The sequence below is a fragment of the Gemmatimonadota bacterium genome (assembly GCA_026387915.1).
Taxonomy (GTDB): domain Bacteria; phylum Gemmatimonadota; class Gemmatimonadetes; order Gemmatimonadales; family Gemmatimonadaceae; genus Fen-1231.
In genome coordinates this window covers 115,344-173,014 of record JAPLKS010000018.1, presented here as the reverse complement: position 1 = coordinate 173,014, position 57,671 = coordinate 115,344, and the positions used below count along the sequence as shown (strand labels likewise).

53 protein-coding genes (2 of these 53 cut by a window edge) are annotated in these 57,671 nt (G+C 63.7%); 12 read left to right on the top strand and 41 right to left on the bottom strand.

Annotated features, from left to right (window positions below):
• The 13 genes from NTZ43_12730 to bcrC all read right to left on the bottom strand — a co-directional run.
• A protein-coding gene (locus NTZ43_12730) for an acyl-CoA dehydratase activase (protein ID MCX5768076.1) crosses the window boundary here: on the bottom strand, positions 1 to 382 show its beginning. 416 nt of this gene lie to the left of the window's left edge; 382 of the gene's 798 nt are visible here — the first part of the coding sequence; it begins with the start codon at positions 380 to 382; its stop codon lies off the left edge, out of view.
• A 27-nt stretch (positions 383 to 409) separates the two neighbouring features.
• Positions 410 to 2,710, bottom strand: coding sequence for a 2-dehydropantoate 2-reductase (locus NTZ43_12725; GenBank protein ID MCX5768075.1), 2,301 nt, complete (start codon positions 2,708 to 2,710; stop codon positions 410 to 412).
• A gap of 31 nt (positions 2,711 to 2,741) precedes the next feature.
• Entirely contained in the window at positions 2,742 to 3,521 is a 780-nt protein-coding gene (locus NTZ43_12720) for an enoyl-CoA hydratase/isomerase family protein (GenBank protein ID MCX5768074.1), read from the bottom strand.
• A gap of 10 nt (positions 3,522 to 3,531) precedes the next feature.
• Positions 3,532 to 4,287 (bottom strand): 3-oxoacyl-ACP reductase FabG, encoded by a 756-nt coding sequence (gene fabG, locus NTZ43_12715; GenBank protein MCX5768073.1) that lies wholly within the window; start codon positions 4,285 to 4,287, stop codon positions 3,532 to 3,534.
• Between the two features lie 2 nt (positions 4,288 to 4,289).
• Positions 4,290 to 5,249 carry an enoyl-CoA hydratase/isomerase family protein gene (locus NTZ43_12710; protein MCX5768072.1) on the bottom strand — a complete coding sequence of 320 codons (960 nt, stop codon included), beginning with the start codon at positions 5,247 to 5,249 and terminating at the stop codon, positions 4,290 to 4,292.
• A 29-nt stretch (positions 5,250 to 5,278) separates the two neighbouring features.
• Complete coding sequence (locus NTZ43_12705) at positions 5,279 to 6,508, bottom strand: thiolase family protein (GenBank protein MCX5768071.1); 1,230 nt, start codon at positions 6,506 to 6,508, stop codon at positions 5,279 to 5,281.
• 46 nt (positions 6,509 to 6,554) lie between these two features.
• Complete coding sequence (locus NTZ43_12700; GenBank protein ID MCX5768070.1) at positions 6,555 to 7,208, bottom strand: TetR/AcrR family transcriptional regulator; 654 nt, start codon at positions 7,206 to 7,208, stop codon at positions 6,555 to 6,557.
• Complete coding sequence (locus tag NTZ43_12695; GenBank protein ID MCX5768069.1) at positions 7,205 to 10,051, bottom strand: molybdopterin-dependent oxidoreductase; 2,847 nt, start codon at positions 10,049 to 10,051, stop codon at positions 7,205 to 7,207. Before NTZ43_12695 ends, NTZ43_12700 begins: the two co-directional genes overlap by 4 nt.
• Positions 10,048 to 10,923, bottom strand: coding sequence for a xanthine dehydrogenase family protein subunit M (locus NTZ43_12690; GenBank protein ID MCX5768068.1), 876 nt, complete (start codon positions 10,921 to 10,923; stop codon positions 10,048 to 10,050). Before NTZ43_12690 ends, NTZ43_12695 begins: the two co-directional genes overlap by 4 nt.
• 63 nt (positions 10,924 to 10,986) lie before the next feature.
• Positions 10,987 to 11,844: a benzoyl-CoA reductase subunit D gene (gene bcrD, locus NTZ43_12685; protein MCX5768067.1), complete on the bottom strand. Its 858-nt coding sequence runs from the start codon at positions 11,842 to 11,844 to the stop codon at positions 10,987 to 10,989.
• Complete coding sequence (locus tag NTZ43_12680) at positions 11,844 to 13,112, bottom strand: acyl-CoA dehydratase activase (GenBank protein ID MCX5768066.1); 1,269 nt, start codon at positions 13,110 to 13,112, stop codon at positions 11,844 to 11,846. The genes bcrD and NTZ43_12680 overlap by 1 nt, the downstream gene beginning before the upstream one ends.
• Complete coding sequence (gene bcrB / locus NTZ43_12675) at positions 13,109 to 14,383, bottom strand: benzoyl-CoA reductase subunit B (GenBank protein MCX5768065.1); 1,275 nt, start codon at positions 14,381 to 14,383, stop codon at positions 13,109 to 13,111. The genes NTZ43_12680 and bcrB overlap by 4 nt, the downstream gene beginning before the upstream one ends.
• Positions 14,383 to 15,570, bottom strand: a complete 1,188-nt coding sequence (gene bcrC, locus NTZ43_12670; protein MCX5768064.1) for a benzoyl-CoA reductase subunit C — start codon at positions 15,568 to 15,570, stop codon at positions 14,383 to 14,385. The genes bcrB and bcrC overlap by 1 nt, the downstream gene beginning before the upstream one ends.
• 217 nt (positions 15,571 to 15,787) lie before the next feature.
• On the opposite strand from bcrC, the gene NTZ43_12665 reads away from it, so the two are divergent.
• From NTZ43_12665 to NTZ43_12635, 7 genes are all read left to right on the top strand, one after another.
• Complete coding sequence (locus NTZ43_12665; GenBank protein MCX5768063.1) at positions 15,788 to 17,815, top strand: 3-hydroxyacyl-CoA dehydrogenase/enoyl-CoA hydratase family protein; 2,028 nt, start codon at positions 15,788 to 15,790, stop codon at positions 17,813 to 17,815.
• Positions 17,816 to 17,860: 45 nt separating this feature from the next.
• Positions 17,861 to 19,417, top strand: coding sequence for a DHA2 family efflux MFS transporter permease subunit (locus NTZ43_12660; protein ID MCX5768062.1), 1,557 nt, complete (start codon positions 17,861 to 17,863; stop codon positions 19,415 to 19,417).
• 52 nt (positions 19,418 to 19,469) lie between these two features.
• Positions 19,470 to 19,832 carry a hypothetical protein gene (locus tag NTZ43_12655; protein ID MCX5768061.1) on the top strand — a complete coding sequence of 121 codons (363 nt, stop codon included), beginning with the start codon at positions 19,470 to 19,472 and terminating at the stop codon, positions 19,830 to 19,832.
• A 23-nt stretch (positions 19,833 to 19,855) separates the two neighbouring features.
• On the top strand, positions 19,856 to 21,259 hold the full coding sequence (locus tag NTZ43_12650) for a M20/M25/M40 family metallo-hydrolase (GenBank protein MCX5768060.1): 1,404 nt from the start codon (positions 19,856 to 19,858) through the stop codon (positions 21,257 to 21,259).
• A 26-nt stretch (positions 21,260 to 21,285) separates the two neighbouring features.
• Complete coding sequence (locus NTZ43_12645; GenBank protein MCX5768059.1) at positions 21,286 to 23,562, top strand: DPP IV N-terminal domain-containing protein; 2,277 nt, start codon at positions 21,286 to 21,288, stop codon at positions 23,560 to 23,562.
• A gap of 15 nt (positions 23,563 to 23,577) precedes the next feature.
• Positions 23,578 to 25,164: a M28 family peptidase gene (locus tag NTZ43_12640; GenBank protein ID MCX5768058.1), complete on the top strand. Its 1,587-nt coding sequence runs from the start codon at positions 23,578 to 23,580 to the stop codon at positions 25,162 to 25,164.
• A 107-nt stretch (positions 25,165 to 25,271) separates the two neighbouring features.
• On the top strand, positions 25,272 to 27,029 hold the full coding sequence (locus tag NTZ43_12635) for an acyl-CoA dehydrogenase family protein (GenBank protein MCX5768057.1): 1,758 nt from the start codon (positions 25,272 to 25,274) through the stop codon (positions 27,027 to 27,029).
• 116 nt (positions 27,030 to 27,145) lie between these two features.
• Here NTZ43_12635 and NTZ43_12630 read toward each other — a convergent pair whose 3' ends face one another.
• From NTZ43_12630 to NTZ43_12615, 4 genes are all read right to left on the bottom strand, one after another.
• A complete protein-coding gene (locus NTZ43_12630; GenBank protein MCX5768056.1) occupies positions 27,146 to 27,664 on the bottom strand; it encodes a Rieske 2Fe-2S domain-containing protein in 519 nt (172 codons plus the stop codon).
• A gap of 6 nt (positions 27,665 to 27,670) precedes the next feature.
• On the bottom strand, positions 27,671 to 28,171 hold the full coding sequence (locus tag NTZ43_12625) for a hypothetical protein (protein ID MCX5768055.1): 501 nt from the start codon (positions 28,169 to 28,171) through the stop codon (positions 27,671 to 27,673).
• A gap of 107 nt (positions 28,172 to 28,278) precedes the next feature.
• The gene (locus tag NTZ43_12620; protein MCX5768054.1) at positions 28,279 to 29,139 is read right to left on the bottom strand and encodes a Rieske (2Fe-2S) protein; all 861 of its coding nucleotides are present in this window, start codon (positions 29,137 to 29,139) and stop codon (positions 28,279 to 28,281) included.
• A 2-nt stretch (positions 29,140 to 29,141) separates the two neighbouring features.
• Positions 29,142 to 29,654 (bottom strand): hypothetical protein, encoded by a 513-nt coding sequence (locus NTZ43_12615; protein MCX5768053.1) that lies wholly within the window; start codon positions 29,652 to 29,654, stop codon positions 29,142 to 29,144.
• A gap of 232 nt (positions 29,655 to 29,886) precedes the next feature.
• Here NTZ43_12615 and NTZ43_12610 point away from each other — a divergent pair, with 232 nt between their 5' ends.
• Complete coding sequence (locus NTZ43_12610) at positions 29,887 to 31,848, top strand: ABC-F family ATP-binding cassette domain-containing protein (protein MCX5768052.1); 1,962 nt, start codon at positions 29,887 to 29,889, stop codon at positions 31,846 to 31,848.
• A 14-nt stretch (positions 31,849 to 31,862) separates the two neighbouring features.
• Here the strand turns inward: NTZ43_12610 and NTZ43_12605 are convergent, their stop codons facing one another.
• From NTZ43_12605 to NTZ43_12555, 11 genes are all read right to left on the bottom strand, one after another.
• Positions 31,863 to 32,498 (bottom strand): hypothetical protein, encoded by a 636-nt coding sequence (locus NTZ43_12605; protein ID MCX5768051.1) that lies wholly within the window; start codon positions 32,496 to 32,498, stop codon positions 31,863 to 31,865.
• A gap of 115 nt (positions 32,499 to 32,613) precedes the next feature.
• The gene (locus tag NTZ43_12600) at positions 32,614 to 33,084 is read right to left on the bottom strand and encodes a hypothetical protein (GenBank protein ID MCX5768050.1); all 471 of its coding nucleotides are present in this window, start codon (positions 33,082 to 33,084) and stop codon (positions 32,614 to 32,616) included.
• The gene (locus NTZ43_12595; GenBank protein MCX5768049.1) at positions 33,081 to 34,133 is read right to left on the bottom strand and encodes a hypothetical protein; all 1,053 of its coding nucleotides are present in this window, start codon (positions 34,131 to 34,133) and stop codon (positions 33,081 to 33,083) included. The genes NTZ43_12600 and NTZ43_12595 overlap by 4 nt, the downstream gene beginning before the upstream one ends.
• Entirely contained in the window at positions 34,130 to 34,705 is a 576-nt protein-coding gene (locus tag NTZ43_12590; protein ID MCX5768048.1) for a DUF421 domain-containing protein, read from the bottom strand. The genes NTZ43_12595 and NTZ43_12590 overlap by 4 nt, the downstream gene beginning before the upstream one ends.
• Before the next feature lie 14 nt (positions 34,706 to 34,719).
• A complete protein-coding gene (fahA, locus tag NTZ43_12585; protein MCX5768047.1) occupies positions 34,720 to 36,045 on the bottom strand; it encodes a fumarylacetoacetase in 1,326 nt (441 codons plus the stop codon).
• Positions 36,042 to 36,911, bottom strand: coding sequence for a hypothetical protein (locus tag NTZ43_12580; GenBank protein MCX5768046.1), 870 nt, complete (start codon positions 36,909 to 36,911; stop codon positions 36,042 to 36,044). Before NTZ43_12580 ends, fahA begins: the two co-directional genes overlap by 4 nt.
• 16 nt (positions 36,912 to 36,927) lie before the next feature.
• Positions 36,928 to 39,000, bottom strand: coding sequence for a S9 family peptidase (locus NTZ43_12575; GenBank protein MCX5768045.1), 2,073 nt, complete (start codon positions 38,998 to 39,000; stop codon positions 36,928 to 36,930).
• A 30-nt stretch (positions 39,001 to 39,030) separates the two neighbouring features.
• On the bottom strand, positions 39,031 to 39,531 hold the full coding sequence (locus NTZ43_12570; protein ID MCX5768044.1) for a cupin domain-containing protein: 501 nt from the start codon (positions 39,529 to 39,531) through the stop codon (positions 39,031 to 39,033).
• Positions 39,532 to 39,536: 5 nt separating this feature from the next.
• Positions 39,537 to 40,544: a hypothetical protein gene (locus tag NTZ43_12565; GenBank protein ID MCX5768043.1), complete on the bottom strand. Its 1,008-nt coding sequence runs from the start codon at positions 40,542 to 40,544 to the stop codon at positions 39,537 to 39,539.
• On the bottom strand, positions 40,541 to 41,761 hold the full coding sequence (locus NTZ43_12560) for a 4-hydroxy-3-methylbut-2-enyl diphosphate reductase (GenBank protein MCX5768042.1): 1,221 nt from the start codon (positions 41,759 to 41,761) through the stop codon (positions 40,541 to 40,543). The genes NTZ43_12565 and NTZ43_12560 overlap by 4 nt, the downstream gene beginning before the upstream one ends.
• 36 nt (positions 41,762 to 41,797) lie before the next feature.
• Entirely contained in the window at positions 41,798 to 42,244 is a 447-nt protein-coding gene (locus NTZ43_12555) for a thioesterase family protein (GenBank protein ID MCX5768041.1), read from the bottom strand.
• 166 nt (positions 42,245 to 42,410) lie between these two features.
• On the opposite strand from NTZ43_12555, the gene NTZ43_12550 reads away from it, so the two are divergent.
• On the top strand, positions 42,411 to 43,373 hold the full coding sequence (locus NTZ43_12550) for a universal stress protein (protein MCX5768040.1): 963 nt from the start codon (positions 42,411 to 42,413) through the stop codon (positions 43,371 to 43,373).
• Here the strand turns inward: NTZ43_12550 and yjjX are convergent.
• On the bottom strand, positions 43,351 to 43,890 hold the full coding sequence (gene yjjX, locus NTZ43_12545) for an inosine/xanthosine triphosphatase (GenBank protein ID MCX5768039.1): 540 nt from the start codon (positions 43,888 to 43,890) through the stop codon (positions 43,351 to 43,353). The genes NTZ43_12550 and yjjX overlap by 23 nt on opposite strands.
• A gap of 128 nt (positions 43,891 to 44,018) precedes the next feature.
• Between yjjX and NTZ43_12540 the strand changes: the two genes are divergently transcribed.
• Positions 44,019 to 44,645: a CGNR zinc finger domain-containing protein gene (locus tag NTZ43_12540; GenBank protein ID MCX5768038.1), complete on the top strand. Its 627-nt coding sequence runs from the start codon at positions 44,019 to 44,021 to the stop codon at positions 44,643 to 44,645.
• Positions 44,646 to 44,729: 84 nt separating this feature from the next.
• Here NTZ43_12540 and NTZ43_12535 read toward each other — a convergent pair whose 3' ends face one another.
• The 9 genes from NTZ43_12535 to NTZ43_12495 all read right to left on the bottom strand — a co-directional run bounded on the left by NTZ43_12535 (position 44,730) and on the right by NTZ43_12495 (position 54,159).
• Complete coding sequence (locus NTZ43_12535; protein MCX5768037.1) at positions 44,730 to 45,377, bottom strand: sigma-70 family RNA polymerase sigma factor; 648 nt, start codon at positions 45,375 to 45,377, stop codon at positions 44,730 to 44,732.
• Entirely contained in the window at positions 45,374 to 45,970 is a 597-nt protein-coding gene (locus NTZ43_12530; protein ID MCX5768036.1) for a TetR/AcrR family transcriptional regulator, read from the bottom strand. The genes NTZ43_12535 and NTZ43_12530 overlap by 4 nt, the downstream gene beginning before the upstream one ends.
• Before the next feature lie 195 nt (positions 45,971 to 46,165).
• Positions 46,166 to 47,071, bottom strand: coding sequence for a TIM barrel protein (locus NTZ43_12525; GenBank protein ID MCX5768035.1), 906 nt, complete (start codon positions 47,069 to 47,071; stop codon positions 46,166 to 46,168).
• Positions 47,068 to 48,759: a GMC family oxidoreductase gene (locus NTZ43_12520; GenBank protein MCX5768034.1), complete on the bottom strand. Its 1,692-nt coding sequence runs from the start codon at positions 48,757 to 48,759 to the stop codon at positions 47,068 to 47,070. The genes NTZ43_12525 and NTZ43_12520 overlap by 4 nt, the downstream gene beginning before the upstream one ends.
• Entirely contained in the window at positions 48,752 to 49,330 is a 579-nt protein-coding gene (locus tag NTZ43_12515) for a gluconate 2-dehydrogenase subunit 3 family protein (GenBank protein ID MCX5768033.1), read from the bottom strand. The genes NTZ43_12520 and NTZ43_12515 overlap by 8 nt, the downstream gene beginning before the upstream one ends.
• A 64-nt stretch (positions 49,331 to 49,394) precedes the next feature.
• Positions 49,395 to 52,187 carry a DEAD/DEAH box helicase gene (locus NTZ43_12510; GenBank protein MCX5768032.1) on the bottom strand — a complete coding sequence of 931 codons (2,793 nt, stop codon included), beginning with the start codon at positions 52,185 to 52,187 and terminating at the stop codon, positions 49,395 to 49,397.
• Positions 52,188 to 52,195: 8 nt separating this feature from the next.
• Complete coding sequence (locus NTZ43_12505; protein ID MCX5768031.1) at positions 52,196 to 52,684, bottom strand: hypothetical protein; 489 nt, start codon at positions 52,682 to 52,684, stop codon at positions 52,196 to 52,198.
• A gap of 124 nt (positions 52,685 to 52,808) precedes the next feature.
• Positions 52,809 to 53,888 carry an ATP-dependent 6-phosphofructokinase gene (locus tag NTZ43_12500; GenBank protein MCX5768030.1) on the bottom strand — a complete coding sequence of 360 codons (1,080 nt, stop codon included), beginning with the start codon at positions 53,886 to 53,888 and terminating at the stop codon, positions 52,809 to 52,811.
• Positions 53,889 to 53,922: 34 nt separating this feature from the next.
• Positions 53,923 to 54,159 (bottom strand): Rdx family protein, encoded by a 237-nt coding sequence (locus tag NTZ43_12495; GenBank protein MCX5768029.1) that lies wholly within the window; start codon positions 54,157 to 54,159, stop codon positions 53,923 to 53,925.
• A gap of 102 nt (positions 54,160 to 54,261) precedes the next feature.
• On the opposite strand from NTZ43_12495, the gene NTZ43_12490 reads away from it, so the two are divergent.
• Positions 54,262 to 55,560, top strand: a complete 1,299-nt coding sequence (locus tag NTZ43_12490; GenBank protein MCX5768028.1) for an amidohydrolase — start codon at positions 54,262 to 54,264, stop codon at positions 55,558 to 55,560.
• Positions 55,561 to 55,582: 22 nt separating this feature from the next.
• Here the strand turns inward: NTZ43_12490 and NTZ43_12485 are convergent, their stop codons facing one another.
• Positions 55,583 to 56,182, bottom strand: coding sequence for an SGNH/GDSL hydrolase family protein (locus NTZ43_12485; GenBank protein ID MCX5768027.1), 600 nt, complete (start codon positions 56,180 to 56,182; stop codon positions 55,583 to 55,585).
• Positions 56,179 to 56,433: a hypothetical protein gene (locus NTZ43_12480; GenBank protein ID MCX5768026.1), complete on the bottom strand. Its 255-nt coding sequence runs from the start codon at positions 56,431 to 56,433 to the stop codon at positions 56,179 to 56,181. Before NTZ43_12480 ends, NTZ43_12485 begins: the two co-directional genes overlap by 4 nt.
• Before the next feature lie 123 nt (positions 56,434 to 56,556).
• On the opposite strand from NTZ43_12480, the gene NTZ43_12475 reads away from it, so the two are divergent.
• Positions 56,557 to 56,979, top strand: a complete 423-nt coding sequence (locus NTZ43_12475) for a type II secretion system protein (GenBank protein ID MCX5768025.1) — start codon at positions 56,557 to 56,559, stop codon at positions 56,977 to 56,979.
• Positions 56,980 to 56,981: 2 nt separating this feature from the next.
• On the opposite strand, the gene NTZ43_12470 is transcribed toward NTZ43_12475, so the two are convergent.
• Positions 56,982 to 57,671: the 3' portion of a DEAD/DEAH box helicase gene (locus NTZ43_12470; protein MCX5768024.1), read on the bottom strand. Its footprint extends 648 nt past the window's final position; only the last 690 of its 1,338 coding nucleotides appear in the window; the start codon falls outside the window, past its right edge; its stop codon occupies positions 56,982 to 56,984.

The window sequence follows — 57,671 nt, the reverse complement described above, 5'->3', positions numbered from 1 at the left end:
CGCGCGCGGCGGTGCGACGGCCTTCGGCGTCCACCGAAATCACGTGCGGATCACGTCCGCCAATGTTCACGAGCGTCATAGCATGACCAATGTGCTGAAAGGCCCCAAAGGCGTGCGACGATGCTTCGGTGATCGTAACCGTGGCTTTGGGCACACAGTCCATACCGAAACCGGTGGCGCCAATGCCGGTGAGTTCTTCTTCCTTGCGCTGCGCATCATCAAGTGCGGCCGCGAGTGCCTCGTACACGCAGGCCTGAAAGTAGCCGCGAGTCGCGAGTACCGAACGGCCAATCACTCGGCCGTCCTCCGCCGCGATGATTGCCTTCACGCATTCCGTGCCGACATCTATGCCGGCGGCTATTCGCAGTTCTTTTTCAGCCATGGAACGGCTCCTCCACGTATCCGCGCGTCATCGAGCACCAATCCGCTCGGCGCGATGCTCGAGGAAATCGGCGAACTGTTCCTGCAGGCGTTCGGTTGAGAACAGCCGCAGGTCGTGTGAATCGGCTTCAATGACCAACCCCGGCACCTGCGCGAGATGCTCCGTGCGTGACGACGGCCCGTACCGCACGTGGCTCGTCTCGGGCGTCGTGCGGCAGTCATGGTAGACCGCCGCATCCACGGAAAACTGTTCGAACTGTTGAGCGAGGTACGCCGCGCGGAAATCTTCCGACCGATTGTCGAAGATGCCGGTGTACGCACGCGCCATACTTTCGAGCGGATCGCAGGGGTCGAGACCGGTCAACGCAAATTCAGAACAGAACGTCGAGGCCACGATCGCCGCACCCGCTTCTTCGAATAGTCGGGCCAAGGGGCGCAACGCACACCAAATGGGCGGTCCGTCCCAATAGAGACGGTGTGACTCATTCGGCACGGCCGAGACACCTTGGTCCACGCGCTCTTCAATTTCTGCCTTGAGCTGCCGGTAGTAGTCCACCGCCTCCGGCGTGCCGCGCAGCAGGATCATGGGCGCAATGTGAATCAGTGTATCGAAGAAGGTGATCGGTGCCGGCGTGTGGCGCGCGAGCGCGAGGATGTCCCCCCACAGCTCCGCTGCCTGCGCCGAGTACCCCACCACCTCGCCGAGCCGGTCCATGTTGAGCGACCGACCACTGGCCTCTTCGAGGCGCCGCTGCAGCCGGAGCAACTGGTGCACGGCCGCATCGACGTCGATTTGTTCGAGCACGTCGAGTGCTGGCGGCGGATGCACACCCATCACCGGCACGCCATAGTGCGATCCATAGAACTCAAACCAGCGTACCAACTCGTGGCCGGTGTTCGTGCTATACGTGACGATATCCGGACGCGGAACACCGGCAATACCATGCGCGTCGGTGAGCGGGGTGGTGCCCGTGAGGAGGGCGCCAATATCAGTGCGCATCGCGGAACTGACGAACTGTGAGAAACCGTCGGCGGTCGCGCGCGCGATGTACGGGCCGGCGCGCCGTGAGGCCGCAATGAGCGCCGCATGGTTTTCCGGGAAGTACGGCACAATATCCATCGCGCGCAGCAGTTCCACCGGCCCGAGCCCCGACACCGCCGCGACGATGCGATTCGAATCATCCGACGCCGCCGCGAGATCCAGATAGTACGTGTGCATCAACTCCTTGAGCCGCCGCGTGCTTTCCAGCGGCGGTCCACCGGGCGGCATTCCCGCATCGGCGTCCCGCGGCGCAGCACGCACCGGCACGCCCGGCACGGCACGCAAACGTGGGCGCGGCGCTTCTTCCTCTGCCGCGCGTGTGCGGTCGAGCCCGAGATGCTGCACAATCTCCTGCTTGCGCAGGAACTTTTGCCGCTCGCGGGAGTGGATGAACCGCACGAGCGCGGAGTTGTGTGGCACGGAAAGCCCAAGGCGTTCGGCTTCACGCACAATCGCGCCGTTCAGCGCGTCGATTTCCGTGCGGGTACCGCGCGCGAGATCTTGCCACATCGACGGCCGATTCTTGCCGAGGGCTTTGAGCGATCCGGTCACGGGACGGAAGGGATCTTCTTCGTCCATGATCGGCACGCCGCGCGCGCGCATCACCGTCACAATCTCGTTGCACAGGTCGCGCATGAAGCCCATCAGATGCTCGTCGGCGAGCAACTCGCGACAGGTGAGCCCGGTGATTGCGGACGTCGGATTGACGACAGCGTTGTGCAACAGTTTCTGCCAGAGCGCGTGATCGACGTTCGGCACCACGTTGGTCTCGAACCCGGCCTTCCGGAACGCGACGGCAATCGCCTCAACTTCCGGCGTGGCCCCGCCTTCCACGGCGGAGATCTGAATGGGCTTGATCCCAGCGCGGTAACGTAGCCGCCCAGGCCCCGAATGCTCGATACTGTGATACGTCACGCCACACAGCACGCGCGACGCGCCCACGATCTCAGCAATGGCTTCGGCGTTGCCGATGCCATTCTGCAGCGAAAAGAACAGGGTCGCGGGCGTCGTCGCGGCGAGGGCCGCACGCACGGCGTCTTGCGTTTGGTACGTCTTGGTGGCCACGAACACGAGGTCGAACGGCGCGAGCCCCACCACCGATGTCACGACGTGAATCGGAATGGTCGTCTCATCTTGCCCGACCCGCGTGATGTGCAATCCGGCGTCGGCAAGCAGTCGCGCACGCGCCTGATTTACCTCGAGCAACGTTACGTCCTCGCCCGAGCGCGAGAGATACGCGCCCACGAGCCCGCCCAGCGCCCCGGCCCCGACGATCAGGATCCGCATCGTCACCCCTCCTGTCGCGCGAACACGCGACTTACCGGTTCTTCCATGCGGGCCGCCGCTTCTCGAAGAACGACGCGATCCCCTCGCGCACGTCTTCGGTGGCCATCAACTCGTTCAGAAACACGCGCTCCGCCTCGAGGCGGGCTTCTTCGAACGGACGTCCGTTTAACGACTTCGCAAGCCGCACGTTCATTCGCAGCACCAACGGACTCGCGCGCCGCAGGTCGCCGAGCACCTGCGCCAGCGCCTCTGCCAGCCCGCCATCAGCCACCACGCGCGACACCAAGCCCATCGTATGCATCTCTGCTGCGGAATACGTGCGGCCAGTAGACGTCACCTCAATGGCCCTCGCCACTCCAATGCGCGCCGGAAGCCAGGCCACACCCACCGGCGCAAAGAAACCGAGCCGAATCTCCGGCTGCCCAAAGGTCGAACGCTCCGTCGCCAAGAGCACATCCGCCATCATCACTAGTTCAAAACCGGCACCCAGTGCCGCTCCGTCGACGGCCATCACCATCGGCAACTCGAGCGCGCCGAACGCCGCAAACAAGCGACTGAACCCAGCAATCATCCCCGGCGCTTCCTCCGGCCGGTGATCACCAACATCCGCGCCCGCCGAAAACGCGCGAGCTGCCGACTCCAGCACCACGGCCTTCAGCGATCGGTCGGCTTGCGCGCGCTCTACCGCCTCAGCGAGTTCATGCATCGTCGCCGATCGCAGCACATTCACGGGCGGTACGTCAAGCGTGAGGAACGCGACGTCGTCGCGCACCTCGTACCGCACCGCCTGTGGAGCCACTGTTTCGGTCATTGCCTTCCCCTTAGGTGTACTGGCCGCCATCAACTTTGATGACCTCGCCCGTGATGTAGCGCGCGCGGTCGGACAGCAGGAACGCCACGACCGCTGCCACCTCGTCGGGTTCACCGAGCCGACCAAGCGCCGACTCCGCAGAGGCGCGCTCAATGACGGCGGGTGGCACGATGTCAGTCATTTCGGTGCGAATAAAGCCAGGCGCCACGCAGTTCACGTTCACGCCACTGGGCCCAAGTTCGCGCGCCAACGTCTTGGTGAGGCCAATCACACCGGCCTTCGACGCGGCGTAGTTCGATTGTCCAAACTTTCCACGCATGCCGTTGATCGAGGCGATCGTGACAATGCGTCCGCCCTTCTGTGCGCGAAAGAGCGGCGCCGCAGCTCGGCAATATGCAAAGCACCCTTTCAGGTTCACGTCGAGCACGGCGTCCCATGCGGCTTCGGTCATTTTCCACGACACGCCGTCACGCGTAATGCCGGCGTTACACACAATCCCGTCGAGCTTTCCAAGCGCTACGACGGCCGCCGCGACCGCCGCTTCGGCGGCCGCGAAATCCGACACATCCGCTTTCAACGCCACGGCCTTGCGACCCATCGCGCGCAACTCCGCCGCGACCCGCTCGGCGTCGTCAAACGCACCCAGATCCACTAGCGCCACATCGCTTCCCTGCTGCGCTAGTTCCCGAGCGATGGCCGCACCAATGCCGCGGCCGCCTCCGGTCACGAGGGTCGCCTGCCCCGCGAGATCGCGTTTCATCGCCATGGTCATCCCAACTTGGCGCCGCAGCCGCCACAGAAGGTGAACTGCTTGGGGATGCCCTTGGCGCCACAACCACCACAGGTCTGGCTGTACGGCCCCCAGAGGAATTCGCTGCTCGCATTTTCGTCAGCGGCTTTTTGGCGGAGACCCATAAAGTCGATTTTCCGCTTCTCCACAAACGCCTGCATCCCTTCGTACGGCTCAAGCGTCGTGAAGTGCGTGGAGAGCCAGTCGCGCGCATGACCGACGGTCGCGTGCCACGAAGCTTCCTTCCAGTAGTTCACCTGCTGCTTGGTGTAACGGGTGCACTCCGGGAATTTCTCGAGGAGCTGTTTCACCAGCGAGTTCACTTCTTCGTCGAGCTGGGCGCGCGGCACCACGCGATTCACCAACCCCCACTCCAAGGCTTTCGCGGCCAGAATGCGAGGATTGAGGAAGAGCATTTCGCGCGCGCGCCGGTCGCCAACGTGAATCGACAGCCACTGCGTGGCGCCGCCACACGCGACGCTCCCGACGCTCGTGCCAACCTGGCCGAGGTAGGTATCATCGGCCATCACCGCAAGGTCGCAGGCGAGCTGTGTTTCGTTGCCGCCGCCCACCGCGATGCCATTGAGGCGCGCGATGGTAACCTTGCCACTGCGCAGAATGCTTTCGATGTACTTGGCAAACAGTCCCATGTACTTGAAGTAGTCGTGCGGGCTCTGCGTGTAGGTACCCGCATACTCCTTCACATCGCCACCGGTGCAGAACGCCTTGTCGCCCGCGCCCGTCAGCACAATCACACCTACGTTGTCGTCATTCGACGCGTCGTCGATGGCCGTGATCAGTTCTTGCAAGGTGGACGTCGTGTAGCAGTTGAAGGACTCGGGGCGATTGATCGTAATACGCCCCACCCAGTCCTTCTTCTCATACAGGATGTCTTTAAATCCGAAGCTGGAAGCCTCTTTGGAGGCGAAATAATTCATGGCTGGTGCCCTCTCGTCATTCCATGTGTTCAGCGCATGCTGACTTTCAATACCACCGCGGCGGCGCTGTCGCCTGCGGCACAGCCAGTGAACAGTCCATACCCACCGCCGGCAATCGCGAGATCTTCGATGAGCTCGATAACCGAGCGAAGCCCCGTGGGTCCCTGCGGGTGCCCCCACACGAGCGAACAGCCATGTCGGTTCATCCGCTCGGGGTCGAGCTTGAGTTCGCGCGAGAGATACACATCGTTGACCGCGAACGGATTGTGCGACGTCACGCTGCCGAGTTGGGCAGCCGTGATGCCCGCCCGTTCAAGTGCCTGCGCTGCTGCCGGTACGACGGCCATTGGCATGAACCCCTTCTTCACGCGCGCTTGGCCAACCGAGAGGAGCTGCACATCCACCAATCCAGCCGGTGCGATCGCACGGGCGCGATCGCGGCCAGCGGTGAGCACCATACCGGCATTGCCGTCGGCGGGATGCGTTTGCGTTCCGAAGGTCACCGATCCGCCTTCGATCACAGGGCGCAATCCAGCAAGGCCCTGCGCGGAGGTGCCATGGACGCCTTCATCGCCGGTCACCGTCGCGACGACCTTCTTGCCACGGGCATCTTTTACTTCGAGCGGCCACGGCATGTAGCGCTTGAGGAATGCACTGTCATCAGCGGTAGCGGTGGCATACTGCGCATAGCGCAGGAGCGTGATCTCCTCCTGCTGCTCGCGCGTAATGCCAGCTTCCTTGGCGACGTTCTCCGCGGTCTGCAACATCGAGTTCTTGGCCCACGGATCGTGGCCAAAGCTGTCGAGGACGAGATTCTCAGCGTCGCCCGTCCCGCCAGGACCAGCGGGGTTTGGATAGAAAACGTGCGGCCCATTGCTCGTGCGGTCGGCCGCGGCGGCAAGGTACACCGTTGCGCCACCGGTGCTCAGCTCTTGTGCAGCCGTCGCAAGGCAGCGCACCGACGTGGCGCACGCCTGACTGATCGTGGGGCCCGTCGTGTGCCCGAGACCAGCTAATCCAGCGAACCACGGCGTGCCATAGAACGAGAACTTGCTCGCCACGGTAATGCCGAGGCAGAGGCCGTCAATCGTTGCGGCCTCGATATCCCGCTGCGCGAGCGCCCGCGCGGTGACTTCTGCGGCGAACGGAATCGGCGGGAGCGTTGCCAAACTTCCCTGCCACGAGCAGAATGGCGTCGACCAATATGCGCCATATGGAATGAACACATCGTTGAACTGCACGGTCGTTCCCCTCGTCATCGAGAATCCTACCCGCGCCAGTATGAAGCCGGCGCGCCATCCACCATTACCTGCCTCCCTTCGTGCGCTTCAATCCATGCAGGACTAGATCGCGCATCTCGTCGCCGATCTGCGAGACCGTTCCATGCCGGGAGGGCTCGTACCACATGAAAATCCAGTTGAGCATGCCGAAGATGAACAGCGTCGCGTGACGACTTTGACGCATTTCTTTCGCGGACGCATTGCGCGCGTGCATCACATCAGTGACTACGGACGTCATCAATCGATAGTATTTCCGGCGAATCGCTTCGACGGTGCGGTAATCGTCAACTGAAAGCGACTCGAGTTCAAAGGTGCAGGCCTTGAGTTCATTCGTGTGTTGCGCATAGAACTCGAGGTGTCCCGTCAGCAACCGCGCAAACCGCTCATCGGGCGTCCCAGGGAGGGCGGCGATGACCTGCTGCGCCTCGAGCAGCGCCGAAAACGTCCGGTGTTGCAATTGATACAGCAGGTCTTCTTTGCTCGAGAAGTAGTGGTACAGCCCCGCCAGACTCGCGTCGATCGCCTTCGCGAGGTCACGCATGGTCGTGGCTTCGAATCCTTTCTTCGCGATCAGCGCGGCTGCCTTCATCAGCAGTTCGTCGAGCTTGCGTTGCGTTTTTTCCCGAGCCAGACGTGGCCCGGGAGCTTTCGCGGTACGCGCGCGCTTGATGGCCGTCATCCACGCGCTCCGGTCGCTACGGCGGCCGCGCCACCATTGGCCTTGATGCCGCGCAGAATCTTCTCTGGGGTGATGGGTAGTTCCGTGACCCGCACGCCGCACGCGTTGTAAATGGCGTTGGCAATCGCGCCGAACACGGGAAGCATAGAGCCTTCACCGATTTCCTTCGCGCCGAACGGGCCACGCGGCTCAAAACTCTCCACGGCCGCCGTATGAATCTCCGGCGTCTCGGCGATCGTCGGAATCAGATAGTCGTGCAGATTGGCGTTGGCAAATTTGCCGCCAGGGCCAACGATCGTGTCCTCGAGCAACGTCTCACCCAGTCCCATGATGATCGCGCCCTCAACCTGACCGTGCAGCGTCACCGGATTGATCACGGTTCCAGCATCGCTGTAGTCCGTAAAGCGGTCAACGGTCACATACCCTGTTTCCAAATCCACGGTCACTTCCGCCACCGCGGTCGAGAAGCTGTAGGCCGGCGACGTGCCCACCGTGCCGCCCTTGAACTCGCCACCGAGATGTTTGGGCGGCGAATATGAACCAGTACCGACAACTGGGCCTTTCTTGGAGAATGCCGCGCGCGCGGCATCGGCCCAGGACATTCCGACGGACGGATGTTGCGGCACAAAGATGCGGCCATCGCGCACGGTCAGCGCTGTGGGGTCGCAACCCAACTCTCGGGCCGCCACTTCGCGGAGCTGCGCCGACACATTCGCGGCCGCCATCTTCACGGCATTGCCGCCCATGAGTGTCACGCGACTCGAATAGGAGCCAAGATCGAGCGGGCTGACCGTGGTGTCGCAATCGGCCATCCACACCCACTCGTACGGTACACCAAGCTCCTCAGCGGCAATCTGCACCAGCACCGTGTCCGAGCCTTGGCCAATCTCCGCTGCCGCAATGTGCAACGTGACGCCGGTGCCATCCTCGTGTACGCGGATCATGGCATTCGAGTGCGGGAAGTCCGATCGGTAAATCGGATATCCAGCGCCCGACACAAAGCCGCCGCAGCCGACGCCAATCCCCTTGCCCGGCGGAAGCTTGCCGCGCTTCTCGGCCCACCCCGAGGTCTCGCGCGCACGATTGAGCGTGGCAATAAACTCACACGACGAAATGTCGAGCGCGTTGCCAGTACGCGTGTTCGGCTCCATGGCATTCTTGAGCCGAATATCAAACGGATCGATGCCCAGTTCTTCGGCCATCATGTCGAGCAATGATTCAAAGGCAAAGCGCGGCTGTGGCACCCCGTGCCCACGGAACGCGCCGGAGGCCGGAAGGTTTGTGTACACGCGCGTGCCTTCATACTTGTAGTTCGGAATCTTGTAGAGCGTCGGCAGCATCGATCCGGCGTAGTACGCCGTGATCACGCCGTATGACGTATACGCGCCACCATCCAGCACCACCGTATGCTCAGCGGCCGTAATCGTGCCGTCTTTCTTGAGGCCGATTTTGAGATCGATGTACTGCTTATGACGGCCGCGGAAGTGCGTGTACATCTCTTCCCGCGTGTATTCCATCGCGACGGGACGTCCCGTCATCTTGGAGAGGATCGCGGCGCAGAAATCGAGCGGCGTCGCTTCTGCCTTGGCACCGAATCCGCCTCCTACTGCTGGGCGAATCACACGGATGTTTCCCATGGGAACGCCGAGCACGCGCGAGAGCGAGCGGTGCAGATAGTGCGGCGTTTGTGTGGAGGACCAGAGGGTCAGACGATCGCCGTGATGCTCCCAGCGCGCCAGCGCCGCATGCGGCTCCATCGGCGACTGGTACGTACGATTGCCAATAAATCGCTCTTCCCGTACGAGGTCCGCCTCGGCGAATCCCTTATGCACGTCGCCAAAGTGCCAGTCCACGCGCGTATTGATGTTGCCGGCGTAGCGCGGCTTCTCAGGATGGATCACTGGCGCACCGGGCGCCATCGCCGCCACCGGATCGAACACCGCGGGCAGTTCTTCGTACTCCACTTCAATCAGCTTCAACGCCGCTTCAGCGGTCGCGTCGTCCAACGCGGCCACCGCAGCTACTTCATCGCCAACGTAGCGCACGCGCTCCTTGGCGAGAATCTGTTCATCTTCGCGGGCGGGGCTCACGCCGTAGAAGGCGTCTGGCACATCGGCGCCGGTGATCACCGCCAGCACGCCCGGCAAGGCGCGTGCTTTGGTCACGTCAATGCGCTTGATGATGCCGTGTGCCACCGTGCTGCCCAAAATCTTGCCGACAATTGTGTCGGGGAGGTTGAGGTCTGCCGTGTACTTCGCACGCCCGGTGACTTTATCCGGTCCGTCGTAGCGCGTGACGCCGTGACTCACCGTGTCGTGATCGCGCACCTGGTCGCGTTCGGCGTGCACGTGCGGTTTGGAGTTGAAGGGCACGCCCTCGAACTCTTTCCACCCAGACACCGCTTTGATCATGCGCGGGTATGTTGCGCAGCGGCACAAGTTGCCCGAGAGCGCCTCTTTGATCTCGCCCTCAGTCGGCGTCGGATTTCTGTCGATGAGCGCCTTCGATGCCATCACCGCGCCGCTCGTGCAATAGCCGCACTGAATCGCCCCGTGCTTGACGAACGCATGCTGCAGGGGGTGCAACTCACCGTCGTGCGACAGTCCTTCGATGGTCGTAATGCGCTTTCCCTGCGCCGCGACGGCCAGCATAAGGCACGAGTTTACCGGATCGCCGTCCACCTGTACGGTGCACGCGCCACAGTCGCCCGTGCCGCATCCCTTTTTGGTGCCGGTCAGAGCAAGGTGTTGCCGCAACGCGGCGAGCAGCGTGGTGTTCGGTTTGAGGGCGAGGGTACGATCCTCACCATTGATGTTCAAACGAACGAGGACTTCGGTGCTCATGAGCGACCCTCCGCGCGTTCTACCGCCTGCTCAAATGCGCGCTGAGCCAGAACGCTCACCAGTTCACGTCGGAAGTCCGCTGAGCCGCGAACATCGGTAATTGGCAACGCCTCAACGGCGCACTGTGCCGCCGCCTTCGCAAAGAGCTCCGGCGACGGACGTTCGCCCTCAAGCATCGCCGCAGCAGAGCTGATCTTCAGTGGTACTGGGGAGACCGCACCGAGCACGATGCGTGCGCCCTGCATGCGTCCCTTGGCCACCGTAATCCGAGCGGCGACGGCCGCCACCGCGAGCGACGCGCCTTTGCGGCGCGAGAATCGCTGATAACTCGTCCCAGACCCAGCGGGCTGCGCGGGTAGCAGAATCGCGACGAGCACCTCGCCTGAGGTGAGCACCGTGCTCCGCGGCCCGAGAAAGAACTCCTCGGCCGGCATCTCACGCGTGCCATTCACACCAATCAGGCGGACCCGAGCGCCGGAGGCGATCGCCGCGGGCGGCGTGTCCGCGCACGGCACCGCACGACAAAAGTTACCGCCGATCGTAGCTAGGCTTCGAATTTGTGCGCTGCCAATCGCTCGCGCCGCGTCGGCCAGCGCGACACTACGGGCGCGCACGAGCGGCGAGGACGCGACCGCTGACACGGTCGTGAGACCGCCAATACACAGCCCCCCGCCGTCTTCGGCAATCCCTCGCAACTCGGGCAAATGATCGAGCGCAATCAGCTGACGCGCCGTCTCCCGTTCACGCTGAAAGTCGGGAATGAGTTCGGTGCCGCCCGCAATAAATGCGGCGTCGGCGCCGAGGCTCGAGGCAAGCGCGCACGCGTCGCTCAAGCTCCCCGGCCGCAGATAGGTGAAATCCGGCATCGCCATTCGAAAGCACTCAGCGGTGAGAGTGGAGGACGTGTCTACGCGGGCGACCGAGGCCGCCTCGCATCACGCCACCTTCGACGCGGCGGTCCACGCCACGTCCTGCTGCGACATCTTCCGATACCGGAACGCACCCCACAGCGCCGCGCCGATGGAGCCAGCGAAAATCGCGTCGTCGTGCGTCACAACCTCGAGTTTTCCGAGCTCGGCTTCCTTCTTGGCCAACGAATCGCGCAACGCCGTAAGCAACCCCGTGTCCGAGGCGAGTCCACCACTCACAAACACCGCCCCCGCAAACTCCAGCGACCGCAGCAATCGCACAAAGCGCTCGGCCATACTCTCGTGCACGCCACGCAGGATGTCGCTGGTCGTAATGCCACGCGACACCATATTGATCACGTCGGTTTCAGCGAGCACGGCGCAGATCGAGCTCACCTTCTCCGGCTTGGTGGCAATAATCGACAGCTGCCCGATTTCGTCGTGCGACACGCCAAGGTAGCGCGCGATGTTCTCGAGGAACTGCCCGGAACCCGACGCGCACTGGCTGGTCATCTTGTAGTCCTTCACGCGACCGTGACCGTCCATGGCCACCGCACGCGTGTGGAGTGCACCCACATCGAGTACCGCGCCAATGCCTGGCGTCAGAAACAGCGCGCCACGCGCGTGCGTGGTCATGCCGTAAAAATGCCCAGTGGCATACGGCACTTCGCCACCCTCGCCCGTGGTGCCGATGTAGTGGATCTCGTCTACGCCGGCCATCTCGACCGCGGCATCAAAGGTTTCGTCGACGACTTTCGCAATCTCACGCCGGCGAATGCGCGTCGACACTTGCGCGAGTAGCTGCTCGGAGCCCTCGCCGTCCGTGCGCATCACGGTCACCTTCACGGCGCCGCTCCCAACGTCGATTCCCGCTGTGGTGATCATTAGGCCACCATCCGGTTGGCAAAGAGCGCCGCACCCAGCGCGCCCGTGTAAATACTCTCCGCTGAGATATTCAGCGTACGCTCGCCATAGTTTTCCTGAATCAACTCGCGAATCGCGCGCACCGCGGCGGGATTCTTGGCCACGCCGCCGGTGAAGGTGAACTCATCGTCCACGCCACCCGAGCGCGCCAATAGACTCATCGCGCGAATCACGATCGCGCGGTGCAACCCAGCCAGAATGTCTTCGCGCTTCTCACCAAGCGACAGCCGCTCGCGCAGTTCCGCGCCCGCAAACACGGTGCAGGTGGAATTGATCTTTACGCTACGCTTGGAGAGTTCCGCCAACGGCCCAAGCTCGTGCAGGCCGAGGTTCATTTCGTCCGCGATGTAGCCGAGGTAGCGTCCGCAGCCCGCCGCGCACCGGTCGTTCATCTGAAAGCCCGTGACGATTCCGGCGGCGTCCACCTGAATCGCTTTCGTATCCTGACCGCCGATATCGAGCACCGTGCGCGTATTCGGGAACATCGCGTGTGCCCCGAGTCCGTGACACAGAATCTCGGACCGGATCTGTTCTTTAGGAAACGGGAGCCGCGCGCGGCCGTAGCCGGTGCCAACCGTCGCAGCCGGACTCAGGTCATAGGCCACCGCAAACTCCACGGCGTGGGCCAAGCGCGGGTTGCTCACGCGATTCAGCGCATCGCCGATGTGATCGCGGAAGTCGAGATCCATCGGCTCGTTCTCCACGCGAATGATGCATTTGTCATACACGCCAATGAGGCGATCGAAACTCACGCCCGTGGGGTCGCCAATCTGCTCAGCAATGCGCATAAATGCCGAGCCGACCGCGTCACGGAAGAAGTCCGAACGAAGTTCGGCGGGACGCTTGAAGCGTTCTTCTTCTTCCACCGTAATGCGGCGGCAGATTTCTTCAATCGCGTCACGGAATGGCGCCTTGAGTTCCTGCGGCGCTGACTTGTCGATTTCCTCGAGCAGCAACTGCTCCAACCGTCGCAGCTGATGCAGCAGTTGCTCCATCACAAAGGCACGCCGCAGATCGCTCACGGCCTGCACCGTCTCTGTGGACTCCACATGCTGCTCAATCAGCCCAAAGCGCGCATTGATAAACGCTTCGGTCTTGGCGACCGCCGCTGCGAGGTCGTAGTTCGAACGCGAGTTCGTGATGCCTCGACCGAGCACATCGCCGTTTTCATCCAAAATCACGGCCTTCGTGGTGGTCGAGCCTAGGTCAATCCCGACGACGCAACTCATACGCCCTTCCCCGCGCGGCGCGCGTCAATCATCTGGAAATAGCTCTCGAGTCGATTCTTGATGTTCGCGGCCGAGAAATAGCGCGGGTCCACCAAATCCGATTCAATAAACGCGCCGGGGATCCCCGTGCGCTTCTCCACCTCACGCAGAATCATCAACTGTCCTGCCGAGAACGAGTTGCACGACTTCACCGAGTTAATCAGGAAGCCGTCGGCCTTATACTCTTTGATGTAGTTGCAGATCATATCAATGCGCGACGGCAAGTTGAGATTGGTGTAGCAGCCGCTGCAGTAATCCGCGAGCGTGCCGAGCGGATCATTGGGGTTGTGGCGGAAGCCAAAGTCGTAGGTGCCGCCGACCTTGGTATACGTCGAGGCAACCACGACCGCCTTCTCGTCCGCAAACATCTTCCAAAAATCTCGGAAGTGCGTCCAGTTGGGCGGCCCCTCTACCACGAGGCGATACTTCTCCCCTTCAAGCGGCCCCTCTGGCGTGATCGGCCCAAGGCCAAGCATCGCGCGCTCCTCCACTTCCTCGCGCAGCGCCTTGTAGTAGTCCACTCCTTCCTGCGTCCCACGAAACGCACTGAAGATCGGCCCGACGTAGTACACGGTGCCGAAGTATCCATCAATCGGACTCGGCACCTGCTTGCCAGCCTGCAGCACCGCCACAAGATCGTCCTCGGCCTGCGCCGAGAGCTGCAAGTGATGGCGCAGTTTTTCTTCGTCATACTTGTTGCCGGTCGCCTTCTCGAGCGCCGGAATCACTGTCTCGCGCAACTGGCGCAGCATATACTCGCGGTGCTCGGGCTCGAGCTTGCCGTCGCCCTGATACGGCACGTGGAACATCACCGTCGGGCAGTCATACTCCTCACGCAGCAACTCAAACCACTTCATGAAGGTGTAGCAGCCGGTGTACGAGAGGAGAAGCAGATCGGGCTTCGGGAGCTTGGTGCCACCGGGTCCGATATTCCCCGAGCGCATCATGCCGATGTCGCACTTCACATAGGTGCACACATCCTCGGAGTGCCCGCCGCGCTCAGCCTCAGCGATGTAATCGCCAGACTGCTTGCGCATTCCCGACTGCAGCGCATTGATCTCGGGAAGCACGGGGAGCGCTCCGAACGAGCGAATGAGCTCGGTCAGGTTCCCAGGCACAAAGGTGTACACGACCGGAGTCTTCGTCTCAGGCGCTTTCGCCAACAACTCAAAATGGTTGGCGATCATTTCCTTCTGCAGCACCATCGAGCGGTCCTTGAGTACTTCAGCCATTAGGCGGCCCCCCAGAGCTTAATCGAGTCGGCGAAGGTGCCGGCCTGTTCGCGGAACTGCTGGAACTGCCCCGTGTTCTCCGCGTACTTGAACGCGATACACGGGATCCCTGCTTTTTCCGCACCATCACGCAGCATTGGTTGATCGAGCAGCGCGGGGTCGCAGAAACTCGGCGTCGCAAAAATGATTCCGTCTGCCTTGGCATCGGCCACACGGTTCTTCATCAGATTGCGCTTGCCGAGTGGATTGATTTCGTAGAGCACCGATGACGCCATGTCGTTGCGAATGAAGGCGTCGGCCAGCGCGCGTACCGGCTCACCGTCATCCCGCACGGTGGTCGTCAAAAAGCGATTGCCGAGCAGAAAGTCGTCGTCCACGATGTAGCAACCGGCGCGCTCAATGCTTTTGATGAGCCCCAGCGGCGGCTGCTCGCAGAACGCGCCCACCACGACGACGCGGCTGTTGTCGCGCTGACGCTTGGGATCGGCGGCCACAGCGGCGATGTACTGCTTGGCGTGCGCAATGAACGTCTCGGGCGCTACGCTCTCGCCAGCGCGGAGCAGAAGATAGAGCTCTTCGGTCGGCACATCCCAGGGGCGATCCCGCCGCAGGGCATACAATTCACGAATGACCGCGCGGGCTTCGTTGTACACGGCGATCGAGCGCTGCAAGTCCACATCGGTCGGACGATGCCCCGATACCTCGGCGAGCCCGTCGATCATGTGGTGCAGCTCGCCGGCCCAGAACTCAGCGGACGCACCTGGATCCGGCACCTGCGGCACGTCGATGTACCGCACGTAGGTATCGGGATACAGGAGCTTCCACATCCCCGACAAGTTGCGAATGACGTCGCACGTCGAGGGAAAGAGTACCGCCGAGAGCATGTCCAGCCGCCCGGACTGTGCGAGCTCGATCACCGAACGCGGCAAATGGCAGATATAGGACTGATAGAAGGCGTCGCCGCGAATGATCTCAATGCGGTCGCCGCCGCCGTGGATCCCCACCGGCAAGAACCCCGTCGCATGGAGCACCTCGCGCGGCGCGTAGACGGGGAGATAGCCGCCCGCCTTGCGACCCGGATTGTCCTCGAGCCACTGTCGAACGACCGTAAAGTCGAGGTCTTCAAAAATGTCGCGCGCCCAATCTACGATTGCAGTGCGCGTCACCAACTCGTCGTGCTTGGCCATGGCAACTTCCAGCGTGCGATGGTGAGGTGCGGCCCAACCGGCGGCCCGTACCCGCTCAAGCGGGTGTTCCGGCGTCTGTTCCTATTTCGAACGGACGTTCGATAGAATATACTTCATCATTGTACCACGACCGTCAATAGGGGTTACCCTGTCATCGATGGCTCGCGCCGCCGGCCCCCGTGGCCGTGCCGGACGGCGGGCCCGGAGAATCAAGGCCATGAGCTACCGCTTCAGGGATCTCAGCATCGACAAGATCGGCGTCGTCGGATCGGGCAATATCGGACCCGACATCGCCCTCTTCTTCGCCAAGGCATTCCACGCCCACGGCGTCCCCGTGGTCGTGGTGGATGTCTCCGCTGACGCCGTTGCCCGCGGACGCGCGAAAGCCGAACAAAAGATTGCGAAAGGCCGAGAGACCGGCGCCTTCAAGCCGGCCGCCGCCGACGCCATGCTCGCCGCCCTCACCTTCACCACTGACTACGCCGAACTTGCAGGCGCCAGTCTCGTGATTGAAGCGGCCACCGAAAATCTCGACATCAAGCGCGCCATCTTCACGCAGCTTGAGTCGCTCTGCGGACCCAACACCATTCTCGCCTCCAACTCCTCCCATATTGAACCGGAGGAGATCTTCGGCGCGCTCGGCGCCACCACGCGTGCCCGCACCGCGGTCATTCACTATTTCTTCCCCGCCGAGCGAAACCTGCTCGTGGAGATTGTGCCGGGACGCGACACCAACCCCGTGCACACCCGCGCCCTCATGGGGCTCTACGAAGAAATCGGCAAAATTCCCGTGCTCGTCGGCGGACGCTTCGGCTATGCCGTCAATCCGGTCTTTGAAGGGCTCTTCCTCGCAGCCGCGCTTGCCGTGGAAGACGGCCTAGGCACCGTGAAAGAGGTGGACACCGCCGCCAAAATCGCACTCGGACTCGGCGTCGGCCCCTTCACCGCCATGAACCTCACGGGCGGCAATCCCATTACCAACCATTCGCTCGACGTCATGACGTCGAAGTTGAATGCCTGGTTCCGCTCACCACGCCTCATGAAAGAGGCGATGGCCGCCGGCAAGCCGTGGGACGTGCCCAAGCGCGACGAAAAAGTCGAGATGACCGCCGCACAGCAAGCCACTATCGCCGACACCATGCTCGGCGCTTACTTTGGCCTCGCGGGCGAAATCCTCGACAGCGGGATCATCACTCTCGCCGATCTCGAACTGGGCGTGGAAACGGGGCTCGCCATGCGCGCGCCCTTTGCCATGATGAACAGCATGGGCGTCAAGCGCGCCCTCGCGCTCGTGCAGGCGTATGCCGCAACGCATGCCGGATTCCCCGTGCCGCGCTGCATCACCGAACAGGCCGCCGCTGGCACACCGTTCCGTATTGAACATGTCATTCGGCACGACGACGGCGATGTGGCGGTGCTCACTATCCGCCGCCCCAAAGTGCTGAACGCGCTCAACGACGACGTCTACGACCAGCTCACCGCACACGCCATGGCGCTGCGTACCGATGCCGCCATCTCCGCCGTTGTGATCACCGGCTTCGGCCCCAAGGCCTTTGTCTCCGGCGCCGACGTGAACTTCCTCGCCGCTATCAAGAGCCCGGCAGACGGAGTCACCACCTCCGAGCGGTCCAAAGTACCGGGCAATCTTTTTGAACAGCTCGGCAAACCGGTCATCTGCGCCATGAACGGTATGGCATTCGGCGGCGGGAACGAGCTCGCCATGTGCTGCACCGCCCGCCTCATTCGCGCCGGACTCAGCGTGGCCATCGGTCAGCCTGAGGCGAACCTCGGCATCGTGCCCGGCGCGGGCGCAACACAACGGCTACCGCGTCTGGTAGGCGTAGAGAAGGCCGCCGAAATGCTACGCACCGGTCACACCCTCTCCAGTCGCGACGCTGTAGCGAGCGGGCTCGTGCGCGCCGAAGTGGACGGCGATGTGGTGGCCGCGGCCATCGCGCTCGCTCGCTCCGCCGTACGCGGTGAGGTCACGCTCACCCCCATCAACAGCGGCCCGATTGAAACACCCAACACGCTCCCCACGGCGGAACTCGGGCACCTGAGCACGGCGACCGACGCACTCATCTCGCGCGCCATCGTGGAAGGGTGCCGCAAGCCGCTCGCCGAGGGGCTACGGTTTGAATCTGAGATGTTCGGCGCCTGCTGTGCCACCGAGGATATGCGAATCGGCGTATCGAACTTCATTACCAATGGCCCGCGTGCCAAGGCGGAGTTCGTACACCGGTAAACCGAGGGGGACGCCCGCCACGCGGGTTGGCGCTTATCATTCGGCATGTCTGCAACTGACGAAGGCGAACCACATAAATACATCATCGCGTTCGCGGTGACGTTGGCGTCGTTGCTGCAGGTGATTGATGCGTCCATTGTGAATGTCGCCCTCCCCGACATGATGGGGAACCTCGGCGCGTCGCTCGACGAAATCGCCTGGGTGTCCACCGGCTACATTCTCGCCTCGGTGATTGTCATTCCCCTCACCGGGTGGCTGGGGTCGTTTTTCGGGCGGAAGCGCTACTTCGTGGGGTCTGTGCTGCTGTTCACCGCCGCGTCGTTTATGTGCGGCGCCTCGCATTCGCTGGGCGCGCTGATATTCTGGCGCATCGTGCAAGGCATCGGCGGCGGCGCGCTGATGACGACGTCGCAGGTGGTGCTGCTCGAGGCATTCCCGCGCAAAGAAGCGGGCACCGCCATGGCACTGTTCGGTCTAGGCGTGATGGTGGGTCCCACACTCGGCCCCACGCTCGGCGGATGGATCACGGACAACTACAACTGGCCGTGGATTTTCTATATCAACGTTCCCCTTGGCATCCTGGCCGCGATGATGATCGCCGAGTACGTGCACGATTCTCCGCACCACCGGCGGGCGCCGAGCGTGGACTACACAGGGATCGCGCTCCTCATCATGAGCGTGGCCGCGCTGCAGTACCTGCTCGAGCACGGACAGCGCGAAGACTGGTTCGATTCACGGATCATGATCGGCCTCGGCATTCTCAGCATCGTATCGGGCACGGCACTCGTGTGGCGAGAACTGACGATTGACCATCCGGTGATCGACTTCCGCGTGCTGCGCCACCGACAAATGTGGGTTGGCACCATCCTCGGCATCGTGATGGGGATGGGGCTCTTTGCGTCGGTCTTCACGCTCCCTGTGTTCCTGCAGGGCAACCTCCGGATGACCGCCCAGCAAACGGGCATGGTGCTTTTACCCGGGGCGGCCGCGACGGCCCTATCGATGGTGGTGTCTGGGCGACTCAACGCGCGGTACGATCCGCGCGCACTGGTCGCCGCCGGAGCGCTCATGTTCGTGGGCGCGATGTGGCAGCTCTCGCTCATCACCGCCGATAGTGGCAGCCGTGATTTCTTTTGGCCGCTGATCATTCGCGGCTTCGGACTCGGCCTGATGTTCGTGCCGCTCACGACCATCACACTCGCCGACCTGTCGCATATCGAACTGCCGCAGGCAACGGGGCTCTTTAATTTCTTTCGTCAGCTGGGCGGATCGCTGGGCATTGCCGGCATTGCCACCGTGGTGTCATACAACACGGTGCTCTATAAGGCCACGCTCACCGAGCATGTGACGCGCTTTGACCCCGCAAGCCTCGCGCGGATTTCAATGCTCGAGCGCGCCTTTCAGGGCCGCGGGGCCGATTTTGTCACCGCGCATCAACGCGCCCTCGCCATCGTCGATCGGCAGATTGCCGGACAAGCCAGTGTGATTGCCTATTCGCGAACGTACATCTTGGCTGCGCTCTTGGTGCTTTCCATTGTTCCCCTGCTTGCCCTGGTTCGGGTCACGCGGAGCAAAGTGAAACACGAACTGATTCTCGAGTAGATTACTGGGAGCCTGTCGTCAGTCTGGACTTTTACCTCTGAGGCAACGAGCGATGGTCGAAATCACTGTGCACGGCGACACCATCACCTTCGAAATCGAAGGCATGGACAAGCTCTGGGCACTCAAGAGCCGGCTCGACATTCCGTTAGCGCATATCAAGGGCGCCCGGGTGGACAACGAGGCCGCTAAGGGATGGTGGCATGGGGTCAGGCTGGGTGGTTCCGACCTCCCCGGGGTCATCACCGCCGGGACCTTCTACCGAAAGGGACGGATGGTGTTTTACGACGTCCACCACCCCGACCACACGATCATCGTGGACCTCGACCACGAGGACTACGACCAGCTCATTCTGCAGGTGCGGAACCCTGAGACCGAAGTACAGATGATCAACGACGCGGCGGGGCGGCGGAGCTAGCCGGAGCGTCGTATCTTATATAGATGCGACTCTCCTCTCTGATTGGCGCCCTGCTGGCTTCGGCCGCGGCGCTTCCGGCCCAGTCTCCCGTTCGTAGCAATGTGCAGGTCACGGCCCGCGAGGTGCTCGCGGAACTGATTGGCATCAACACTGACCACGACTCGGGGAGCACCACGGTCGCGGCACAGGCCATTGCCAAACGGCTCCTCGCCGCTGGCATCCCCGCCGCGGACGTGCACGTCATTGGTCCGGCCAACTCCAAGAATCACAATCTCGTCGCGCGCCTGCACGGCACCGGTGCGCGCAAACCGCTGTTGCTGCTCGCGCACCTCGACGTGGTCACCGCTCGTCCGAGCGACTGGACCTTGCCGCCTTACGCGCTTACCGAAAAAGACGGCTTCCTCTACGGCCGCGGTACGAGCGACATCAAGAACGGCGCGGCCGTGCTCGTCGCGGCCTTCCTGCAAATGAAGCGCGATGGTATCACGCCGGACCGCGACGTGATTCTCGCCCTCACGGCCGGTGAGGAATCAAACCCCGACTACAGCGGCGTGGAATGGCTGCTCGCCAACCACCGCGATTTGATTGACGCCGAGTGGTGCTGGAACGTGGACGGCGGCGATCCGCTCATCCTCAAGGGCAAGCGCATCATGCGCACCGTACAGGCGAGCGAGAAAGTCTACGCTTCGTATCAGCTGGAAGTCACCGGCGCGGGCGGGCACAGTTCGCTGCCCCCGCGCGACAATCCCATTTACCGTCTCAGTGCGGCACTTGTTCGCCTGCAAGCCTTCGATTTTCCAGTAGCGTTGAGCCCGGTCACGCGTGGTGCGTTGGCGGGTGCCGCCAACTTTGAACCCGCGGCGATTGCTGCCGATTTGCGCCTCGTGGTGGCGGCCAAACCGGACGCGGCTGCCGTCAAGCGCCTCTCCGCAGGGTCACCGTTCTACAACGCGCAGATGCGCACCACCTGCGTCACCACTATGCTCGAGGGTGGTCACGCTGAGAACGCGCTGCCGCAGCGCGCACGCGCCACGGTGAACTGCCGCATTCTCCCCGAGGAGTCGAGCGACTACGTCCTCGAAACGTTGCGCAAAGTTGTGGCCGATTCGCAGGTGAAGTTCTCAGTGGTGTCGCCCGCCACGCCGAGCCCACCATCGCCGCTCCGCCCCGACGTGATGCAAGCCGTGGAACGAGTGACCAAGGCGTTTTGGCCCGGCGTCCCCGTAGTGCCGCAGATGGAGACCGGCGCCACAGACGGCGCCGTGCTCCGCAACGCCGGACTGCTCACCTACGGCATTTCATCGATTTTCCTCGACCGTGACGACATCCGTGCGCACGGCCGCGACGAACGCATCATCGTAAAAGAGTTCGACTCGGGCGCCGACTACGGGTACGCGCTCCTCAAAGCGTTCGCCACCAAGAACTAACGCCGTTTCCCTTTTTCCAAATCCATATGCGCCGCACGCTTGTTACCGTTGCCATCCTGCTCGCTGCACCGCTCGCGGCGCAGCAGCGGCCCGCCGATCCTGCGTTGCTTACCGTGGAGCGCATCTTCGCGTCCCGTGAGTTTCGCGCGGCTGGCTTTGGCCAAATCCGCTGGCTCGACGACAGCACCTATACCACGGTCGAAGCCGCAGCCGGAGGCAAAGGCGCAGAGTTGGTGCGCTACGACGCCGCCTCAGGCAACAAGCGTGTGCTGGTGACCGCGGCACAGCTCACGCCAAAGGGCGCGAGCGAACCGCTCGAGCTAGAGGATTACGCCTGGTCGGCCGATCACGCCAAGCTCATGATCTTCACCAACTCCGCGCGCGTCTGGCGCGAGAACACGCGTGGCGATTTCTGGGTGCTCGACGTTGCCTCGCACCGCCTCGCCAAACTCGGCGGCACCGCCGCCAAGCCCTCCACGTTGCAGTTTGCCAAGTTCTCACCCGACGGTACGCGCGCCGCGTACGTGCGCGAGCACAATCTGTTTGTGGAATCGCTGGCCGATGGGCGCGTCACGCCGCTCACGCGCGACGGCTCGGTCACCACGATCAACGGCACGTTCGACTGGGTGTACGAAGAAGAACTCTACATGCGTGACGGCTTTCGTTGGAGTCCCGACGGTACGCACATCGCGTATTGGCAGCTCGACGCCAAAGGCGTGCGGGACTTCTTGCTGATCAATAACACCGATTCGCTCTATTCGTTCGTCACGCCCGTGCAGTATCCCAAGGCCGGCACTACGAACTCCGCGGCGCGCGTCGGTGTGGTGAGCGCCAATGGCGGCGCCACCACGTGGCTCAAGATTCCCGGCGATCCGCGCAACAACTACCTCGCGCGCATGGACTGGGCCGCCAACTCCAGCGAAGTCGCAGTGCAGCAACTCAATCGCCGACAAACGCAGAACACGCTCTGGTTTGCAAATGCCACATCCGGCGCCGCGCGTTCGGTGCTCGTGGAAAAAGACAGCGCCTGGCTCGACATCTCGGATGACCACGTCGGCTATGGCCCTGGTCCGTCGCTGCATTGGTTCGACGGCGGCAAGTCGTTCTTCTGGCTGAGCGAGCGCGATGGCTGGCGCCACGCATACGTCGTGGATCGCGATGGCAGCACGCGGCTCGTCACCAAGGGCGCGTACGATGTCATGCGCGTGGTCAGCATCGACAGCAAGGGCGGCTGGCTCTATTACGAAGGCTCGCCGGAGAATGCCACGCAGCTCTCACTCTGGCGCAGCAAACTCGACGGCACCGGCACGCCGGAGCGCCTCACCCCCGCCGCCGCGCGCGGCGTGCATAGCTACGACCTCGCGCCCGGTGGCGCGTGGGCCGTCCATTCCTTAAGCTCGTGGGGCGTGCCGCCGAGCACCGACGTCGTGCGGCTTCCCTCGCACACCGTCGTGCGCACGCTGGTGACGAACGACGCGCTCAAGGCCAAGCTTGCGACGCTCAAGACCGGACCGCAGGAATTCTTTCAGGTGGAGGTCGGCGGGGGCGTAAAGCTCGACGGCTGGATGATGAAGCCCGCCGATTTTGATCCCGCCAAAAAATATCCCGTGCTGTTCTACGTATACGGCGAGCCCGCCGCGCAGACGGTGACCGATGCGTGGAGCGGATCGCGTTGGCTCTGGCACCTGATGCTCACACAGCAGGGCTACATCGTCGCCAGCGTAGATAGCCGCGGCACACCAGCGCCCAAGGGACGCGACTGGCGGAAAGCCGTGCTCAATCAGATTGGCGCGCTCCGCGTGAAGGAACAGTCAGCGGCGGCACTCGCCATCGGCCGACGGCCGTATGTGGACTCTACGCGCATTGGCGTCTGGGGATGGAGCGGCGGCGGGTCATCCACGCTCCTCCTCATGTTCCGCGCACCAAATGTGTATCGCATGGGCATGTCGGTCGCGCCGGTGGCTGACGTGCGCAACTACGACACCATCTATCAGGAACGCTACGTCGGGCTTCCCACCACCGATTCGCTCGCCTACCACGACGCCTCGGCCATCAATTACGTGAACGGGCTCAAGGGCGACCTGCTCGTGGTACACGGTTCTGGCGACGACAACGTGCACTTTCAGGGCACCGAGCAGCTCATCAATGCGCTCGTGGCGGCCAATAAGCCGTTTACGATGATGGAGTATCCCAACCGTACGCACGGTATTTACGAGGGGCGCGGCACCACCGTGCACCTCTACACCTTGCTCACGCGCTATCTCAAAGAACACCTTCCCGCTGGTCCCTCGGTCACGCCGTAACCCTAGCCACAAACCATGCGCCTCTCTCTCTTCGTTACTTGCCTTGCTGTGGCCGCTCCGCTTGCGGCGCAGGGCACCAAAGCCGTCACCAAGTATCCGGACGCTCCCGCCGCGGCGATGGCCGCCATTCGCGAAAGCGATCTCAAACGTGACCTCTACGCGATGGCCGGCGACGCCATGCGCGGCCGCGAGGGCGGCACGCTCGACGAACTGCGCGCCTCCGCCTGGCTCGCCGACGAACTTCGCACGATTGGCGTAAAGCCCGCCGGCGAAAACGGCACCTATTACCAGTGGTGGAACATGCGCCGCACGCGCATCTCCACCGTGGCCAGCTCGGTGAAGATTGGCGCGCTCACCCCGGCGCTGTGGACCGATGTCGTGCCGAACGGAAACGCCGAAGCAGACGCCGTGGGTCTTACCATCTTTGCCGGCGACGGAAGCGATTCCACCATCGACCTGCACGGCAAGATTGCCGTCGTGACGATGTCGGCGCCCGCGCAGCCGGTGCGGGAGGTCGGCACCTATTCGTTTGAGTACCGCTATGCCACGGCCGCACTCACCGCGACGGTGAATCGCTTTCGAGGCCGCGGAGCCGCCGGGCTCATTATCATCGCCGATTCGATTACGGACGTCGGGTTCACCGCCGCGTCCGTGATGCGGGCGCGCGGCGCCTATGACGTCGAGGGAGGCGTACCGCGGTTCGCCGTGACTACCGCCGGAGCTCCGGGTGCGGGACGCGGCGGCAATGCCGCGGCAGGCGGCGCAGGGGGAGGACGCGGTGGAGCCGGCGGTACCGCTCCAGCAGCTGTTTTGCTTGTCCGTCAGTCGATGCTTCCCGCTCTTCGCAGCGGCGGCGCGGCGGCAGAAATCCATTTGCGCGTGGAGCGATTCGACGCTCCGTCGGTGAACGTCGTGGGTGTCATTCGCGGAACTGACCCCAAGCTGCGCGATGAGTACGTCCTGTATAGCTCGCACCAAGACCACGATGGCGTCCGCTACGAAATGGCCGGCGACTCCGTCTGGAACGGCGCCGACGACAACGGCTCGGTGAGCGTCGCACTCCTCGCCACGGCCCGCGCCTTCGTCAAGAATCCGGGCAAACGCTCCGTGCTCTTCGTCTATCACGGCTCCGAGGAACGCGGCCTGCTCGGCTCGCGCTGGCATGCCGCACATCCCGTGGTCCCGCTCACGCAGATTGTGGCCGTGCTCAACGGCGACATGATCGGCCGAAATAATCCAGATTCCGCGTCGATCATGGGCATTCAGCCGCCGCACCTGAACTCCAGCGAGCTTGTCGCGATGGCCCTCGCGGCCAATGCCAAGACGGGCAAGTTCCAACTGGATTCTATCTGGGATCGCCCGACGCACCCCGAAGGGTGGTACTTCCGAAGCGATCACCTCCCCTACGCGCGACTCAACGTGCCGGCGATCGAATACTCCACCAACCTGCACCCGGACTACCACACGCCCCGGGACGAGCCCTCGCGCATTGACTACGCCAAGCTCACCCGGATGACGCAGTGGATGTACCTCACGGGCTGGTACGTGGCCAACGTCCCCAAGCGACCGGCGCTGGAGCCGGGATTCAAGCTCGAACGCTAACCGGCAACCACACGCCGGCGGCGAGTCGTTCTAGATTCCATACACAGTACCCCGAACGGGCATCCCAGCGGGGATGCCCGGTTCGTTCCCCCGCACCGTACCGACCGATGACCGCCCATCTCGCAGATCCCGATCGCAACCCTTCGTTCACCAAGGGACTTTTTCTCGGCGAAATTCGTGAAGATCTGATCTTCCCGTTTCCTGAGATGGCGAAGGATGAAAAGGAAAATCTCGCCGCTGTCCTCGATGCCTTCCGCTCTTGGGCGGCCGATACCGTGGACTCCGCCAAGCTCGACCACGACGGCAAATTCTCCGACGAGGTTCGTCACGGGATGGCCGAACTGGGGCTGATGGGACTCGGGATCCCAGAGGCCTACGGCGGCTTCGGCGCCAGCGCGATGTTCTTTAGCCGAATGTTCGCCGAGGTCGGCGCCACCGACGCGGCGCTTTGCGTGTACTTCGGCGCGCACCAATCCATCGGCTGCAAGGGGATTACGCTCTTTGGCACCGACGATCAAAAGCAGCGCTGGCTTCCTAAGTGCGCCACCGGCGAAACCATCGCTGCCTTCTGCCTCACCGAAGCCGGCTCCGGTTCCGACGCGCAGTCCATGCGCACCACCGCCGAACTCAGCGCCGACGGCACGCACTACCTGCTGAACGGCGAAAAAATCTGGATCTCCAACGCCGGCTACGCGGGCCTCTTCACCGTCTTCGCAAAAGTGGCCGTCGAGGTGGACGGCAAGATCAAGCAGCGCGTCACCGCGTTCATCGTGGATGCGCACGCCGCCGGCATCACGCTAGGTGCCGCTGAGCAAAAGATGGGAATCAAAGCCAGCGACACACGCACCATCAGCTTCGTCAATGTGAAAGTGCCGGTCGAAGACCGCATCGGCGATGTGGGGCACGGTTTCAAAATCGCCCTCGAGATTCTCAATAGCGGCCGCCTTGGCCTCGCCGCCGCCTCCACGCGCGGCGCACAACGGGTGCTGGAAATGGCGCTGGCCTACGCCAAACAACGCGAACAGTTCGGGCGCCCCATCGGCTCGTTTGAAATGCTCCAGCGCAAGTTCGCCATTGGCGCCGCCGATATTTATGCCTCGGATGCCGGTTGGATGCTCACGGCCGCGATGGTGGACCGCGGCGGCATCGATTTTTCGCTTGAGACGGCGGCGTGCAAAGTGTATGGATCGGAACTCGTCTTTCGCGCCTCCAGCGACGCCCAGCAGATTGCCGGCGGCATCGGCTACTCCAAAGATTACCCGTACGAGCGCGCGTTGCGCGACTCGCGCATCAATCTGATTTTTGAGGGCACCAACGAAATCTTGCGCGCACTCATCGCGCTGAGCGGCCTACAGCAGCCCGGCGAGCACCTCAAGGCCATCGGCAAGGCCTTCAAGGATCCCATCAACTCGCTCGGCGCTATCGGCTCGTACATCGGCGGGCGCGTCAAACGTCAGCTCGTGAAGCCCGAGTTCACGAAGATGCACCCGATGTTCTCCGAGGAGGCCGACATGGTCACCACGGTGATCCACGACCTCGCGCTGAACGTTGAGAAGGCACTCATTGAGCATGGCAAGAATATCATCGAGCGCCAGTTCCTCCAGGAGCGGATGGCCAACGCGGTGATCGACATTTACCTCTCGACCGCCGCACTCGCACGCGCCACCTCCGCGATCGCCGCGAAGGGCGAGGCCGGTGCCGCGGCCGACATCGACCATACGCGCATCTTCGTGCCGATGGCCATGCGGCGCGCACGGCGCGCGGTACGTGCGCTCGAAAAGAATCAGGACGCGCGCCTCTCCGCGCTCGCCCTCGCAGCGCTGGAGAGCGGCAAACTATCCGTGCCGCTGCCGATCGAAGAGTAGGCAATCTGCACTAGCAATAAGAAGGGGCGCCGTCTGAGACGGCGCCCCTTCTGTCTTTCTATCACCCGACTCGCATCGCTACCGCGGCGCGCCGCTCCGCGCCGCGCCGCCGGATATTACGCCGGGATGAACGCCTCTTTCCACTTGGCACCATCCTGGTCCTCTTCGTACAGCTTGTCGAGATCGGCCACCACCGTAGTGCCCGCCTTGCGCACCGCAAAGCGATCCATCGAACGCGTCGCACGCCCTTCGATAAACACGCCTTCGGCCGTGTACTTGGATTTGTGCTTCGGGCACTGAAAACGCCGATCGCCGTCGAGCCACTTGAGCGCGCTGTTCTGGTGCGGACAGGTCACCGCCATCACGAACACCTTGCCCGCCGTACGCACAATGAACGCGTCGTTGTCCTTGTCCACGTTCACGCCGTCGGCGGCCGGAATGGGATAGGTCACCTCTTTCCCTGCGCGCCCCAGCGATTCAATGAAGCGCACGGGCAGCGCCGCCGCCGGTGTGCCGGCAACGGCGAGCAACGCCACGGCGGTGGCGGCATCACGCAAGAACATGCGCCGCCCCACGTCACAACTCGTGCAGGACGCTCCGCTCTCGCGGTTGTGTTCTGGTTTCAACGTGGTCATCCCCGGTTAGCTGGCGCTTACCAACACGACGCCAACGAGCGTCGTCGTCAGCCAGAGCACGAGGCTTGCGACCGCTCCCATCGTGAACCGTTTCCAGAGCGGATTCGACGGCGACGGGTCGAGACTGAGCCGTTGCTCCGTACGCATCACGTTGTAGCCGTTGGCGAGCAACACCACAAAGAGCCCGATCTTCAGCCAATACACCGGCGACACCAAAAAGGTCTCGGCGTCAGCCAGCATCATGAGCAGGCCGCTCACCACCATGATGCTCATCGCGGCCACTACCGGGCGGTGAATACCAGCAAAGTCACGCAGCACGCGACGGCGCTCATCGGCGTCCGCCGTGCGGGCACGCAACGCCGCGCGATCCGAGGCCACCGCAAACCCGCCGCCGATCAATAACGCCCCGAGGTGCGCGTAGGTGACCGCGGCAGAAACAGCTTTGGAGTGCGAATAGATATCCGCCCATGGCTTTGCGGCGTCCGCAATCGTCTGAACAATCGACATCGTGAGTCCCAGTGCAGGTCGGCGACGCGGCCGGGGAGGGATCGGCGCGACGCGAGGTCAAATATATAGACGCGAAACAGCCGCAGCCTGTTCAATCCGGCGAAATACTAGGGGTCCCGTTCGCCGCCCGAGGTGGTTCCCGCCCCTGTCACCGTAATCGTGACGGTCCCCTTTGTTGCGTCATACACGGCCGCCAGTTGCGTGAGGTTCGACGTCCGCTGGCCGCTGAGCCACTGCCCCGTGGAAGAAAAGCGCGCCCCGTGCCGCGAGCAGTTGAAGGCGCCACCCTGAATGGACACCGTGGCCCCCTGGTGCGGGCAACGCATCGACAGGGCCACATAGCTACTCTGCGCCGTACGCACGAGCGCCACCGGCCGCGAGGAGTTGCCATCCACACGGGCGATTCCACCCACCACCGCCAGCGCCGGCACATTTGCCAGCGTGACGAGTAACTGCGAACCGTTCGCCACAGGCGTCGCTGGCGTGGTCTGCGCCGGCGCCGCAATCACCAGCGTGCCGGCCGCCGCGTCGTAGGTCACCGGGTACGATGTGAGATTGGCCGTCGCCTGACCACCGGTCCACACACCGGTCGCCGAAAACTTGGCGCCGTGATTCGGGCAGAAGAAGCCGCTACCCTGCACCGTCACCGTCGTCCCCTGGTGCGGGCAAACCAACGACAGCGCGACAAAAGTACTCGTCGCCGATCGGACGAGTGCCATCGGCCCACCAGTCGCCGTGTGGACCGTCACCATCCCACCCACGCTGGCGAGCGCAGGATAGTCGGCCAACCGAAAACTCAGCCCGCTCGACGGCACCACGTTCGCCTGCGGCGAGACTGGATCCCACACGCCGGTTCCGCATGCGTCGGCGAGCAACGCCGCCACCGTCGCAAGCGTCGCCTGCGACAGGAAGGTACGGCGGTCGAGTCCGCCGCAACCGCTGCAGCGTCCTGTCGTCGCGTCCGACATCGTCAATCCTGCCGGAAGGGCGAGAGCATCATCACATACGAGAGCAGCGCGGTGCTACCAGAAATGATCGCGGCGGACCGATGTCGGTCACGCGCCGACCCAGAATATTTTGCTTCTTCTGAAATCGAGCCGACATACACAAATCCGGCGTCCGAGAGCAGCATGAGCGCAGAGTGCACGGTGCGCCACGTGCGCCCAGCGGGGTCCGCACGCGAATCCCACCAGTTCCAGGCCCCGGTGACGGTATTGGCGGCAAACAGCGCCGCTACGCCGGTCGCGAGCATGGGATGCACACTCTTCACCCATTGAGGACTGTCCGTCCCCTTGGTGACCAACGTCTGCCCCGTGAGGTACTGACCGATGAACAACGGAATCGTCGCGTAGCTCGCAAATTTATGAATCGCGACGCGCGTCTCGTACAGGTCGCTGTATTCCACCGCTTTCACGCGCGGACGGCGTGGCGTGGTGTCGGACGCCAGACTTGGCACCGCTCCAGCCCCCAACAACGGTGACATTGGGAGCGAAGGCGCCAAGGTTGCGATGCCCGAGGTGCCCGCCGCGGGCGACGAACTGACCGCCGGAAATGCCGGAACGGTGCCTGGCGGCTCAGCTTGGACCAGAATCGTATCCCGGCCAAATAGCGACAACGCAACAAGCAGAACGAACATAGGTGCCGGCGTTCGGGTGGCGGGGGGCCGATTGTTTAATCTAAACCGCCGAGCGCGGATTCGTTCCTCGCCAGTACCCATGCCACCTGCACGCGGCAATCTTTCCCCCGTGACCCTGCTCTCCCTCTCTGAAATCGCCATCGAATTCGGCTCCACCACCCTCCTCCGCGATGTGACGGTTACCGTCGCTGCTGGGGAGCGCTGGGGGATCGTCGGTCGTAATGGCTGTGGCAAGACCTCGCTCTTCAAGATCATCACCGGCAAGCTCGCCCCCTCCAAGGGCGCCATTGCACGGCAGCCGGGGATGCGCATCTCGCTCCTCGACCAACATCGTGACTTTGGCGAAGCCACCACGGTGTGGGATGCCACGGCCCGCGCCTTTGCTGACCTCCTCGCCCTCGAACTATCGCTGGCCGAACAGGCGGCCCAGCTCGCCGAACTCGGCGAAAAAGCCACGCCGGCGATGCTCGCGAAGTACGGTCACGACCTCGAAACATTCGCACACGAAGGCGGCTACACCTTTCACGCCCGCGTGGATGCCGTACTGCAGGGACTCCGCTTCGACGCCGATGACGCCAAAACCCGTCTCCTCTCCACACTCTCCGGTGGCGAGCGCGGTCGCGTGGGACTCGCTGCACAGCTCGTGGCCCCCGCCGATCTTCTGCTCCTCGACGAACCGACCAACCACCTCGATCTCGAGACCACGCTCTGGCTGCAGGACTATTTGCGCGATCTCAATGAGACCGTGATGGTCATCAGCCACGACCGCGCCTTCCTCGACGAAGTGGCCGACCACGTCATCCACCTCGAGAGCGGCACCGGCGTCACCTATCGCGGCGGCTACTCGGCGTTCGTACAGCAGCGCGCCGAACGCCGCCTCGCACAGGAGCGGCAGGCCGATCAGCAGCGGAAGATGGTCAACAAGGAAGAGGACTACATCCGCCGCAACCTTGCCGGGCAAAACAGCTCGCAGGCCAAGGGACGCCGCAAACGCCTCGCGCGTTTACCGCGCCTGACGCCGCCACCAGGCGAAGACGGCGCGATGACGCTACGGCTCGAAATCCATGAGCGCGGCGGCGACCGCGCGCTCATCGCGGACCACCTCACCGTTGGCGTGGAGGGACGCACCCTCGTGCTCGACTTCACCGCCACCGCGAATCGCGGCGATGTCATTGCCCTCGTGGGTCCCAACGGCGCTGGAAAATCCACGCTCATCAAAACACTCCTCGGCGAACGCGAACCACAGGGCGGCGAAGCCAAACTGGGCGGCTCCGTCACCGCCGCGTATTTCCGTCAGGATCTCGATCAGCTCCCGCTCGATCGCTCGCTCTATGACGTCATCGGCGACCTCCGCCCGCTCTGGACGCGCGGCGCCATTCAGAACCACCTCGGCGCCTTCACTTTCTCCGGCGAAGAAGTGTTTCGCTCCACGCGCACACTCTCCGGCGGCGAACGGGCACGACTCGCGCTGGCGGTGATCGTCCTGCAGCGCGCCAACCTGATCGTGCTCGACGAACCCACCAACCACCTCGACGTCGAGTCAATCGAAGCCATCGAAGACGCGATCGACGAATACGACGGCACGGTGTTGCTCGTGAGCCACGACCGCGCGCTGCTTCGCGAACTGGCCACGCGCGTCTGGGCGTTCGATGGGGAACGCCTCGCGGACTTTGGCGGCCCGTTCGTTGAATGGGAACGGATACAAAAAGATGCCGCCCTCGCGGAGCGCGCGGCCGCCGCACTCGCGAGCGACTCTCGCAAGGAACAGGAAAAGGCACGCGCAAAAAGGAATGCGTCGTCGCAGGCCGTGGAGCACGCCACGCGGCGCACCAATCAAAAGGCGGTCGCGCTCGCTGAAAAAGAGGTGCAACGCTTTGAGCTGACGGTTAACAACCTGCGCGACGCGCTCGCTGACCCCGCGCTCTATGATGGATCGTCTACGAATGCCAAACGCGCCGGACAGCTCGACCGCGAGCTCACCGACGCGCTCAAAACACTCGACAAGGCCTTGGCCCGCTGGGCCGACCTCGCGGGCGACTAACGCCCCCGCCGCGATCAATCGCGGCGGAGCGGCTCCAACATCATCACGTAACTCGCGAGCGCCACGCCCATCGAGGTGAGCGCCCACGTGCGGTGCGCCGATTGCTTGCTGTAATCGAACCGCGCCTGCGAGCCGAGGTTGCCCGCGACGGCAAACCCAGCATCGGACGCGAGCATGAGCGCCGCGTGAATCGTCCGCCAGGTGCGCCCTTTTTCATTGCCGCGCGTCTCCCACCAGTTCATCGCCCCCGTCACCGAGTTCGCGGCAAAGAGCGCACCGAGCGCGTACCCGAGTGGGCGATGGGCGTTGGTGGCCCACTGCGGCCGCACTTTTCCACTCCGGTCGGCGTCCCAGATGGCGGTGCCCGCGAGATACTGCGCGGCAAAGAGCGGCACCGTCGCATAGCTCGCAAACTTGTGAATCTGGAGCCGCGTCTCGTACCCCTCGGAGATTTCCACCGCTTTGGCGCGGGGGCGCACGGTATCCGCTGGCGATAGCGCGAAGCCTAGGCTGAGCCCGTCCACGGCGCGCTCCTCACGGGTCGTCATACCAATCCCGACCGGAACGTCGCGCGGTCCGATCGCCGACGCACGATCCACGGTATCGGCGGGGCTCAGCAGCAACGCACCTGCGATGACGAGGGTAAACATCGGCGGTTCTCCGGAGGGAAGTGGGGGCGCGGGGCACGAAACAGTACCCCGGCGACACCGGAAAGTTTACACGTCAACCATTTCTATCTCAAGTCTCGCTATCGGCGAACCCTGGCTATTCGGCGTCCGTCCGCAGCTTGCGATACGCGGCAATCGCCTGTCGCACGGCGAGCACGGCCGAGGCGGCGAACTCGAACTCCAAATGGAGTTCGCCCATCCGCTCCGGGTTGTGCCGGCTCAGGTGTAGCGCCGCCGCATCGCCGGACTGCGCCCGCCGCTGATACTCGCGACTGGCATGCCACAACGTGTTGGCCACGTGCCACAGGGTCTCGTCGCAGGCGCCGCGGCCTTCGGACGCCGCCGCCTCATACTCCTTGAGCCGCCCCGTCAGATGTGCCGCGCTCAGCTCGCACAGCATGGCCGCATCGCGCAACTCGTCATCGGCGCAGTGCTTCTCGAGGAGCCGCGACACGCGCTCGTGCTGACGGCACGCTTCGAGTGCGGCGCGCAACAGTGCGTCGGCGGAGGCGAGCAGCGCAACAGTGCTTCCGCTCGGGGGGGTCTGCACCTGCTTGGACGGCGTCATAGGTGACCGGGTAGAGATATTCGAACAATGTGTGAGGCGGCACGCCCCGACAAGGGCAACCCGGCAGACGGTGCGGCGGTGGGTACGGCGGGCCGCACGGAGGGCCGTACCGCGGGCCGTACTGCGGGCCGTACGGCGGGCCGTACGGCGGGAACCGGCGCATCGTCAGCCACAAACGCCAGCGCGTCGCCACGCGGACTCATGGCCAGCCGCGAAATATTTTTTACGCCGTACGGTGCGAGATCAGCCGCCACCTGCCACGCGCCGTCGGCCCACACATAGAGCGTGGTCCCGGCCGCCGTCAGAAGCATCCCGCCCCGCGAATACACGTGGTAGCCGTCCTCGGCGCCTTTCGGTGGATGCATCAATCGTCGCGTCGTGTTCGTGCGGAGATCGAGTTCCGAAATCCAACTCGCGCTGTCCTTCACCATCTGTAAGAATGTCACGGCATCGCGCCCGGGAACTTTGGCCAGTGCGCGGCCAATATCCCGCGCCACAACCTGCGCCGAACCGGTGCGATCATCCGCCACCTGCAGCGTCGCCGGCGGAGCGGCGGGCGCACCCAATGCCCCACCCAGCACAAAGAGCACCAGCTGATGGGCCGACGTCCACACGTGGTAGCCCACCGGCTTGATGTCGGTGAGCACCAGCGACGGCGCGCCTCGGCCACTGAGCGGAAACTTCCAGAGCCGCTGCGTCGAATCGGCTTCCACGCGCACCACCGAAAAGAACTGCCCATCTGGTGTGACGAGCGGCGAATACTCGCTTTCCGCAGTGCGGGTCACCCGCTCGGGGACGCCATCCGGCAGTGTGATGCGCCAGCTGTCGGCCTGCGCGTCCTCGCCAATCACCGTGTACAACACCGCACGGCCGTCCGGCGTGAACGACGGCTGATTATCATATCCCGTGCGATGGGTAAGGTTGCGCGGCGTGCCCACGCGGAGCACCGGCGCCGACTCGACAATCGGCACCACCCACACATCCGTTGACGGGCGCCCGCCTTGCGCGGAGAACGCCCCAGCCGCCACACACCACACCACGCCGATCACGCTTTCGCTCCTTCGAGTGCACCAAGCCGGCGATCAATCGCGTCGAGCCGTTGCAAAAGCTCCAGATGAAAACGCTCGGGCTCCGTGGGCTCCTTCATCGAAAAACTCAACGCACCGCTCACTTCGAGCCGAGCGCTCTCCACGTCGCGCATGTGCTCAATCCCCTGCTTGCGCGCCGCCGCTTCCAATTCTTCACGCGTTATGAGATTGTGCCGCAACGAGGCACGCAGCACCTTGCCTTCGCGCACCAGTTCTTCCGAGCGCCCTTCGATCAGCCGCCGAAACCGCGGGTTGCGGTAGGACAGACGCACGAGCGCCTCGTTCACCAAGAACAGCACCGCCGCTCCAGCCAATCCACCGATCAGCGAATTGTCATTGCCAATAATCGCGTTCTGCACCGTGTTCGAGAGCAGCAAGAGCACAATAAAATCCAACGGATTGAGCTGCCCGAGCTCCCGCTTGCCGAACAACCGCAAGCCCGCGACGAGAAACGCATACACCAGCACGGTACGCGCGGCCTTCTCGCCAAAGGGAATGCCGAACGTCATCATGTCTTGCCAGATCGCGCTCATCAAAACTCCGGGTGTCAGGTTGCGGCGAGCACAACGCCGCGGCAATCGCCAAACCCAATGCGCGTCGCTCCGTCGCGTTCGCACCAGCCGCGTATGATCACTTCGTCACCATCCTGCAGAAACGCCCGCGTCTCACCCTCAGGGAGCGCCACCGGCTCTGCGCCGCGGCGCGTCAGCTCGAGCAAGCACCCGCGTGCCTCCGCTTCTGCTCCAGACACCGTACCGCTTCCGAGCAAATCACCCGCGCGCATCGTGCAGCCATTGCTCGCGTGATGCGTCAACAGTTGCGCCATCGTCCAGTACATCGACTGAAAATTCCCGTGCGACAACCGCACCGCCGGCGCTTCGCGCGCGCGCATCGCCGCGGTACGCAACCACACTTCGAGCGTGATGTCATAGCCACCACTGGCCTGATCCGCGGCGTCGTGCAAATAGGGCAAGGGTGCGGGATCTCCCTCGGGACGCGCAAAGGCCGGCGTCCGGAACGGCGCCAAGGCGTCGGCCGTCACGACCCACGGCGACACCGTCGTCGCAAAACTCTTGGAGAGAAAAGGACCGAGCGGCTGATATTCCCAACTCTGGATATCGCGCGCCGACCAATCATTGAGCAAACTCAACCCAAACACTCGTTCATTCGCCTGCGCAATCGGAATCGTCTCGCCAGGCGCCGACATCCCTCCCACCCACGCGGCGACCTCGAGTTCGTAATCCATTGCCACCGACGGCCCAAACACCGGCGGTTGCTGTTCGTCTGGACGCCGCTGCCCGCGCGGACGGCGCACCGGCGTTCCCGTGCTCACTACCGTGGAAGCGCGCCCGTGATATCCAATCGGCACCCACTTGTAGTTGGGCAGCAACGGATTGTCGGGACGGAACAGTGCGCCGACATTCGTGGCGTGAAACACCGACGCGTAAAAGTCCGTGTAATCGCCGATCTCCGCGGGCACACACATGCCAATGCCATCCATGCGCACCAGCAGCGCGTCACGCATCCCGGCCGCCGTGCGGCCATCGGCCGTATCGGCGCGCAGCAAACGACTCGCCACACGGCGCACCGCGCGCGCATCATCGCGGCCGAGCGCCATCAGCGCATTCAGCGACCACGACTGCAGCGCATCACGTACGGGCGGACTCAGCGAATCAAAGAGCCCAGCGCGCGTCGCCGACAAACAGTCGAGCACATGCGCGCCAATCGCAATTCCCACGCGCGGCCGTTCTTCAAAGTCGTGGCGAAACACGCCAAACGGTAGATTCTGAATCGGAAAATCGGTGCCGAGCACATTGGCGTCTTCCACCCACGAGCGGAGCGACGGATCGAGCGTTTCGTCGAGTGCGGTCACAGCAGTCCCAGAGTCATAAGGTCGTCTACCGGCTCGGCAAAGGAGCACGAGCCAAACGAGGTGGCAAAACTCGCGCGCGCCGCGCCGACATCGGCACTCGATGCACGCCACGTACGCCAATGCAGTGCGCCATCGGTGAACTGCAGCGCCGCCGCCGCGCGTTCGTCGAGAATCGCGGCAATCTCCGCATCCGTCGCACCGCTCCGCGCAAAAACCGCAGCGGCAAACACATTCAAAAATCCGAACATCGTGCCGTAATCACTGTTTTCGTCGTACGTCAGGCGATACTCGCCGCGCATCGGATGATGGAGCCCAGCCGTGGCCTTGAACGGCACCTGGGCTCGTGCGCATGCGCCAATGAAGCGCGCCACCTGTTCCACCGAGGGTATCGCACCAGCCACGATGCCGCCGGTACGCGCCTTGGCCGACAGCCCACACCTCGCCAACGCTGCGAGAAAGGGCGCAGGATCGGCGTCGAGCGGAAACTCCACAAAGGTGGTGCGGCCAGCACCGAGCGTGGCCGCGGCGGACACGGCATCCGCTGTCGTCGCCTTGGTTTCGATCGTCTCAATCACCGCACGACCCGCATGCTCCGCGTCGAAGGAATCGAGACGCGCCGTATCCCCAGGCTCCGCGAGTACCGACAACCGCCACGGATCACCCGGCGCGAGGAGCGGTGCCGCAGCCTCCGCGAACTCCTGCAACCGTTGCGCCGGCACCACAAACCGCCCGAGCATCGAGGCGCGCGGACCACTCCGGTACATGCCATACGCACGCACGGCGTCCGACATCGTCAACGACGTCGGCGGAAACAAGCCGGCGTAATCCACGAGCCCCGCGAGCAACACGTCGAGCGAGTCTGTCATAAAGAAGACCGCCGCATCACATGCTCGGCCGCGGATTGAGATACGCGCCCAGCCATTTGTGCATCTCGCCCCACCAGAGCTGCGAGTTCTGCGGCTTCGAGATCCAATGCCCTTCGTCCGGAAACACCAACAACCGGCTCGGCACATTCTGACGCTGCAAGGCCGTAAACAGCGAGAGCCCCTCGGTGTACGGTACCCGATAATCCTGTTCGCCGTGAATGACGAGCGTGGGTGTTTTGAAATTCTTGGCAAAGAGATGCGGACTGAACTTGCGATACTGCGCCGCCATGGCGTTGGAGTTCCACCACGGACCGCTGAACTCATTGTCCACAAACCACTGCTCTTCGGTCGCACCCGCCATCGACTCAAGATTGAACACGCCGGCGTGGCTCACGAGCGCCTTGAAGCGATTCGTGTGGCCCGCAATCCAGTTCACCATGTAGCCGCCGTACGAACCACCGGCCGCCGCCATATGCGTAGAGTCCATCCACGAATTCTGCTTGAGTGCCGCGTCCACACCCTTCATGAGGTCGTCATACGTCTTGCCACCCCAGTCGCGCGACACGGCGTCCACAAATTTCTGCCCGTAGCCGGTGGAGCCGTGCGGATTGAGAATCACCAAACCGTAGCCACCAGACGCGAACATTTGCGGCGCCCAACGGGAACCCCACGAGTCGAGCCACGCGCCCTGCGGGCCGCCATGAATGAGCAGCAACACGGGGAACTTCTTTCCTGCCTGCCACTGCGGCGGCTTCACCACAAACCCAAAGACACTGTCGCCCGCCGCGCCCACGTAGCCAAAATCTTCCGCGGGATGCAACGTGAGCGTCGCCACGAGCGCGTCGTTCTCGTGCGTCAGCGCGTGCGCCTGCTGCACCGCACCACTCGCGCCAAGCGTCCCCGCCCACACTTCGGCGGGCCGTTCCGTGGCATCGCGCAACCACACCATCGTGCGCCCATCGTCGGAGAGCGACGCCGCGGTGTTGTTGTGCTCGCCCATAATCACTGAGGGCGTCGTCGCCTTGCCTGCACCGTCGAGCATCACACGGAAAAACTTGTCGCGTCCGCGGTCACCGGCGCCCACGATCACCGTGCGCCCATCGCCACTCACCACATACGATTCGGCCCAGCGGTCCCACATCGGCAGCAACTCGCGCGCGGACTTGGCCGCGCGATCATACGCCATCAAACGCCATTTATCGCTCTCGTTGCCGACCTTCGCCTGCGACGCGTAGAAAATCCATTTGCCATCCGCAGAATAGAGCGGGTTCTGGTCGGCGCCCTTATTCCCTGCCGTGATCGGCTGCGCGGCGCCACCAGTCGAGGGCACCGTGTACACGTTGGCGTCGGTCGTCCACGCGTCGGCGCGCCCCTGCGCCTTTGCGGTGAACGCCACTTCCCGCCCGTCAGGGGAGAATGCATAGCCCTCGCTCCCGCCAAATGGGCCAGGCGGCACGTCAAAGCGCGCGCCCGGGACGAGGTCGCGCAACTCGCTGCCATCCGGCTTCACCACAAAGAGATGTTGCCGCGTGCCGTCGTCGTATGCGTTCCAGTGACGGAACATCAGCTGGTCGGCGATGTGCGCTTTGACTTTACTGTCGCTCGCCGCCTTCGATTTTGCGGCACTGCACGCATCGTCGCTGCAGTCAGGGTACACGCCGCTCGTGAACGCAATACGATCGCCCGCGCGCGACCACACCGGCCCGCTCGCCCCACCAGAAAGCGTGGTGAGCGCACGCGCATGCGTGCCATCCGCGTCGGCAATCCAGAGTTGTCCGCCACTCGTAAACGCCACCTGCCGCCCATTGGGCGACCAGCGTGCCTCGCCGGCCACCGTGTTGTCGTTTGGCCAAGCGCGCGGCGCGCCACCACTCAGCGCCAGAATGAACGTTCGAGTGCTGCGCCGATTGGCGGCCACGTCGGTGGTGCGCACGGCGTACAGCAGTTGCCGGCCATCGGGCGCCAGTTGCGGATCGGACACGCCGCGCATGGCGGAGAAATCGTCAAACGTGATGGGGCGCGTCTGCTGCGCGCCAAGCGAAGTGGCCGCCAGCGCGAGGACTGCGGCACGACGAGCGAATGCGAACATCACACGAACCTCCGTTGGAGTCGCTCGCGCCTACAGCAAAGGCACGAGAGCGGGATGACGCTCGCGCAATACGTCCGCCGCGCGAGTATCGCCCGACATCAACCGGAAATCGGAGAACTCGAATCCGGGTGTTACCGTGCAGCCAACCAGCGTGTATGCCCCCGTGCTGCGCGCCGCTTGCCAGATCCCAGCGGGTACCACGCGCGTCGGCTCGGCCTTGGGTGACCCCACAGGCCCGAGGACGTCGCAGCGCGTCCGTTCACCGGTGGCGTCTAACAGCACGAGTTCGAGCGGCGCGCCTTCGTAGAAATGCCAGATCTCGTCTGACGCGACGCGATGCCACCGACTGAACTCCCCAGCACGGAGCAAAAAGTAAATGCTCGTCGAGGCCCAGCGTTCGGAACGTCCATCATCCGTGCGCACCATGCGGCGCGAGCGAAAGACTTCGCGAAAGTGCCCCCCTTCGGGGTGCGGCTGCAACTGCAAATCGCGCACGAGCGTATCGGCGCGGGAAGCGGACGGATCTGTCACGTCGTTCATCCGGTGGGTGGCTGTGTGATAATCTGCGATGCGCGCCATGTCATCGACCAGTGCGCGGTGGCGCCTGGCTCTACCCACGACGCCGAATCCCAACTGCCAATCGCCTCGCTCAGCGAATCCGGCGCGCCGAGACATGGCTCAATGCCGATATTGGCGTACGGACGCGGGGCCCGCTGCCAAAAGCGCCAGCCGCGCGAGCGCGCGAACGGGGTCCATCCTTCACGATTGATCCATAAACCCACATACGGGATTTCACGCCCGTCCACTAATAACTCGAGACGCGCCTCCCCCTCAATCAACGCCAGCACACAGGGGCGCTTGGGCAACGACACAAACACTTTGCACGCGTACGGTTCCTTGAGCGCCGTCCACGGTCGCGACACATCCGCCGTCGCCGCACCCACGCGTAGCCGTGGCCATTGATGCTCCGCACCAACACCGCCAAAGTCCGCGCCCATTTGCGACCAGACCCGTGTGCGCGCGCCCTCGGGAAGCTCGATGCGCGTGTGCGGTGTGAGCGGAAAGAGTGGATGCGCCGCCCACATGAACGGCAACTTATTGGCGCCTTCGTTGCGGAGCTCGTAGGCAAAGTGCACCTCGCCCGACGGCAACATCCGCAGGGTACGAGCAAAATTCCACGGCCACGCATCGCCGCGCCAGACACACGTGGCCGCGTGTCCGGCGGCCTCTGTGCGAATCGTCAGCTCGGGCGCGCGATTCCACAGCGCGCCGTGATCGGCCAATACCAAGCTCCCACCACCCCGCACATGCGTCGGCATCACGCCCGCGGCAATCGTGGGAAAACATTCATCCATACCGCCACTGTCACCCGCGGTCGCATACGGCGCGCCAGCCGGTGATTCACCAAACGGCAGTTCCGGATTATGCCAGAGCCACTGACGACCGCCGAGTGTCAGCTCGCGAATCTTGCCGCCGAGCGCGGGCAGGAGCACCGCGCTGGACGCGCCGCCGTGCAATGCCGCAAATCCCGGCGGCGCCGTCACACGAGCCCAGCGGGATCGATGCCGCGCGTCAGAAACACTCGCGCCACCGCTTCGCCAATCTTGTTATTCGGCGTGCTCGCCCCCGCCGTCAGCCCCACCCGCAACGGCGCGTCACCGGCCAGCCACCCAGCGGTCTCCGCTTCGTCGGTCGTCGCGCCACCCACCGACGCCGCGTGACGAATCGTGCCGGCGGCCACGTCAATGCACGCGGCATCCGCAATGTGGTACGTGCGCACCCGCTCAGCGCACAGCGCCGCCAACGAGATTGTGTTGCTGGAGTTGTAGCCACCAATCACCAGCATCACGTCGAGCGGCTCCTCCAACAACGCATTCACCGCGTCCTGGCGGTCTTGCGTGGCACTGCAGATGGTGTCGAACGTGCGAAAGTGCGACGCACGGTGCGACGCACCAAAGTGGCGCGCCATCGCCTGCCCGACTTCCTCACCAATCGCCAGCGATTCGCGCGCGAGCATCGTCGTCTGATTCGCCACGCCAATGCGCTGTAAATGCACGTCGGGGTCAAAGCCGGCGCTCGCCTGTTTGCGATACTTGTCGAGGAATGCCTCGCGTGTCATGCCGCGCTGTTCGATATACGCGCACGCGTCGTGCGCCTGCTCCATGTTGCGCACCACGAGGTAGGCACCGCCTTCGTATTTGAGCACCTGCGAGGCCGTGGCCCGCGTTTCTTCGTGGTAGTACTTGCCGTGAATCAACGACGTAAATCCGTCGCGCGCGTAGCTCTCCACGCGCTTCCAGACATTGAGCACCGACCCGCACGTGGTATCCACCATCACACACCCGAGCGCACGCAGCGTTTCAAAATCGGAAATCGTGACGCCGAACGCGGGGAGAATCACCACGTCCTCCGGTCGTACGCCGGAATAGTCAAACCCGTCGGCGCCCGCTTGCAGAAAGACGATCCCCATCTGCTGCAGCTTAGCGTTGACGTGCGGATTGTGAATGATCTCGCCGGCCAGATAAATCAGGCGATCCGGAAACTTCGCCCGCGTCTGGTACGCGTATTCCACCGCCCGCTCCACGCCGTAGCAGAAGCCGAACTCACGCGCGAGTCGCACCGTCACGGAGCCGGACTGGAGCGTGTAGTCCCGTGCCTGCAGCAGGTCCACCAACTGGCCGGTGTAATCGGCCGAGAGGGTGCCCTCAACATCAGACTTGAGGCCAAAGCCTTTGCGGAAGTACGTCACGGGGTCGCTCACGTCAGAAAACTAAGCGTTGAAGGCCACTGCCGGAGGTCACTCCGCACGCAGGTACGGTCGCATCATCGTCTTGACCTCTTCGGGCAGCGCTCGCGTGGTGACGCTCTCCTTGTCCACGTTCACCACCGTCAGCGAACCGCTCGCCCGATGCAGCCGGTCGCTCGCCCGGTACACCTCAAAGGCGTACGTGATGGAGCTCACCCCGATTTTCGCAAAACAGGAGACAATCACCACTTCCTCGTCGATCTGCGCCGGCGAGTGGAACTCCATGTGGAGCGCCTTTCGAGGAATCCACACGCTCCGGCGGATCCGCAGCTCGTGGTAGGGCAGTCCGCAGGCCCGAAGGAGCTCCTCTTCCCCGATCTGAAAGAGGCGAATATAGGCACCATAATGGACAATCCCCATCGGATCGGAGTCTGTCCAGCGGATGCGGTCGCGAATCTCGAGGACGCGGTGCTCAGAGGGAGATAGAGGCTGGTTCACAGGGGGACTGGGTGATATGACGCAGTGGCGGTCAGGGAAACCCGCGCGACGGAGGAGCAGGTTATCCGACGCGCGGTGAGTGGGTTCGTCACTAATCTAACGGTGTCGCCCTCGGTCACCGAAATCAGGTGCCTTCTGGCGATGACCATTTGCCCGGGAGGGACAAATGTACAGTGAGATTCTGGTCCCACTCGACGGCTCGCCACTGGCCGATGCCGCCATCGCTCACGCCGCAGAGATCGCCAGCCGCCTGCACGGCGGCCTGCACCTCGTTCGCGTGTTCACGCCGATGTCCACGCTCGGCGCGCCACCCGAAGCCGCCGCGTTGATTCCTGACCCCGCGTGGAACGAGCGAATGCAGACTGACGCGCAGCTGTGGCTCGAGCGCAAGGCCGAAGCCGTCCGCGGGGTCACGGGGCTCGCCGTCACGCACGAGTTGCGCGTGGGCGGAGCCGTTGATGAAATCGTCGCGGCGGCCGCTGAGCGCCACGCCACCGCCATTGTCTGCTCCACGCACGGTCTCGGAGGCTGGGCCATGCGGTGGCTGGGTAGCGTAGCCGATGGCGTCATTCGCCACGCTTCCTGCCCGGTGCTCGCCATGTCCGAGGACGCCGTGGTGCGCCCCAGCTCGATTGACCGCGTCCTGCTGCTCCACGACGGCTCCGACATCTCCGACGCCATGGTCCCAAACGCCGGCTGGCTGGCGCGCGCTTTTGGTGCGACGGTCGAAGTGCTACGCATCGTCTCGCCGCCCTGGGTGGGCGACTCCATGACCGCACTCAATGCCGGCGAAGCCGATGCGTTCGATATCGACGCCGTCGCCGACGAAGCCAAACATGAAGTGGAACGCGTGGCGCAACGTCTGCGCGGCGAAGGCGTGACCGCCACGTCGACCGTGACGGTGCACCTCAGCCCGGCGCGCGCGATCCTCGACCATATCCAGCATACCGATCCCGACGTGGTGGCACTCGCCACCTACGGCCGTGGACTCTCGCGTGTATTTCTCGGAAGCGTCGCCGACAAAGTGCTACGCTCCGGCTCGCGCCCCGCGCTCTGCTACCGCCCCACTCGCGTGGACGGTGACCGCACGGTGCACGAGGGAATGCTCATGGCCAGTACATCGGCGTGAGAAACGGGGCGAGCGCGTAAGTGACGAGAATCTCGTACGCCCTTTGGCGGTCCACGAGGCCGTCGGTGAGGATCCCGACGGCGCCGGCGCCGTGCTTTGTGTTGTGCTGCTGCACCAACGCGTCCATTGCGTGGCCGAGCTCCATGCCTGCGCGAATGCTGCGCGCCACCGATTCGGGGAGCGGCATCGCCAGCGACCCGCCGGTGCCGCTCCGCCCCTCGCGATCGACCACCACCGCCCACGCGCACGTGCGCATTCCGGTGGCTGTTTCCACACAGCCGCCCTCGATCCCGACGCCGATATCGGCGTCCAGTGCCGCACGCGCGGCAACGGCGCGGGTGCTCGCGCCGCGAATCGTTTCGTCGTCACCAAATGGTTGGTCTGCGACGTTCGACGCCACCGCCACCGGCAAGATGGTGGCGTGGGGCGCCAGCGGCGCGAGCACTGCCCGCACCGCCGCGAGCTTCACGGGATTCGTTGAGCCCACGGCAATCGTTCGAATTGTCTCTAGTGCCATTTCGGAAGTCTACGCATCCCCCGCTTTGGCTCATACCCCTGCGTGGGTTGCAGCCTGTGTTCTCAACGCCTAACCTGAATCCACCTATGCCGTCCGCAGAGATCCCGGTTTCCACCGAAAGTACCCCCATGCCGGATGCCTTCGTGTTCGTCGGCGAACGGCTCTGGCTCGACTTCGTCAACAGTGACGACGCCGCGCGCAATCGCAAAGGCGCCCGCCTCGACGCGCTCGACAACTTCGACACCTTCGTGCAGTGGCTCGGCACCGCCCGCATCCTCGATGCTGAACGTGCCTCGTCCATGCTCCGTCGCGCCCTGCAGCAGCCCACCGGTGCCTCGGCGGCGCTGCACGAGGCTCGCCGCATCCGCAACGTCCTCCGCGCCCTTGCTGAACGCGGGGGCGCGCCCGCTGATCGCGCCACCCAAGTGGCCATCGGCGAGATCAACCGCATCCTCGGACGTAGCGCTGGCACGCGCCGCGTTGAACCGCGCTCCGATGGCGGCTTTACTCGCAACTTCGTCACGGTGGGCGACGTCTTTGCCGGATTGCTCATCCCGATCATCGAGTCGGCCGCCGATGCCCTCGTGACCGGCGAACTCACCCGCGTGCGCCGCTGCGCCGACTCTCGCTGCAGCCGCGTCTTCTTCGACGGCAGCCGCAACGGCAAGCGTCGGTGGTGCGAAATGGCCACCTGCGGCAATCGCGCCAAAGCCGCGCGTCACCGTCGCAAGGTGAAGCTCAACGTCAACGGCTGAGTTTCTCGCCGGGCGATAGCCGAAAGGGGGACGACGGAAAAACCGTCGTCCCCCTTTCGGCGTTCTGATGGTATCGACGCGCGACTATGCCGCGCCCATCACCGCAAACGCCGCTTCTTCTTCGCTCAGGTCGGCGTGCACGAACGCACCCGATATGCGCGGCTTGATATACCCCATCTCCACCGCATACTGCTCGAGTTCCTTCTGCAACAACCGCCGGCCACGGAAGAGGCGCGACTTCACCGTCCCCTCCGGCACATCGAGCTGCTGCGCAATCTCGGCGTAGCGCATCCCCTGCAGGTCGCTCATCACCACCGCGTCGCGATATTCATCCGGCAACTGCGCAATGGCGGTGGTGATTTCTTCGTCGAGAAACGAATCGTAGAAGGCGCCCTCTGGGTCGGCTTCACCCACCAGCTCATGCCCCGTCCACCCGTCTTCGTTTTCAACCGTCTGGACCTCACGGGCATCCACGCGACGCTTGCGGCTCACAAAAACGTGATAGAGAATCGTGAACAGCCACGCGCGGATGTTGGTGCCAAGTCGGTATTGCTCCCAACGCTGAAAGGCGCGGAGCATCGTGTCGCTGACGAGATCGTCGGCGTCGTCCGTGGCGCGCGTCAGCTTCAGTGCAAAGCTGCGCAGCGCGTCGAGGTGCACAATCGCTTCCGCGTCAAAACGTGCGCGCCGCGGGTCAATCGCCGCGCCTCCGGGGGAAATGGAGCCAATCATCCAACCACCTTGCGTCTGTGTTGAGAGGCGATGAACCGTTTGAGATCGAGCGCGATTCCGTGAATGACGGAGACATCGCGCTTCATCCGTGCGATCTGTGTAGCACCTTCCAGCGTCGCCACAATGAACCGCGCCAGCCGCTGCGGTTCGGCATCGTCGGTGAGCTGATCACGAGCGGACTCGAGCAGTTCCTGGATTTGCTCAATCCACCCGCGGAACGACAGCGCGATGCGCAGCCGAAACCCTTCGTCACGCTCCGCCATTTCGGCGCCCAACATGCCGAACGGCGACCCGCACTTGCTCCCACTCTCCACCTGGAGCGCGACCACAGAGTCAATGAAGAGATTCAGTCGCTCAAGGGCATCAATCGAAGGCTCGCGCAGAATCGCCGCGCCCTTCTCCGCCATGAGGTCGAACTGACGACCAATGACTTCCAATCCAAGTTCTTCCTTGGATTTGAAGTAGTGATAGAAGTGGCTCTTGCCACTGAGGCCAGCCGCGTCGATGACTTCATCAACGGACGTTTGTGCAAAGCCCTTGTCATTGAAGAGCGTCGCGGCGGCATCGAGAATCTGCAGGCGTCTTGGGTTCACGATCTAATAATATAGGACTGTAAAGTCCTAAAAGCAACACTTTTTGTCGGGATTAGCCATAAACTGTTGTATGGCAACAGGTTACGTAATGTATATTCTTTTTACCAAAAATGCACGAAGGACGAATCCCTCGTGCTTTCAGAGTGTCGGTACAAACGCATCTCTAGCGCCAATGACCGCACGCGTGCTCCGGTATCACACCGCGCAGCGCTGCACCGCCGCTCGGAGCGATGTCAGCGGATCGCGCTTCGGCACAAACTCATGCGCCAAGAACCCGGCGTACCCCGTGTCCACGATCGCCTGCGCAATCCGCCGGTAGTTCAGCTCCTGCGACTCATCAATCTCATTGCGGCCAGGCACGCCGCCGGTGTGATAGTGCCCAATGAACGGCGCGTAGTTGCGGATCGTGCGCACCACATCGCCCTCCATGATCTGCATGTGATAGATGTCATAGAGCAGCTTTAGGCGCGAGGAGCCCACCCCCTTCACCACCTCCGCGCCCCACGCGGTGTGATCGCACTGGTAGTCGCGGTGGTCCACTTTGCTGTTGAGCAACTCCAGACAGAGCGTCACGCCGTGCTTTTCCGCAGTCGGCGCGAGCCGCTTGAGCCCGGCAATGCAGTTCGCGAGCCCTTCACCATCGCCGAGTCCCTGCCGATTGCCGCTGAACACCACGACATTCGGCACGCCGGCAGCCGCCGCCAGCGGAATCATGGCCTCACCATCGGCCACGAGCTTGTCGTGCTGGTCGGGTCGGTTGAATCCGCGCGGAATAGTCCCGAATCCGTTCGACATAGCGCAGACGAGTCCGTGCTTCTTGGGTACCTCGTACTCCGCCGGATCGAGCAAGTCGATGGCCGCAAGGCCAATGTCTTTGGCGGCCACACAGAGTTGGTCGAGCGTGAGTGTGTCGTAGCACCAGCGGGAGACACTTTGTTTGAGCCCGACGCTGGTGCCGCGCGCTTGAACCGTGGGCGAGCGCTCGAGCGTCTCATGTTCGCCGTCGTTAACGGTTAACGGTTCACGGTTAACCGTTAACTGCCTACTCGCTGTTGCCGTTATCCCAGCGCCGAGCACCCCAAGCATCTCTCTCCGTTTCACAGCTCCCTCCGCTTCATCATCCCCACCGCCCGAGCCGCCGCGCGCGCCGTGAGCGCCATGTACGTGATACTCGGATTCTGGCACGCCGAACTCGCCATGCACGCGCCGTCTGTCACAAAGAGCCCCTTCACATCCCAGCTCTGATTCCAACGGTCCAGCACGCCTTCGGTGGCGGTCTTACTCATACGCGCGCCGCCCATCTCGTGAATGCAATGTCCGGGCGGATTGTTTGAGCCGTGCTGCCGCACATCCTCGCAGCCGGCGGCCGTCAACATCTCGGCGGCGGCGATGCTCATATCCTTGTCCATCGCCTTTTCATTTTCGCGCCACCGCACATCAATCCGCGCGGCCGGCACTCCCCACTTGTCCTTCACCACGGGGTCGAGCGTCACCGTGTTGGCTTCGTGCGGGAGTGTCTCGCCCCAGCCACTCATGCCGAGCGACCAGGGGCCGAGCCCGTCAATCAGCGATTGTTTGAACGCCGCGCCGTAGCCCGCCATCGACGCGCCACGCCCCCACTCGCCTCGGCTGGAGCCGCCCTGCATGCCATAGCCGCGCACAAAGTCGGCGTGTGTGTTCTTCACGTTGCGAAACCGTGGAAAATAAATCCCGTTCGGACGATGCCCAATGGTGCGCTTGTCGAGAAAGCCAGGCATCCGGCCGTTGGCGCCGGCGCCGTAATGGTGATCCATCACGTACTTGCCCAGCGTGTTGGAGGAGTTGCCGAGCCCGTCGGGAAACCGTTCGCTCTTTGAGTTGAGGAGCAGGCGCACCGATTCAATCGCCGAGGCGCACAAGAACACGACCTTCGCGTGGAACTCCAGCGATTGCATGGTGCGCCCATCGATAATGCGTACGCCCTTGGCGCGCCCCTTCTTTTCATCGAACAGCACTTCGACCACTACGCTGTTCGGGCGGAGCGTGAGATTCCCCGTTTTTTTCGCGGCGGGGAGAGTGGAGCCAAGGGAGTTGAAATACGAGTGCGTAATGCACCCACGCTCGCACGGGCCACAGTAGTGACAGGCTGCGCGGCCGTTGTGATTCTTGGTGAGAATCGCGGCTCGGCCAATGGTCAGTACGCGCTCGCCGCCAAATGACGCGAGAATCTTTTCGCGCGCGTGTTGCTCCACCACGGTGAGCGCCATCGGCGGAAGAAACTCGCCGTCGGGAAGCTGTGAGAGCCCTTCGTGCGCGCCGGTGACGCCAATGAAGCGTTCTACATGCGAGTACCAGGGCGCGAGGTCGGCGTAGCGAATGGGCCAGTCGTTGCCGTGGCCATCTTTGGCGTTGGCTTCAAAATCTTGCGCGCTCCAGCGATACACCTGCCGTCCCCACATGATCGAGCGCCCACCCACTTGGCGTCCGCGAAACCATTTGAAGGGCGCGTCCGCCGGATTCGTATAGGGGTTCTCGTTGTCGTTCACGAAAAACTTGTGCCCCACTTCATCACAGGCGTAGCAGTCCTTCTGCACCGGATGTGTTTTGGCGATGGCGTTACGGTCGCCATAGCCGCGGAAGGGCATCTGATACGGCTGCACATGCTCTACAAAATCTTTGAGGGGGTCCACCGGGCCACCGGCTTCGAGCACGAGCGTTTTGAGTCCGCGCTCACACAGCTCTTTGGCCGCCCAGCCGCCACTAATCCCCGAGCCAACAACAATGGCGTCGTACACTTTGCGCTCAGTCATGCTTCATCCCTCCCACGGCAGCCATCGGCGCTCCGCCGTCGAACTTCCCGGGCATGATGTTCACTTTGAGCACCTCTTTTTGCACACGCTCGCTCGTGAAATAGCCGTGGAGCACGAGTCCCTTGAGCCGCCACCAGGCGCGGCTCTCAGCGCTGCGCCGGTCGCCGCGCTCAAGTTGCTCCACGAGTTTGCCGAGTGTTTCGGCGCTGTCCGTAGCGCCGCCTGCGCTACCTGCGCCACCCGCGCCGCCGGCGGCGGCGACAGTGGTGCGTGCCGCGTCGATCGCAGCGAGACCGTCGGTGAACTGCCGGCGTTCATCGTCCGTGTAGTAGTCCGCCACAATCAGATCCACCCACGCGACCACGCCAACGTCGGTGGCACTCGGTGTGTCGGTGCGCGGAATCACGGTGTCGGCGAGGAGTCCGACGAGCGAGGCATCGCGCACCGATAAACTGCGCAGCGCACCACTCGGTGTTTGCGCCAGCCGCACCCAAGCGGCTTCCGCATTGCGCGGCACAACGGAGAGCACGGCAGCGGCGCCAAGCGCACGCAACAGGTCGCGGCGATCCACAAATCCTCGTGGGGTGAGGGTCGCGCCGAACGTACCGCGTGGAACACCGATCGTCCAGCGGATGTTACCGACCGCGCCGCTTCCCTTTCCCGGCGGGCGATCCAGGGCGCGTGCCCCCTTTCTTTGGCCCGCGCGGGCCGCCGTGTCCACCGTCACGCCCGCCCTCGCTCCCACCACGATCGCGGTCATCACGCGCGTGGCGACGATCTCCGCCCGGGCGGCCACCGCTGGGGCGTCGCGCATCGGCGCCCCACGGTTGCCCGGGGCTCCGACGCGATTCAAACGCCCGAGTGGTTTCGTCGTCGGTGAATGGACGAGCCAGCGCCTCGTGCATGTCGTCGAGCGTCGCGGCCTTCACACTCCCGCGCGCGCCACGCGTCACGGTAAAGCGTAACGGACGGTCGAGCGCCGTGATTTCCTCAGGCACGAGTCCGCGCGCCTGTTTCTCATGCAGCACCACGCGCACCACGCCAATATTTCCCTCGGGGGTTTCTTCCACCTCGTAGTGCAACGGCGACGCGCGACCTCGAATTTCCATCGCCCCGGGCAACTGGGCGAGTTCGTCGCGTACCGCACGCGGCACAAATTCGTCGGCATCCACCCGCAACGGCAATGCGCGGAACTCCTGCAACGATCGCACACCGGCGAGCTGACCAAGGTACCACGTGCTGAGTTCGGCCTGCCCAAGTTTGGCGGTGCGCCCGCCGGAACGACGCCACGCTTCGCGCACCTCGTTCACCGGCTGCTGATTGCGCACCACCGCCGCATGGCGCGCTTCACCGCGGGCCAGCGCGTCGGCCAGCACACGACGCGATTCCTCCTCGAGCCCGGCCGGAAAGTCGTGCACCGGCTCGCGCTCACGCGAGAGCTCAAAGCCGAAATACGTCACGCGCCGTTCGAGCGCGAGCGGCGCGTGTTTGTGCTTGCCATCAAACACCAGCGTCGGCGCGCCGGAGGTGGCGTACTTGCGAATAAGCCCGTTGGGGATGTTCGTCCCCTCAATGGCCGCACGCGGATTGCCGCGCGAGTCGGCGAAGTAGCGTAGCGTGCCGCACACCGCGCCCCAGCTCCCGGCCACGCTCGTCTTGGACACGCGCGCCTCGAGCCCTTCGGCCGTCAGCTCCTCGATCACCAAGTCGAACGGCTGAATCGAAGCCAGCAGCTCTACGAATTTGCGCTCGACAGCTTCCGTCACCATCGGCATCGTGTCCGGCAGCGGCAGCTTCACCGCGCGATACACGCTCGCCATCGCCAACGCCGCATCCTCAATCGACTTCACCAACACGCTGCGACGTTCGGCCCACCGTTCAATGCTTTCGTCAAACAAATGCCGCGCGAGTCCGTACACCTCGCCCACGTAGCCGCAGGTACGGAACGCTTCGGCATACAGATTGTACGCGGTGAGATGATCGCTCCCACGCACCTGCAGCCCCGAGAGATCGCGATCCTCGCGCGTCATCCGGTGCAGGCTCTCAATGCCGGCCATCACGCTCACATACGGCAACAACCCATCGTCGCAGTGCACCAACAACTCGGCCCACGGCCGATCCACGGGCATCGCTTCAACGGCCTTGCCGTAGCGTGAGAGGCGGCCGTTTTCGATAATGCCGCGCGTTTCGAGAAAGCCTACGGCCTTGCGATAGCTCAAACGATCGAGCGGCACCGGCAGATCGAGTTCGTCGGCGCGCACGCCGAGATCGGCGCAGGTCATCGCGACGCGCCCACTGTCACCGGCCAACTGAAACTCTGGCGCCGTGGGATGAAGCGCACTGAACACAATGTCGCGGTCCGTCAAAATGAACACGCGCCCACCGGCTACGCGCCCATGCACACGGCCGGCCATTTGTAAAATTTCGTTAGCGCCCAGATGGAGCCGTGTGAGCACGTTACGGCCGCGGTCCACAACATTCGCAAAGCGCGTGTCGTCAATCACCACCGTGTCGAGCCCCTTCACGTTCAGGGCGCTCTGTCCGGCCGCCGTCATCGCCAACACATACGGCTTGCCGATGGTGCCGTCGAGGAACGGGCGAATCACGCGAATGGGTTCGCCGCCGTGATAAAACTGCGCCGTCAGTCTCGGAAAACGCGCCGAGATGCCGGTGGCGACCTGCTCCACACCGGCGCGCGTCGGCAGAAAAACACCCACGCCACGGTTTTGCTTGATGACTTGCTGAAGAAATTTGTCGTCGAGAAAATTGCCGGGCTGCGCGCGAACCACCTGCACGTCCGCCGCCATTTTGGGATCGAACGCGGAACTCTCCACTACGCGCGCCGCGTCGAGATACTTCGCGTAAAACGCGGGATCCACTGTGGCCGAAAGCCAAATGAACCGGCACCCCACGCGCTTGCCCAGCGCGAGGCACAGCTCAAGCTCGGCGCTCGTCTGGTGAATTTCATCCACCACCAGCGTGTCTTGCGGACGAATGTCGCCGTCCTGAAACCAACGACGCGCGATGCCCGTGGTCACAATCACCACGTTCCAGCTAGGCGAATCGGGCGTGGCCTCGCGCTCTCGGTTGATGACACCCACGCGCAAATCGGTGGTGCCGAGGAGCGCCTGCGCGATGGGTTTTACGGAGAGTGTTTTGCCGGTACCGGTGCCGGCCACAATGCCGAAACCCTGACGTTTGGCGCCGAGGCCCGCGTCGGTATCATCGCGACGAAAACCCTCGGCCAGCTCAAGCAACTCGGCGCCGCGGCTCTTCCAGAGAACAGTTTCGATGTCGAGCGTAAAGGCTAGCTCAATCGTCTCGCACGCGGCGCGCGTTGGGGCGATGACAATAATGCGTCGAGTCGCGCCAGCGCCGACAAAGGCCTCATGGTCCGGCGGGAGGTAGGGATCCCGGACCTGGCGCAACTGAGCGTCTAGTACGGGAACGACTCCGGCTTGCCCGGCTTCACCGGTACCGGCGGCGGTGCCGCGCGCGATTCGGAACGGGCGGTGACGGGAATCACGCCGTCTGAGTTCTGCGGAGCGACAGATCCCGTCGGTGCGCCACTTGGCACCAGCGTGCGACCGTTCTCCGTGCGCCGCGCCTCAGCGCGAACGCCGCGCGGTAACGCCATTCCATCCGAGCGCAGCTTAACCGTCGCCGAGATGCCCGGCACGTCGCCAAGGAGAAGGCGCGCATTGGCCGGTAGGTTGCGCACAGCGCTACCACAGTCCGTGGCCGCCGGCTGCTGACTCTGCGGCACGCCATTCAACCAGACGCGGCACATGCCCAACGGCGGGAACGCCGAGCGAGGCACGCCGTCTACGCGCTCGTCGCGGGGTTTGTCCTGTTGCGCGCCAAGCGGCGCCGCAATCGCGGCGACGATGAACAGCGGTCCGAACACAGAACGAAAAGCCTGCACGCGCTCCCTCCGAGGTCCCCTACCAGCATCGTTTCAAAGACGACGCCCCTACCGTTCCTGCTACAAATATCGATACTGGGCCTGCTTCTTACTACCCAGCCCAGCCTCCGGTGTTCACTCCCAATCAGTCGCCGAAGCTGATCCCCAACCGGCGAGCCGTCCGCACGAGGTCGTGGTTCGGGTCCACCCGCCGCGGCTTCCCGAGCACCTGCTCAATGGGCACCGTCACGATATCCGGGGACTGGAGGGCCACCATCTGCCCCCATTTCCCCTCTTCCACGGCCTGAACAGCAGCCCCGCCAAAACGCGAGGCCAGCAACCGATCGTACCCGGTAGGCATTCCACCGCGCTGCAGGTGCCCGAGCACCAGCGACCGGCACTCCTTGCCTGTTTTTTCGGCAATCTGCTTGGCCACGATCTCAGCGACTCCGCCCACCCGCTTGGCTTGTCCTGGGAGCGACGCGCCAATGATCGACCCTTCGCCGCCGGCCGGAAATGCCCCCTCTGCCACCACGACAATGTCGAAGGTGCGGCCCCGCCGCTCCCGCTCCATGATCGCCTCGCACAGCTTGTCCACGCTATACGGGATTTCAGGCAACAAAATGGCGTGTGCCGCGCCGGCGACGCCGGAATGGAGCGCAATGAATCCGGTGTCGCGCCCCATCACTTCCATCACAATCACCCGATCATGACTCTCCGCCGTCGTATGGAGCTTATCGATCGCTTCCATCGCCGTCGTGACCGCCGTGTCAAACCCGAAGGTCGTGATGGTGCCGCTCACGTCGTTGTCGATGGTCTTGGGCACACTCACCACGCGCAGCCCCTTGGTGGCGAGCTTCTGCGCAATCGCCAGCGAGCCGTCGCCGCCAATGGAAATCAGCGCGTCGATGCCGAGGTTCCGCGCATTGTCCATCAGTTCGTCGGAGCGGTCGACCTCGGCGAAGGTGCCGTCGGCCTGCTTGACGGGATACCGAAAGGGATTGCCGCGATTCGTCGTGCGGAGGATGGTGCCACCGAGGTGCCCAATGCCGCGCACTTCGTCGCGCCCGAGTGGAATCACATCATCTTCGCCGAGCAGCCCCATGTAGCCGCGCTTAATGCCAAGCACGTGCCAGCCGCGGTCCACCGCAGACAACACGGCAGCGCGTATGACGGCGTTCAGGCCGGGGGCGTCGCCGCCGCCCGTAGAAATGGCTATGCGCATGGGGTCTCGTTCACTGTCGTAGATCGTACACCGTTCAGGCACTTCCGTGGCGTTCGCCAAGAAGCCCGAGCACCTCGCCAGGCTGTGCGTGGCGGCCAAGCTTCGATTTCTCGAATATCGGCACCCCGTCCACGGTCACCTCAAAACGACCGCCTCGGGACGGTTCCAGGCCCACCTCGGCCTCGGGAAAGTGCTCGCGAATCGCGGCCGCCAGACCGACGGCCCTCGGTTCGTAGTGTCAAACAGTGCAGTATTCGATCACAATTTGCATAAGGATTGCCGAAGGGGGTGCTACCCCTGCAATTTCGCGTCAGCGACGGCATTGGCGCCAGTCGCGGGCTCCATTGTTTTCCTCATTTCTTGCTCGGATACCATGCGTCGCTCCTTGCTCACGCTTCTCCTAGCGCTCGCCCCGCTCCCCGCCGCGGCTCAGCCGCGCCTGGATGCCCTGCAGTCCGAAATCGACCGGCGCACCGCCGCGATTACCGACAAGCTCACGGAGTGGCGACACGACATTCACCAGCACCCCGAGCTGTCCAACTTCGAAGTGCGCACCGCGCGCCTCGTGAGCGACCACCTCAAGGCGCTTGGGCTCGAAGTGCGCACCGAAGTCGGTGGCCACGGGGTGGTGGCGGTGCTGCGTGGCGGGAAGCCGGGGCCGGTCGTGGCGCTCCGGGCCGAAATGGACGCCCTTCCCGTTGTGGAACAGGTCAACGTGCCCTTCAAGAGCACGACAAAAACCGTGTACAACGGCGTGGAAACCGGCGTGATGCACGCCTGTGGCCACGACATGCACGTTGCCATGCTGATGGGCGCGGCCGAAGTGCTCACCGCGATGAAAGCGCAAATTCCCGGCACGATTGTCTTTCTCTTTCAGCCCGCTGAGGAAGCACCGCCTACGGGCGGCGCTGGCCCCATGATCGCCGCGGGTGCGATGGATAATCCAAAAGTCGAAGCGGTATTTGGCCTGCACGTGGGCGCCGGCACCTTCGGCGTGGTCACCGCAGTCTCGGGTTCGGCCACCTCGGCCGCCGATCTCGTGCGCATTGTCGTGCACGGACGGCAGACGCATGGCGCATTTCCGTCGGGCGGCGTGGATCCGATTGTCGTGGGCTCCCAGATCGTGCTTGGCCTGCAAACCATCATCAGCCGTCAGGTGAATCTCACGACTGCGCCGGCCGTGGTGACGATTGGCGCATTTCAGGGTGGCCTGCGCGAGAACATCATCCCCGACAGCGTCTGGATGATCGGCACGGTGCGCACGCTCGACGAAGGAATGCGCGCGCTCATTCACGAGCGGATCAAGCGCACCGCCGAGGGCATCGCGCAATCCGGCGGCGCAACGGCGACGGTGACGATTACGCGCGGCTACAACATCACCACCAACGATGCGGCGCTCAACGAAAGAATGTTGCCGACGCTCCGACGCGTGGCGGGACCGACCATGTTGCAGCCTGCCTCGGCGAGTTCAGCGGGTGAAGATTTTTCGCTCTTCGCCAATCGGGCGCCGGGGCTCTTCTTGAGTCTCAAGGTCACCCCACCAGGGGTGGACGCCACCTCCGCCATCAACCACTCGCCGCTCTTTCAAGCCGATGATCGCGCCCTCCCGCTGGGCGCACGACTCATGGCGAACATGGCGCTCGACTACATGCGGATGGGGCGCGCGCAGTAGCCCGCGTCGCGCCCAAAATCACTCAGGGCGCGATTGCGCGGCGCGCGAGTGGGAGCGCACGCGCTGCCCACTGCGCGTACTGCTCGGCGGATGGATGCAGGCCGTCGGCCGCAAGCCAACCATCGTGTGGCTCGCGCGAAATGCCGGTGACGTCCACCCACACGGCCCCCGCTTCCCACACGATGTCGCGCGCCGCCGCATTGAACGCATCAATCTCAAATGCAATGCTCGCTCGGTCGCGCCCCTCGGCAAAGGGAGTCACGCTCCAGTCGGGAATCGAGAGCACGAGCACCCGCTCCGCCACGCGCTCGGCGAAGCCAGCCGCGCGCATCAAGAGTGCCGAGAACTGCGTTTCGTACTCCACGAGTGAGCGGCCGCGGAATTGATTGTTGACGCCAATGGAGAGCGTCACGAGCGCGTACGATCCCTGAGGCGCCACACTGGTGATGGCGGCGTCGAGTTCATCGGTCGTCCACCCAGTGACCGCAATGATCTCCGGCGACGCCAGCGCCAATCCGTCGGCGGAAAGCGCCGCCGCCAGCTGCATCGGCCATCGGCCTGACTCGGCAACACCCTCGCCGATGGTGTAGGAATCGCCGAGTGCTAAAAACCGTCGGGTCACTTGACGACCGGCACGCCCGTCACCGCGGCTAAGCGCTGGAGGGTGGTGTCCTGCTTGGCAATCACCATGCGCAATGAGTCGATGGTGCCGTGCAACTCACCGGACTCAATGCGTATTTCGTTGATCGCGTCGGTGACCTGCACATTGAGCTCGAGCTGCGCGGCTTCCGCCTTGGGATTGCGCAGGCAGCCGCTCGCGGCGCTCGCGCCGGCGAGCACGAGCATCAGGCGGAGGCGCGCTGTGTCCAACATGACAACTCCTCGCAAAAATGACCATCGCGCCGCGGCGCTGTTTGGCCGCGTGGTGCGATGCAATGATGACAGTCCTGCCCTAGCGGGAACGTATATCGGTCGCGTCCTCGACGGGAGTCAGTCGTGCGCGCTACGCGCTCCGGTGCCACACTCATCGAACTATCGCTCGTGCTCGCGGTGGCCGGCATTGCCACGGGGATCACGGTGCCGCGCATCCGCACCACCGTAGACCGCCTCGCGCTCCGTGGGGCCGTCCAAGATGTACGCCTCGCTTTTGCCGTGGCGCGCGATCAAGCCGTGCGGCGTGGCGATTACGTATCCGTGGTCGCGGACAGCACTGGCCGCGTGCGGGTGGTGAGTAACAGCGACGTGCTGTTTGCGCGAGACGTGGCGCGCGGACGGGGCGCAACGCTGAGCGCCACGCGCGACAGCGTCACCTACGCCCCCACCGGCCTCGGCTGGGGGGCGGCCAACACCACGGTCATTGTGCGGCGCGGCACCCGAGCCGACACGATCGTCGTGTCGCGGCTCGGACGCGTGCGCTAACGTCAGGTGCCGAAGTCGTACCCCGGCACACTGATACGCGGAATCTGCTGCGCAATCACGCGCTCCACCGTGCGCACCATCGCAATTTCGTCGGCGCACATGAAGGTGTAGGCGTCGCCGGTCGAGGCCGCGCGCCCCGTACGGCCAATGCGGTGCACGTAATCCTCGGCCTGTTGCGGCACGTCGTAGTTGATGACGTGCGTGATGCCCGAGATGTCGAGTCCGCGCTGCGCAATGTCGGTGGCCACCAGCACGCGCACCTTGCCACTCTTGAAATCTTCGAGCGCCTGCGTGCGCTGCCCCTGCGTTTTATCGGCGTGCATCGCGCCCGCCTTGATGCCTTCACGCTCGAGGTGCTTCACCACGCGGTCGGCGCCGTGCTTGGTACGCGTAAAGACGAGTACCGAGTCCATGGCCTTGGACTTGAGCAACTCGGTGAGGAGCGCGCTCTTCTTTTCTTTGGGGCACGGATACACGTAGTGCTGCACCGTGGTCGCGGCACCGGAGCGACGTCCCACCTGCACCACCTGCGGCTTGCGCAGATACTTGCGGGCGAGCGCTTCAACTTCGGGCGGCATCGTCGCACTGAAGAGCAGCGTCTGCCGGTACGGGTGGATCTGCGCCACAATGCGATTGATCTGCGGAGCAAAACCCATGTCGAGCATACGGTCGGCTTCGTCGAGCACGAGCAC

What these genes read in the sequence shown, in the direction of transcription:
- NTZ43_12660 (MCX5768062.1), top strand. Translation starts at nt 17,861, where the DNA reads ATGTCTGCAACTGACGAAGGCGAACCACATAAATACATCATCGCGTTC.
- bcrD (MCX5768067.1), bottom strand. Translation starts at nt 11,844, where the DNA reads ATGATCACCACAGCGGGAATCGACGTTGGGAGCGGCGCCGTGAAGGTG.
- NTZ43_12480 (MCX5768026.1), bottom strand. Translation starts at nt 56,433, where the DNA reads ATGTTGGACACAGCGCGCCTCCGCCTGATGCTCGTGCTCGCCGGCGCG.
- NTZ43_12610 (MCX5768052.1), top strand. Translation starts at nt 29,887, where the DNA reads ATGCCACCTGCACGCGGCAATCTTTCCCCCGTGACCCTGCTCTCCCTC.
- NTZ43_12500 (MCX5768030.1), bottom strand. Translation starts at nt 53,888, where the DNA reads ATGCGCATAGCCATTTCTACGGGCGGCGGCGACGCCCCCGGCCTGAAC.
- NTZ43_12665 (MCX5768063.1), top strand. Translation starts at nt 15,788, where the DNA reads ATGAGCTACCGCTTCAGGGATCTCAGCATCGACAAGATCGGCGTCGTC.
- NTZ43_12680 (MCX5768066.1), bottom strand. Translation starts at nt 13,112, where the DNA reads ATGAGTTGCGTCGTCGGGATTGACCTAGGCTCGACCACCACGAAGGCC.
- fabG (MCX5768073.1), bottom strand. Translation starts at nt 4,287, where the DNA reads ATGGCGATGAAACGCGATCTCGCGGGGCAGGCGACCCTCGTGACCGGA.
- NTZ43_12690 (MCX5768068.1), bottom strand. Translation starts at nt 10,923, where the DNA reads ATGGCGATGCCGGATTTCACCTATCTGCGGCCGGGGAGCTTGAGCGAC.
- NTZ43_12710 (MCX5768072.1), bottom strand. Translation starts at nt 5,249, where the DNA reads ATGAATTATTTCGCCTCCAAAGAGGCTTCCAGCTTCGGATTTAAAGAC.
- NTZ43_12600 (MCX5768050.1), bottom strand. Translation starts at nt 33,084, where the DNA reads ATGACGCCGTCCAAGCAGGTGCAGACCCCCCCGAGCGGAAGCACTGTT.
- NTZ43_12725 (MCX5768075.1), bottom strand. Translation starts at nt 2,710, where the DNA reads ATGCGGATCCTGATCGTCGGGGCCGGGGCGCTGGGCGGGCTCGTGGGC.
- NTZ43_12605 (MCX5768051.1), bottom strand. Translation starts at nt 32,498, where the DNA reads ATGTTTACCCTCGTCATCGCAGGTGCGTTGCTGCTGAGCCCCGCCGAT.
- NTZ43_12650 (MCX5768060.1), top strand. Translation starts at nt 19,856, where the DNA reads ATGCGACTCTCCTCTCTGATTGGCGCCCTGCTGGCTTCGGCCGCGGCG.
- NTZ43_12695 (MCX5768069.1), bottom strand. Translation starts at nt 10,051, where the DNA reads ATGAGCACCGAAGTCCTCGTTCGTTTGAACATCAATGGTGAGGATCGT.
- NTZ43_12705 (MCX5768071.1), bottom strand. Translation starts at nt 6,508, where the DNA reads ATGACGAGGGGAACGACCGTGCAGTTCAACGATGTGTTCATTCCATAT.
- NTZ43_12615 (MCX5768053.1), bottom strand. Translation starts at nt 29,654, where the DNA reads ATGTCACCGTTGTTGGGGGCTGGAGCGGTGCCAAGTCTGGCGTCCGAC.
- NTZ43_12700 (MCX5768070.1), bottom strand. Translation starts at nt 7,208, where the DNA reads ATGACGGCCATCAAGCGCGCGCGTACCGCGAAAGCTCCCGGGCCACGT.
- NTZ43_12580 (MCX5768046.1), bottom strand. Translation starts at nt 36,911, where the DNA reads ATGACAGACTCGCTCGACGTGTTGCTCGCGGGGCTCGTGGATTACGCC.
- NTZ43_12575 (MCX5768045.1), bottom strand. Translation starts at nt 39,000, where the DNA reads ATGTTCGCATTCGCTCGTCGTGCCGCAGTCCTCGCGCTGGCGGCCACT.
- NTZ43_12720 (MCX5768074.1), bottom strand. Translation starts at nt 3,521, where the DNA reads ATGACCGAAACAGTGGCTCCACAGGCGGTGCGGTACGAGGTGCGCGAC.
- NTZ43_12490 (MCX5768028.1), top strand. Translation starts at nt 54,262, where the DNA reads ATGCGTCGCTCCTTGCTCACGCTTCTCCTAGCGCTCGCCCCGCTCCCC.
- NTZ43_12535 (MCX5768037.1), bottom strand. Translation starts at nt 45,377, where the DNA reads ATGATTGGCTCCATTTCCCCCGGAGGCGCGGCGATTGACCCGCGGCGC.
- yjjX (MCX5768039.1), bottom strand. Translation starts at nt 43,890, where the DNA reads ATGGCACTAGAGACAATTCGAACGATTGCCGTGGGCTCAACGAATCCC.
- NTZ43_12590 (MCX5768048.1), bottom strand. Translation starts at nt 34,705, where the DNA reads ATGAGCGCGATCTGGCAAGACATGATGACGTTCGGCATTCCCTTTGGC.
- NTZ43_12635 (MCX5768057.1), top strand. Translation starts at nt 25,272, where the DNA reads ATGACCGCCCATCTCGCAGATCCCGATCGCAACCCTTCGTTCACCAAG.
- NTZ43_12625 (MCX5768055.1), bottom strand. Translation starts at nt 28,171, where the DNA reads ATGTCGATTGTTCAGACGATTGCGGACGCCGCAAAGCCATGGGCGGAT.
- NTZ43_12550 (MCX5768040.1), top strand. Translation starts at nt 42,411, where the DNA reads ATGTACAGTGAGATTCTGGTCCCACTCGACGGCTCGCCACTGGCCGAT.
- NTZ43_12540 (MCX5768038.1), top strand. Translation starts at nt 44,019, where the DNA reads ATGCCGGATGCCTTCGTGTTCGTCGGCGAACGGCTCTGGCTCGACTTC.
- NTZ43_12630 (MCX5768056.1), bottom strand. Translation starts at nt 27,664, where the DNA reads ATGACCACGTTGAAACCAGAACACAACCGCGAGAGCGGAGCGTCCTGC.
- bcrC (MCX5768064.1), bottom strand. Translation starts at nt 15,570, where the DNA reads ATGGCCAAGCACGACGAGTTGGTGACGCGCACTGCAATCGTAGATTGG.
- NTZ43_12640 (MCX5768058.1), top strand. Translation starts at nt 23,578, where the DNA reads ATGCGCCTCTCTCTCTTCGTTACTTGCCTTGCTGTGGCCGCTCCGCTT.
- NTZ43_12620 (MCX5768054.1), bottom strand. Translation starts at nt 29,139, where the DNA reads ATGTCGGACGCGACGACAGGACGCTGCAGCGGTTGCGGCGGACTCGAC.
- NTZ43_12520 (MCX5768034.1), bottom strand. Translation starts at nt 48,759, where the DNA reads ATGACTGAGCGCAAAGTGTACGACGCCATTGTTGTTGGCTCGGGGATT.
- NTZ43_12645 (MCX5768059.1), top strand. Translation starts at nt 21,286, where the DNA reads ATGCGCCGCACGCTTGTTACCGTTGCCATCCTGCTCGCTGCACCGCTC.
- bcrB (MCX5768065.1), bottom strand. Translation starts at nt 14,383, where the DNA reads ATGGCTGAAGTACTCAAGGACCGCTCGATGGTGCTGCAGAAGGAAATG.
- NTZ43_12655 (MCX5768061.1), top strand. Translation starts at nt 19,470, where the DNA reads ATGGTCGAAATCACTGTGCACGGCGACACCATCACCTTCGAAATCGAA.